Origin of the sequence: Kordiimonas sp. UBA4487 (genome assembly GCF_002389025.1) — a bacterium.
GTDB classification, from domain to species: domain Bacteria; phylum Pseudomonadota; class Alphaproteobacteria; order Sphingomonadales; family Kordiimonadaceae; genus Kordiimonas; species Kordiimonas lacus.
Genome location: NZ_DGNR01000012.1, coordinates 1 through 57,671 on the forward strand (window position 1 = coordinate 1; position 57,671 = coordinate 57,671).

The window sequence follows — 57,671 nt, forward strand, 5'->3', positions numbered from 1 at the left end:
CAAATCCTACCCCCGCAACCAAATTTAAGGCCGATCCCCACCACGGGGGTCGGCCTTAAATCTTTGTTAGGCGGGACCAGGTCTTGCTCCTTGTAAAACAGACCGCAAGGCTGCTTTACCAAAGGTTCCTGGCGGAGCTGACGAGGAGCAAAGCCACGAGACTAATCCTACCCCCGATACCAAATGGTCAAAAGGCGTCCCTAATGGGGCGCCTTTTGCGTTTTGATTACGGCGGTAGTTGGCTTGTGCGTAAAGGTCCTGGGCCGACATCTGCGTTGGAGATCAAGAGTCAACCAACCCGAACGGCGTGGATGGCCGGCGATAGTCGTCAGACTGAAGCGAGCGGCCGATTGGCGGTTCGGCGCGGGCGAGGCAGTCGGCACGGTGACAGAGCCGGCAGGTCACACCAATTGGGGTGGGCTGGACTGCCGAGATGTCGGTGTCCTTGGCATAGATCAGCTTGTGGGCGTGCTGTGAGGAGCAACAGAGCGCGATCGCGCGTTCAATCTGAGGCTTGCCGTAACCGCCGCCACCGGCTGTCACGGTGCGAACGATCGAAAAGAAGCGCTCTCCATCCGGCAGTTCCACCCACTGGGTGATGACCTCTCTTGGCTTCTTGAAGGCGCTATGCACGCTCCAGAGCGGACAGGAGCCACCGTGGCGGGCGAAGGGGAAGCCTGCGCCGTCCAGCCGCTTCGAGACGTTGCCTGCGGCGTCTACCCGGATGAAAAAGAAGGGCACGCCTTCCTGGCCTGGCCTTTGAAGGGTGGTCAGGCGGTGCGCCACCTGCTCAAAGCTTGCGCCAAACTGTCGCCGGAGAGTTTCAATATCATAATGCCCGTTTTTCGCAGCCTTCGCGAACGCATGATAGGGCATCATGATGGCGCCCGCGGCATAGTTTGCCAGGGCGCGCCGCGTAAGTTTTTCGCCACTCTCCGTGTCAAACTGGGTGCCGGCAAGGCAATCCGAAAAAACGTCGGTCATCTCCATATAGGCAATCTGGAGGGCAAGCTGGAAATTGGCGCTGGCGTGGTCAAGCGTTTCATCCAGCACAATTTCGCGGCGGTGCAGGTCAAGGCGCCGCGTGAAGCCATGCATTACATCTGAAGGCAGGTGCCGTACCCGAATACGCTGGTCAGTGAAATACTGTTCAAGGCCGCCGACACGCTTGATCTCCTGCGCCAACTCTTCTGCTTTGGTGTCGACCTCAGGAAAGTAGTTTTTGCGGGCCGCAAGAAAACGCCGGGCTTCACTTACCGGGTCTGGGCCGCCCGTGCTTTCACCGTCTGACTGGTCCGCGAGGGCCATCTGGCCTTCCTGGTAGGCTGTATAAAGGCGAATGACAGCCTCGGCAGTGGCGGGGAAGGTGCTGGCAAAATCCTGAATTTCAAGCGGGGACAGGTCAAGGTCGGCAAACAGGGGGGATTTGAAAGTCGCAGCAATCTGGGCATTGAAGTCGTCGCCTGACCCGCGGGCGAGGGATGCGATGTCGGTGCGGTAAATCTCCGCAAGCTTCAGCAGCATGGAGGCGGTCACGGGGCGCTGGTTGCTTTCAATAAGCGCAATATAGGACGGCGACACTTCAAGGTCTTCGGCCATGCCGGCTTGGGTTAACCCCAGGTCGCGTCTCAGCCGCCTGATGCGCGGCCCCATGAATATGCTGCGTTCTTTTGCCATGCCTGCCTCATTGATTACATAAATAATATTACAAAACTTACAACATTACAAAATTATTTGTAACATTTTACAAGTTCACTTTTTCCCGTGTGCAAAAAAGCTTTTTCCCGCGTATCACCGGTGCAAGGCAGATCAGCCAGACGATCAAAGTGGCTGGTTGACAGTGTGCAGAGGAGATAACGCGATGCCATTTGACAAAACAGACGGGAAGAAGACCATGAGCTATCAGGACGAGATCAAAGACGTTCAAGAGCTGATCAGCAGCTATAAAGGCACTTGGGATGGTATCGACGCCGAGGCAGTCGCTCGCATGCGCGCTCAGAACCGTTTCCATACCGGCCTGGACATCGCCCGCTACACGGCAGGCATCATGCGCCGCGACATGGAAGCCTATGATGCTGACCCCGCGAACTACACCCAGTCGCTTGGCTGCTGGCACGGTTTCATCGGTCAGCAGAAGATGATTTCCATCAAGAAGCACTTCGGCAGCACAAAAGGCCGCTATCTTTACCTGTCCGGTTGGATGGTTGCTGCGCTGAGGTCCGAGTTCGGTCCGCTGCCTGACCAAAGCATGCACGAAAAGACTTCCGTGCCAGCACTTATCGAAGAGCTGTACACATTCCTGAAGCAGGCTGATGCCCGCGAGCTTGGCGGCTACTTCCGTGAGATTGACGCGGCGCGCAAGGCTGGCAACACAGCTCTTGAAGCCGAAATTCAGGGCAAGATTGACAACTTCCAGACCCACGTAGTTCCGATCATTGCTGACATCGATGCTGGTTTTGGTAACGCCGAAGCAACTTACCTCCTGGCGAAAAAGATGATCGAAGCGGGCGCTTGTGCGCTTCAGATCGAAAACCAGGTGTCTGATGAAAAGCAGTGTGGCCACCAGGATGGTAAAGTGACGGTTCCGCATGAGGATTTCCTCGCGAAGGTTCGCGCCTGCCGTTATGCCTTCCTTGAGCTGGGCGTCGACGACGGTATCGTTGTAACGCGCACGGACAGCCTTGGTGCTGGCCTGACGAAGCAGATCGCTTACTCCAAGGAAGAAGGCGACATCGGTGATCAGTACAATAGCTTCCTGGACTGCGAAGAAATTGCCGCTGGCGACCTGAAAGCAAACGACGTTGTGATCAACCGTGGTGGCAAGCTGTTGCGCCCCAAACGCCTGCCATCCAACCTGTTCCAGTTCAAGCCTGGCACTGGCGAAGACCGCTGCGTTCTTGACTGTATCACGTCGCTGCAGAACGGTGCTGACCTTCTGTGGATCGAAACCGAGAAGCCACACGTTGATCAGATCGCTGGTATGGTTGACCGGATCCGCGAAGTTATTCCGAACGCCAAGCTTGTTTACAATAACTCGCCATCCTTCAACTGGACGCTCAATTTCCGCCAGCAGGTATTTGATGCCTGGGAAGCTGAAGGCAAGGATGTTTCTGCATACGACCGCGCCAACCTGATGAGCGTTGAGTATGACGAGACTGAACTGGCGACAACGGCAGACGAGAAAATCCGCACCTTCCAGCGTGACGGTTCCAAGCGCGCAGGTATCTTCCACCACCTGATCACGCTGCCGACCTACCACACGGCTGCTCTGTCTACGGACAATCTGGCCAAGCGCTACTTCGGTGAAGAAGCCATGCTTGGGTATGTGAAGCAGGTTCAGCGCGAAGAAATCCGCCAGGGCATTGCCTGCGTGAAGCACCAGAATATGGCTGGTTCGGACATCGGCGATGACCATAAGGAATATTTCGCTGGCGAGGCTGCGTTGAAGGCAGCTGGTGAAGACAATACAATGAACCAGTTCGGCTAAGCGGCTGAATTCGAAGACACGGCTGCCGCCCTTCCCAAGAGCTGGAGAGGGCGGCAGTTATCATGTCGAGGCCATTTGTTCGGGCCAATAGCGGAAATTTGACTATAGTAGACGGCGCGATGATGCCATGGGTGCGAGGGTGAATGAAATGACGGATCGGATCGAAGAAAACGGCTTGTTGATTGCACAGGAGCTTCACAGCTTTATTGAAAATGAGGCGCTGCCGGGCTCTGGCATTGAAGCGCAGGTTTTCTGGGCAGGCCTTGCCGATCTGGTCAATACCTATGGCCCCAAAACCAAACAGGCGCTCGCCCACCGTGAGGAGCTGCAGGCCAGGATCGACGCCTGGCACAAAAAGCACCCCGGCCCAAATTATGATTTTGCCGACTATAAAGCCTTCCTCAAGGATATTGGATATTTGGAGGAAGAGGGGCCGGCGTTTGAGATTGAAACGCAGAATGTAGATCCCGAGATTGCCAGCATTGCGGGGCCACAGTTGGTGGTGCCGGTGATGAATGCCCGTTTTGCGCTGAATGCCGCCAACGCGCGCTGGGGCAGCCTTTATGATGCCTACTATGGCACGGATGTGATCGCCGAGACGCCGGGCCTTGAGAAAACAGCCAGCTACAACACGGCGCGTGGTGCCGCAGTGATGGAGAAAGCCGCAGCCTTTCTGGATGACGCGGTGCCGCTCAAGGATGCCAGTCACGCTGATGTCGCAGCATACCGAATTGAAGCTGGTATTCTGAAGGCAGAGACAGCCTCAGGCGACACAGTTGGCCTTGCGGACACCGCCCAGTTTGCGGGGTATCAAGGGGCAGGAGACGCGCCGTCTTCGGTCCTTCTGAAGAACAATGGCCTGCACATTGATATCCAGATTGATCGGGACCACCCGGTGGGCGCCGCTTCAAAAGCGGGCGTGAAAGATGTTGTGCTGGAATCTGCCATATCGACCATCCAGGATTGCGAAGATTCTGTAGCGGCTGTGGACGGTGAAGATAAAACCATCGTGTACCGGAACTGGCTTGGTCTGATGAAAGGCGACCTTAGCGAAACCTTCACCAAGGGCGGCAAGGAGATGACGCGCAGTCTTCATCAGGACCGGGTCTATACGGCAGCAGACGGTGGCAGCTTGACCCTGCCGGGGCGCAGCCTGCTTCTGGTGCGGAACGTTGGTCACCTGATGACAACACCAGCCGTTCTAGATGCCGATGGTGAAGAGATTTCAGAAGGCCTTCTGGACGCACTCGTGACCACACTGTGTGCCCTTCACGACCTGAAGAAAAACGGGGTTAACGCCAATAGCCGAACGGGCAGCATCTATATCGTTAAACCGAAAATGCATGGCCCGGCCGAGGTGGCGCTGACCAATGAGATCATGGGCAGTGTCGAGGATATCCTGGGACTTGACCGTTTCACGATCAAGGTTGGTGTGATGGATGAAGAGCGCCGCACCACAGTGAACCTCAAGGAATGCATCCGCGCTGCCAAAGAGCGCCTGGTGTTCATCAATACCGGCTTTCTGGACCGTACAGGGGATGAGCTTCACACCAGTATGGAAGCGGGACCGTTCCTGCCCAAGGGCGACATCAAGGGGGAACCGTGGATCGCCGCTTATGAAGCCTGGAATGTCAATATTGGCCTCGAGTGCGGCCTGCAGGGCAAGGCCCAGATCGGTAAGGGCATGTGGGCCATGCCGGATGAGATGGCAAAGATGATGTCAGAGAAGGTCGGTCACCCAAAAGCTGGGGCCAACTGTGCCTGGGTACCTTCGCCGACGGCAGCCACCTTGCACGCACAGCATTACCACAGTGTGTCCGTCGCTGAGCGCCAAGAGGAACTCGCCAGCGCGCCTCGCGCCAGCCTGGATGATATCCTGACAGTGCCGCTGCTTCGAGGGCGCATCCTGTCAGAGGGGGAGGTGCAGCGCGAGCTGGATAACAATGCGCAAGGTATTCTGGGCTATGTTGTGCGCTGGATCGACCAGGGCGTTGGCTGTTCAAAAGTGCCGGACATCAATAATGTTGGCCTGATGGAAGACCGGGCGACACTGCGAATTTCCAGCCAGCATGTGGCGAACTGGCTGCATCACGGTATCTGCACCGAAGCGCAGGTGATGGAAGCTCTCAAGCGAATGGCCGCTATTGTTGACAAGCAAAATGCCGGTGATCCCGCTTACCGCCCCATGGCGCCAAATTTTGAGGACAGCATTGCCTTCCAGGCGGCTGCCGATCTGATCTTCAAGGGCAGGGAACAGCCAAGTGGCTATACCGAACCTCTCTTGCACAAGCGCCGGCTGCAGGCCAAGGCAGAAAATAAATAGGAAGTAGTTGCCGCGGGCCTTGAAGCGTTTTGACAAGGTTGCAATGAAAGCGGCGATTTTGGGCTTGAGCGGCACCGAATAAATCCTACCCCGTAACCAAAAGAAAACCTCGGTCCAACGGCCCGGGGTTTCTTGCTGTGGGGAGAGCTAACCTGTGCTGGGACCAAATCCTAGTGAAACAAAGGATAAGGCCGACAAAAGGCACAGCGCGAGCGGCGGTAACTCCTATCCCAAAACCCAATATGATTTTTTGCTGTCACCAAAAGTTAATGAAAATTAACGCTATGCAACCTTTCCGAGATATGGCATGGGTTTTCTGATTTGTGTTTTAGTAACAATAATATCCATCTTTCATGTCTTTGGGGAGGCAATCCATGGCCATTATCATTGGCACCAATAATTCCGACAGTCTGAACGGCACAGCAAACGACGATAGCATTTTCGGCGGCAACGGCGATGATACCATCTTGGGTCAAGGCGGCCATGATACGCTCATTGGTGGCAATGGCGATGATATGGTCTATGGCGGTGATGGTGACGACCTGTTGCAGGGGCAGAGCGGGAATGACACCCTGGTCGGCGGCGCAGGTAACGATGACCTGCAGGGCGGCGACGGCGAGGACTTCCTCCTGGGGGGCGACGGGAATGATACGCTCGACCTGGGCAATGGGGGTGTCTCTTCTACCTATGACCAAGCCCGCGGTGGCGCCGGCGACGATCTGCTGATCGGTGGTGCTGGTGGCCCGAAAGGCCTGTATGGCGGTGCCGGCGATGACACCCTCGATGGGTCGCAAGGTGACGCGGATGAAGCTGATTATTTTGATGCCGCCACAGGCGTGTATGTAAATCTGGAGCAAGGGATTGCCAACGACGACGGCGATGGCGGCACTGACGTCCTGATCGGCATCGAGAGTGTCATCGGTTCCTGGCTCGGCGATGACACCATCTATGGTGACTCCGGAGGGAACTTCCTGTCTGGCCAGGCAGGCGATGACAACATCTGGGGCCATGGCGGAAATGACCTGATCGACGGCGGTTCCGGCGCCGACCTGCTGGTTGCTGGCTCAGGCGATGACCAGGTCTTTGGCGGCAGCGGAGACGACCAGATCTATGGCAGCTCCGGCTTTAATGCCCTTGATGGCGGTGACGGTAACGACTTCGTCGCTGGTGGCATCAGCCACGACTGGATTACCGGCGGCGGCCAGGACGACACCCTGTATGGCTGGAACGGTGATGACACTCTGATGGGTGGTGATAGCCAGGATTGGCTCAGCGGCGGCTTTGGTAACAACATCCTCGATGGTGGCAATGGTGACGATACGCTGGGGGGCAATAGCGACGGCGACGACATGCTGACAGGGGGTGAGGGCAACGATGTCTTCGTTCTTGAAGGCGCGTGGGGTGACGATACGATCACCGACTATGACGCAAGTTCCGACCAGATCGATATGTCGGGCTCGGGGCTCAATTTTGACGAACTGACGGTCTCCGATGTTGGCGGCAGCGCGTTGATTGAAGACGGGCAGGGCAATAGTCTGTCGCTGTGGGGTGTGTTTGCTGGTGACGTGACGGCAGAGATGCTCAACCTCCCCGCCGGCAATGGCGATGGCAACGGTGACGGCAATGGCGATGGGCCAATCGTTGGCACCAATAATGACGATACGCTGACGGGCACCGGCGGTGACGACAGCATTGACGCGCTCGACGGTAATGACAGTGTCTTTGCGGGGGCAGGCCAGGATACGGTCGACGGCGGCAACGGTGACGATATGGTCTATGGCGGTGATGGTGACGACCTGCTGCAGGGGCAGAGCGGGAATGACACCCTGGCCGGCGGCGCAGGTAACGATGACCTGCAGGGCGGCGATGGCGAAGACTTCCTCTTGGGGGGCGACGGAAATGACACGCTCGATCTGGGCCATGGCAGCAACACCTTCACCTATGACCAAGCCCGAGCCGGTGACGGCGATGACTTGCTGATTGGTGGTACCGGCGGCCCGAAAGGCCTGTATGGCGGCGCGGGGGACGACACCTTGGATGGCTCGCAAGGTACCCAGGACCAGGCAGATTATTTCGACGCAGCGTCCGGTGTATTTGTAGACCTGGAGCAAGGTGTTGCAAACGACGATGGTGACGGCGGTGTCGATATCCTGATCGGTATCGAGAATGTTTCCGGCTCCTGGCTTGGTGATGACACCATCTATGGCAGTGCCGGGGACAACCAGCTTTACGGCCATGGCGGCGACGACCTGATCGCAGCCGGCGCCGGCAATGACATCATCCTTGGTGGTGATGGCAACGATATTGTCTTCGCCGGAACCGGAGATGACCTGTTGTTTGCAGGCAGCTGCGATGACACGCTCTTTGGCGGCGATGGCAGCGATTTCATGACCGGCGATTCTGGCTCCGACATCCTGATCGGCGGAGCGGGCAATGACCAGCTGGATGGCGGCAATGGCGATGATACCCTGATCGGTGGTGCCGGCAATGACGATTTGTATGGCGGCGGGGATGCCGATCTGTTCATCATTGGCGCAGACTGGGGCTATGACCTGATCGCGGACTATACGGCGGGCGAAGACCAGATCGATATGTCAGCCACCGGCTACAATTTTGATGAACTGACGATCTACAGCGCTGGCACTCATACCGTGATCGAGGATGGTCAGGGCAACACCCTGTTCCTTGCGAACGTTAACCCAGCCGACGTGACGGCCTCCATGCTGAACATCCCCGAGGGCAATGCGATTCTTGGAACCGCCAACAGCGACCGCATCGTTGGTACATCGGACGATGACCGCATCCTTGGCCTGGGCGGCGATGATACGCTGAAGGGCCACAAAGGTTATGACGATCTGGATGGCGGTGACGGTGATGACCTGCTGCAGGGTGGCAAAGGCGATGATACGCTTCAGGGAGGCCTGGGCGCCGATACCCTCAACGGCGGGAAAGAAGACGATTGGCTTCTGGGCGGCGACGGCGACGACTTGCTGCGCGGCAAAGAAGGCTTCGACACGCTTGAAGGTGGTGATGGCAACGATCTGCTGCGTGGCGGCAAGGGTGACGATGTCCTGAATGGCGGCAATGGCGACGATACGTTGATTGGCGGGCAAGGCGCGGACGTCTTCGCCTTTGATGAGGCTAGTGGACAGGATTTCGTCAAGGGCTTCGACGCCGATGAAGACATGCTTGATTTCATCGCTGCGGGCTTTGCCTCCTTCGAAGACATGCTGGCACACGCCAGCGAAACCAAGGCAGGCGTGACAGTGACGTTTGGTGAAGCTGAAGTCTTTATCAAGGGCATCGACCTTATTGATCTGACAGAAGACAATGTGCTGATCTAAGTTGGTCGCAACGCCAATGTAAGCGATTGAGATCGCCCCGCCATTCGGTGGGGCGTTTTCACATCTGCCATACGCGCCAGACCTTTATTGGAAGTGTGTGATCCAGCTTCAGCGCGGCTGCGTATCAAAGGCATGAAAGCGCAAGCACGATATTTTGACGAGACTGGCAACAATCCAATTCTCGCGTTAATGTTCCCGATGATGGTTGGGGAGCACACTGATAACCGTGCCTGTGTAACTGACCGTCCGCGCACATCAGCAAGGGTGGTCGATATAGCCGCAGAAACTGACATTAAAAACCTGACGCACGAACAGTTGATGACCCGGGTTGCAGAGCAAAGGGATAAGTCGGCGTTCAAGCTTCTGTTCGTTTATTTTGCGCCGCGCCTGAAGGCCCACCTGATGTCAATGGGTGTCACGGCGGAAGTTGCTGAAGACCTGATGCAGGAAGTCCTGATCAAGGTTTGGCGCAAGGCGCACCAATTCCAGAGCGACAAGGCCAAATTGTCGACCTGGATGTTCCGGATCGCACGAAATGCGTTCATCGACTACCGTCGCCGTGCCAAGTATCCGGAGGTAAACGCGGACGATCATCTGCATCATATGCAGGCTGATGACGAAACAGATCGCCCCGTTATGGAAGGGCAGACGGCAGAACGGGTTTCGAAAGCGATTGAAGCCTTGAAACCCAAATACAAGGAAGTAATCCATCTTTCTTTCTTTGAAGAACTTTCTCATTCCCAGATTGCTGAGCGGCTTGAGTTGCCACTGGGGACTGTGAAGTCGAGAATTAGATTGGCGTTTGGCGCCATGCGTAGCGAGTTAGGAGAAATGGGATGACGCAGCAGTATGGGCTTATCCCTGATGAATGGCTGGTATCTTATGCAGCTGGTGCCTTGTCAGATGAAAGGGCGCTGTTGGTTGCAACCCACGTGGCTTATCACCCGAGCCTGAAAGCGCGGGTCGCAGACGCAGAAGCCATAGGCGGTGCGTTGCTTGAGGCGCAGGATGCCACGTCCAATCTGGACATGTCGTTCGATGACCTTATGGCGCGAATTGATATGCCTGAGCTTGATGCAGAGGATGAAGCAACCCCGATACTGACGTCTGATGACGACTTACCGACGCCGCTGCGGTCCTATCTCGACAAGCCGCTGGATGGCCTCAAGTGGCGGATGATGGGGCCGGGCATGTACCAGCATAAGCTTTCGAGTGGCCCGGACGGCGAGAAGCTTTGGCTTCTGCGGGCCCGTGGCGGCACCGAAATGCCGCTCCATGATCATACGGGGCTTGAGATGACGCTTGTGCTGCGCGGCAGCTATCATGTCGGTGACAAGCGATTTGGCCCGGGCCTTCTGGAGCTGGCAGACAAGGATGTCACCAACCATCAACCAATGATTGACGAAGGCGAAGACTGTATCTGTCTAGTGGTTACAGATGCACCGATCCGGCTCCACAGCTTTATCGGGCGTATGATTCAGCCATTCATAGGCCTCTGACATTTAAAGATATTCCCTCATGGGGCTGGCGCCTCACTTGCCCCACACCAGCCTTGCTGGCATACTTCCCCATCTTGCTCTGAGTAAGCGATAGCAATAGTGAGACAAGCTGTCGCAGAGTTCCCAGTATTTGACATTTGTCAATATGCCGACAGAGGAAATCGGTATGTTGGCTTCATGTTTGGTTGAATACAAAGGCAACGCGGGTGGAGCTTTTTATCCAATATTGCCAGGCTGCTATTACGGATCACGGCAGCATTATGGTAACGCTTTTTCTGGGCGGACTGCTGGGCAGCCTGACGCACTGCGCCGGCATGTGCGGCCCATTTGTGCTTGCTCAGATTGGAGTTGACGATGCGCGCAGCCCGTCAAAAGGCCTGAAGCGCGCCCGAGGCGCCTTGCTCCTGCCTTATCATCTGGGCCGCATGACCACTTATATGATTCTGGGTGTTCTGGCCGCCAGCCTGTCCGGTTACCTGTTTGAAGCACCTGCACAGCGCGCCGTGACGGTGGCGCTACTGTGTGTTGCAGCAGTGCTGTTTCTGGCGGCGGCATTCCCCGCTTTGAATACCCGGATATGGCCACCTGTGCTGGGCAGCGTGCTGTCTGGTCTTGGGGCTGCTGTTGGCCGTGCGGCACGCCCATTTTTCGAGGCGCCGTCTATGGCGCACCGCTACGCCCTCGGCGTCATTCTTGGGTTTCTGCCTTGCGGTCTGTTGGCTGCGGCCTTGATGGCGGTGGCTTCCACCGCCAGCCCACTTGCCGCAGCTCTCGCCATGGGCGCCTTCTGTGTGGGCACCATGCCTGCGCTTTTTCTCATCGGGTCAGGGGGACAGTTCGCCGTGCGGCGCTGGCCCCGTCACATGGCCACAGCCGTTCGCGGTGTGTTGGTCTTCAATAGTATCAGTTTGTTTGTCATAGCCAGCAGTATGGTTTTTTAAGGATGGAAACATGAATATGCTTTCAGAAAAACCGAACTATAACGACGAGATCGTGAGGCTTTTCACGATCGCGTCGGTATTTTGGGGCGTAGTTGGTTTTGCCGTTGGAGTGTTTATTGCACTCCAGATGGCATATCCAGCTCTCAATTTCGGTGAATATCTTACCTTTGGGCGCCTGCGTCCGCTTCACACGTCAGCCGTTATTTTTGCCTTCGGCGGTAACGTGCTGTTTGCCACCAGCTACTATTCGGTGCAGCGCACCTGCAGGGCCCGGCTATGGGGCGACGGCTGGGCCAAATTCACCTTTTGGGGTTACCAGCTCTTTATCGTGATGGCGGCGATCGGCTATGTCACCGGCGTGACGCAGGCAAAGGAATATGCCGAGCCTGAATGGTATGCTGACCTATGGCTAACATTTGTATGGGTGGCCTATCTGGTGGTGTTCCTGATGACACTCAAGAACCGGCGCGAGCCGCACATCTATGTGGCCAACTGGTTCTTCCTGGGTTTTATCGTTACCGTGGCTGTGCTGCACCTGGTGAACAACATCTCCATCCCGACGTCCCTTCTGGACAGCAAGTCATACCCGCTGTGGGGTGGAGTGCAGTCTGCGATGATCCAGTGGTGGTATGGCCATAATGCTGTGGGCTTCTTCCTGACGGCTGGTTTCCTGGGGATCATGTATTATTTTGTGCCGAAGCGTGCGAACCGGCCAGTCTATAGCTACCGGCTTTCCATCCTGCACTTCTGGTCGCTGATCTTCATGTATATCTGGGCCGGTCCGCACCACCTGCATTATACGTCGCTGCCAGACTGGGCACAGACCCTTGGCATGACCTTCTCGATCATGCTGTGGATGCCGTCCTGGGGCGGTATGATCAACGGCATGATGACGCTGTCGGGCGCGTGGCACAAACTGCGCGAGGATCCGGTTCTGAAGTTCATGATCATCTCGCTGGCCTTCTACGGCATGAGCACTTTCGAAGGGCCGCTGATGTCGATCAAGGAAGTCAATGCGCTCAGCCACTATACCGATTGGACAATTGGACACGTGCACTCTGGTGCGCTTGGTTGGGTGGCCTTCATCAGCTTCGGTGCCATCTACCATCTGGTGCCAAGGCTTTGGGGCCGGGAAGAGCTTTACTCCCTCAAGCTTGTGAACACGCACCTGTGGATCTCCACCGTGGGCATCGTGCTCTATATCGCGGCCATGTGGGTATCCGGCATCATGGAAGGTCTGATGTGGCGTTCCTACGACAGCATGGGTTTCCTCGAGTACAGCTTCATCGAAACGGTTGCCGCAAAGCACAATCTCTATCTGATCCGGGCATTGGGCGGCATCCTGTTCCTCTCGGGGGCCCTGATCATGGTCTACAATATTGTGAAAACCATCCGCGGGGACGGTGTTCCCGCGCGCAGCCTGAAGACTGAGGAGGCAGCGCATGCTTAACAAACATAAAGCACTTGAGAAGAACTCGATCCTGATGCTGATCTTCACTGTGATCACTATCTCCATCGGGGGCATCATCGAGATCGTGCCGTTGTTCCGCATGGAAACCACGATTGAACCGGTGAAAGGTGTTCGTCCATACACGCCGCTTGAGCTGGCGGGCTACAATGTCTACCTGCGGGAGGGTTGCTATAACTGTCACAGTCAGCAAATTCGCCCGCTTCGTGACGAAGTGGAGCGGTACGGCCATTATTCGCTGGCAGCGGAGAGCATGTATGACCACCCGTTCCAGTGGGGTTCCAAGCGGACAGGGCCTGACCTGGCGCGCGTCGGCGGAAAATATTCCGACCTCTGGCACATCCAGCACATGATCCGTCCGCAGGACGTTGTGCCTGAATCCATCATGCCGCCTTATGCCCATCTGGCGAAAAAAGGTGCTGATCTGGCAGATATCGCCAAGGATATGGAAGCCCTCCGCATGGTGGGTGTGCCCTATACCGATGAGCAGATCGCCAACGCCTACAATGACGCAGTGGCCCAGGCCCAGGACGAAAGTGATTATCACGACGGGCTGGTCGAGCGCTACAGCAAGGTGACCATGCGTAATTTCGATGGCCAGAAAACCACTACCGAGCTTGATGCACTGATTGCTTATTTGCAGGTGCTGGGCACGATGGCTGAACTGAAAGACTACAGCCATGACGGTACGAAGAGGAGCGGCGAATGATCGACTGGATCTCTGATAATGCCGGTATGACCGGACTCCTTTTCTTCTTTTCGGCTTTTTGCGGAATCGTCTATTGGGCTTTCCGCCCAAGCCAGAAGAAGGTCATCGAAAACCACAGGTTCATTCCTCTTGAAGGGGACGACGCATGAGCGACAATAACGTTGAAAAAGACGATTTCACCGGTGTTGAGACCACCGGGCATGAATGGGATGGCATCAAGGAATTGAACAATCCTTCTCCGCGCTGGTGGCTGTTGGTGCTGTTGGCGACCATCATCTGGGCTGTTGGTTATTGGATCGTATATCCGGCCTGGCCAACCCTTTCGGGCGATGGAGAACGTGGCGGAACGGAAGGCACTTTTGGCTGGACCCAATATGATCAGTTGAAAGAGAGCCAGGCCGAAATCATGGCGCGGCGGGCTGCCTATCTCGACCGCTTCAATACGGCCTCGTTTGAAGAGATCAAGGCCAATGAAGAACTCTATGCCTTTGCTGTTGCGGGGGGCGCCTCTGCCTTCAAGGACAACTGTGCCACTTGCCACGGCACCGGCGGTAGTGGTTCTGCGGGCTACCCGAACCTGCTGGACGATGACTGGCTCTGGGGTGGTGATGTAGACGCAATCCATGAAACCATTCGGGTTGGTGTCCGCGGCGAGCATGATGAAACCCGCTATTCAGAGATGCCCGCATTCGGTGATATGCTTGGCACCAAGGAAATCAGTGATATTTCTGACTATGTGCTGAGCTTCACATCAGCCGGTGACTACGACGGCCCAGGGCAGGAGCTTTACGAACAGCAGTGTGCAGCCTGCCACGGCATGGATGGTCGTGGCATCCGGGATTTCGGCGCCCCCAACCTTGCCGACGCCATCTGGTTCTATGGCGGCACGAAGGGGGACATCATGTCACAGATACGGCGGCCCAAGCATGGTGTAATGCCTGCGTGGGAAACCCGCCTGGATGAAAGCACAATCCGGCAGCTTGCTATTTATGTGCATTCACTGGGTGGCGGCGAAGAATAGCAGGAGCATCTTGTAATGAGTGACAGTGCGGCCCCGGTCAAACTTTTTGAAAAGAAAGAGCGCATCTTTCCGAAGCGCGTCTGGGGCAAATACCGCAAGATCAAATGGATGGTCATGGCCATTACCCTGGCCATCTATTATCTCGCGCCCTTCCTTCGGTGGGACAGGGGGCCGCACGCGCCTGATCAGGCAATCCTGATCGACATGCCAGCCCGCCGGGCCTATTTCTTCTTTATCGAGATATGGCCGCAGGAGGTTTACTACCTTACCGGCATCCTGATCCTGGCAGCTGTGGCGCTCTTTTTCGTCACCAGCCTGTTCGGGCGCGTCTGGTGCGGCTATGCCTGTCCGCAAACCGTCTGGACCGACTTGTTTGTCTGGGTGGAACGGATCGTACAGGGCGACCGGGCGGCCCGGATGAGGCTCAAGAAAGCGCCTTGGAGCTTCGACAAGCTCTGGAAAATGGCAGTTACCCATTCTCTTTGGCTGTTGATCGGGCTTCTGACCGGCGGTGCCTGGGTCTTCTATTTCAATGATGCGCCAACGTTGATTGAGCATATTCTTCACCTGGACGTGCCGATGTCGGCCCTTGGCTGGATCATCGCACTCACTTTCTCCACCTACCTGATGGCCGGGTTCGCACGTGAACAAGTCTGCACATATATGTGCCCCTATTCACGGTTCCAGTCCGCCATGTTCGATAAGGACACGCTGATCATCACCTATGACGAAGATCGTGGCGAGCCGCGCGGCAAGCATAAGAAAGGTGAAAGTTGGGAAGGGCGTGGGCACTGCATCGACTGCACGGCCTGCGTGCAGGTATGTCCCATGGGTATCGATATTCGCGACGGCCTGCAGATGGAATGTATCGCCTGCGGCTTGTGTGTGGATGCCTGCAACAATATCATGGACAAGGTGGAGCTGCCGCGCGGGCTGATCCGCTATGACACCACCCATAACCAGGACCAGCGTCGGGCGGGCGAGGTCGAGAAGACAGTCCAGACCCATATCCTGCGCCCTCGGACCTTCTGGTACATGACGATTTTGTCGGTGGTGGGGCTGGTGATGCTTGTGTCGCTTGTGAATCGTGCACCGGTTGAGCTGCATGCCCTACATGACCGGAACCCGCTTTATGTAACTCTGTCAGATGGCACCGTGCGCAATGGCTATAATGTGAAAGTCCTGAACAAGACTTACGAAGATAAATATTTTCGCCTGCATGTTGAAGGCCTGGACGGTGCAAGTGTTCGCGCGCAGGGTGCCGGGAATGTGCAAATCGATCACCTTCATGTGTTTGCAGATAGCGTTGGGCATTTTCGCGTATTTGTTACAGCACCGAAACAAAATAAAGCCCGTGAGGACTTTCGCTTTGTCCTTGAAGAAGTAGTGACAGACGGCGCTGAGGCCGGCGAACAGGCTGTCTATGACACCCATTTTGCCAGCAGGAGCCAATAGGATGACTATCGTGACAGAAGAAGTGACACAGAAAAGTGGCCGCTGGATTCCCTGGATGATCGTGGGATTCTTTGTCGTGATTGCCATACTGGACGGCATTTTCGTCTATATGGCAACCAGCACCCATACAGGTGTTGTTACCAAGCACGCCTATGAGGAAGGTCTCCGCTATAATGAGACAGTCGCTGCGGCTGATGCGCAGGCCGCGCTGGGCTGGCAGGGCGACGTACGCTTCGGTGAAGCTGACAAGCTGCTTGAATTCAGCCTGTTTGATGCGAACGGCAAAGCAATGGAAGGCGCAGTCGTTCGGGCTGAATTGACACGCCCAACCCAGGCGGGCATGGACTTCACCGTCCCGATGGTTCAGACAGAGGGTGGTGTGTACAGCGCATCGCTTGATTTCCCTGAGCCCGGCCTATGGGACGTACGGATTTTTGTCGAATGGAAGCAAAAGCAATATCAGCAGACCAAACGTCTGGTTGTTGCAAAGTAACGCTTTGCAGGCAGTGCGGTTTGGAAACAAGCGGGGGTGCGGACTTTTGCTGTCCGGGCTGTGAAGCGGCATATGCCGCCGCCAGTACGCTTGAGGACCACGCCGCCTATTCTCTGCTTGCCCATGACAATGAAGACGGCAGCTACACGCTCTCGCTCGGGGTGGAAGGCATCCACTGCGCCTCCTGCATTCGCCTGATTGAAAATGCCCTGGCCGCAGAGCCGGACGTGACCGGTGCGCGGGTGAATATGTCAACCGAACGCCTGACCGTCACCTGGACGGGCGCGCGCGATCGCGGCGACAAGCTGGGCGGCGTTGTGACCAAACTTGGTTACAAGCTGCATGCCCTCAATGATAACGATGCGGTCGCCCATAGTCAGGAACGCACCCTGTTGCGTGCGATTGCGGTGGCCGGGTTCGCCGCTGCCAATATGATGCTGATCTCAATTGGTCTGTGGTCCACTGGCGGGGAAACCATGGGCGTGGCGACGCGTGACCTGTTCCACTGGATATCCGCCCTGATCGCACTTCCAACCGTGATCTATGCGGGCCAGCCCTTCTACCGGTCTGCCTGGGCTGTACTCAAGGAAAAGCACACCAACATGGATGTGCCCATCTCGCTGGCAGTGATCCTGGCATGCGTGATGAGCGTGTCGGAAACACTCAGGCACGGCGAGCATGTCTATTTCGATAGCGCGGTGATGCTGCTGTTCTTCCTGTTGATTGGCCGGTATCTGGATGCCCGGGCCAAGGGTAAGGCGCGCGAGTCGGCATCCAAGCTGCTGTCCCGCCTGTTCGGTGTTGCCACGGTGCTCGAGGGCGGCAAGGTCTCGCAGGTGCCGATCAAGGAACTGCGCCAGGGTGCCTTGGTTCTGGTGGCAACCGGCGAATCGATTCCCGCAGACGGCATTGTTGAACGGGGCGCGTCAGCGGTTGATATGTCGCTGATCACAGGCGAAACAGTGCCGGAAGCGGTGGCAGAAGGCGCAGACGTGTTCGCCGGTACGGTCAACCTGTCGGCGCCGTTGCAGGTGCGCGTTTCCAAGGCCAGTGAAAAAAGCCTTCTCAGTGAAATCGTCAGGCTGATGGAAACGTCAGAGCAGGGACGGGCCAAATATGTCCGGCTCGCAGACAAGGCGGCGCGGCTTTATACGCCGGTCGTCCATGCCATGGGGGCGCTGACCTTCCTTGGCTGGTGGCTTCTGGCATCCGCGCCATGGCAGGAATCGCTCCTGCATGCGGTGACGGTGTTGATCATCACCTGCCCGTGTGCGCTGGGGCTGGCAGTGCCGGTTGTTCAGGTATTGGCAAGCGGCAAACTGATGCGTGCCGGGGTCCTGCTGAAATCCGGCGACGCACTGGAGAAACTCACGGGCATTGATACTGTGGTGTTCGACAAAACAGGTACGCTGACTATAGGCCGCCCCAAGTTGAAAACCCATGATGCGGGACCAAACGACCTTGCGCTTGCAGCATCGTTGGCAGCCCATAGTAAGCATCCATTGGCGGGTGCGCTCAGGGATACATTTGAAGGTGATGTGATTTCAGTTGAACCGGTTGAGGTTCCCGGCCACGGCATGGAAGCCCACATTGACGGCAAATCTGTCCGGCTTGGCAGTCGCGCCTGGTGTGGCGGGCAGCCGGATGACGGCGATGCGGTGCTGGAACTTTGGCTGGCGGTGGATGGTCAGCCCAAAGCGCGGTTCCAGTTTGCGGACCAGCTGAGGACGGATGCCAAAGAGACCGTTTCGGCCCTCAAGGCACGTGGGCTGGAGGTTCATCTGCTGTCCGGCGACCGCACGCAGGTTGCCACGGATGTTGGCGCGGCTCTGGGTATTGACCGGGTGCAAGCCGAAGTGAAGCCCGCAGGAAAATGCGCTTATCTGGCTGACTTGAAGGAACAAGGCCGGACGGTGCTGATGGTGGGCGACGGCCTTAATGACGCGCCGGCGCTTTCGGCCGCCGCGGTTTCGATGTCGCCTTCAAGCGCAATGGATATTACCCAGAATACCGCGGATGTGGTGTTTCAGGGGGACCTTCTGTCGCCCGTGCTGACCGCCTATGATCATGCCGTTTTTTCCACCCGGCTGGTGAAACAGAATTTTGCCCTCGCCGCCCTTTATAATGTTGTTGCCATTCCGGCTGCAGTGCTTGGGTTTGTCACACCGCTGGTGGCGGCGGTGGCCATGTCCGGTTCATCGCTTGTGGTGATTTTGAATGCATTCCGCCTCAATCTGCGCAAGGATGGCTAGATGGATATTCTCCTTTACCTGATCCCCATTGCGCTTACGCTTGGCCTCGCCGGTTTGGCCGGGTTTTTGTGGACAATGCGCAACAACCAGTATGACGATCTGGAAGGTGCAGCGCACCGGATTTTGCTGGATGACGACGAGGACGAAATGTCGCACCCAAAGTAGCGTTATCCTTTTGATTTAAAAGTAAAAAATTGACTTTTATCAAGGGTTTTTCGCGCTCGATTTCCTATCAATTTCCCAATGGAAACACACGAGGAAATTGACATGCGTATTTCGAATTTTGTGAAACTTTTGACATGTGCTGCGGCCCTCCAGCTTGGTGCTGGTGCCGCCATGGCAGACGATACGAAAAGCCCTTGGCAAGTGCGGGTGCGTCTGATTGATGTCGTGCCGGATGAGAGCAGCACCACATCCATCGGCGGACAGGCCAATGTGGACAACAGCTTGGTGCCTGAACTGGACATCAGCTACTACTGGACCAAAAACTGGTCCACAGAACTGATCCTGGCCACCAGCAAGCACAATGTGACGGCCACAGGCACCGCGCTCGGTGACCTGAGCCTTGGCGATACCTGGGCACTGCCGCCAACCATGCTGATGCAGTATCACTTCAATGCGGACGGTACGATGCGGCCTTACCTGGGTGCCGGTGTGAACTACACCTTCTTCTATAACGCTGATGCTGGCGACGTTGACAGCATCGACTATGAAAACGGCTTTGGACTTGCTCTACAGGCGGGCGTCGATATCGACGTAACCGACGAGTGGTTCCTGAACCTGGACGTGAAGAAGCTGTGGTTGAACACTGACGTCAGCATCAATGGTGGTGCAGTGACAGCAGACGTGGACCTCGACCCATGGGTGCTTGGCGTGGGCTTCGGCTACCGCTTCTAAGCAGCAAACAATGACCCGTTAAAAAATCAGCCGCTCCAGAAATGGGGCGGCTGAGTTTTATGCGCAAGTCAGGAAACGCTTAGGCGACCTGCGCGTGTCTCTTCGGGCTGTCGGTCAGATAGCTGTCGAACGCGGCACAAACCAGGCGCACAGCTTGCTGTGCCTCGCGCGGGATACGGATCATACCCTGGTTCAAGCTGACAAGACCTTCCCCTTTCAAGCCCTGCAACCGTTCGATTGCCTCATCAAAAAGGCCGATATCCACACCGTTTTCTTCGCAGAAGCTGATCAGGTCCAGTTCGAAATAGCACATGAGATGTTCGATAATCTGGCGGCGGATACGGTCGTCGTCTGAAATCGCCTTGCCTTTGGCAGTAGGCAGGTCGCCAGCATCCAGCGTCGCAAAATAACTGTGTGTGGCGGGTGTGTTTTGGGCATATCCCTGCGGCAGGGAACTGATGGCTGACGCTCCGAAACCAATCAAGGTGCTTGCCGCATCCGTGGTGTAGCCCTGAAAGTTGCGCTTCAGCGTGCCGGCTTCAAGCGCCTTGGCCATCGGGTCACGCGGCAGGACAAAATGGTCCAGCCCCACAGCAACATAGCCGCGGTGTTCAAGGTGATGTTTGGCGGCGTCAAACTGCTTCAGGCGCGCTGGGCCGTCGGGCAGTGTGCCTTCGTCAATCAGACGCATGTGCTTTTTCATCCAGGGCACATGGGCATAGCCAAACAGGGAAATCCGGTCTGCCCCCAGGGCAGAGGCGAAATCGACATTTTCCTTCAGGAGGTCTTCCGTCTGGTGCGGCAGGCCATACAGAAGATCCATGTTGATGCTTTTGATGCCATATGCTTTCAGGAGGTTCACTGCATCATAGATCACATGGAAAGGTTGGCGGCGGTTGATTGCCACCTGTACGTCTTCATGAAAATCCTGCACACCCAGGCTGGCGCGGGTGGCACCGGCCAGCGCATAGGCGGCCACTTTGGCCTCCGTAATCTCCCGTGGGTCCAGCTCTATTGCAATCTCTGCATCCTTGGCTAACGAGAAATGGCACCGGATTGTCGCCATCAGGCGTTCGAAATCAGTGGGTTTCAGCATGGAAGGCGACCCGCCGCCGAAATGGATGTGCCTGACTGTCTGGTCGCCCGAAAGCCGACCCGAGACCATCTCGATTTCCTTGAAAAGATAGTCGAGATACTGGTCCACCGGTGAGTAGCGCTTCGTGGCCTTGGTGTTGCAGCCGCAGTACCAGCACATTTTCCGGCAGAAGGGGATGTGGAAATAAAGCGACAGGTCAGCGTCACTATCAAGCGCTTCAAGCCAGCCAGCGACCGTGCTACCCGTTACCGCTTCGGAGAAATGAGGGGCGGTCGGGTAGCTTGTATAGCGGGGCACCTGCCGGTTGCGTTTCAACAGCGATTCTTGCAGGGTCTCTCGATCATGCATTACGGGCTTCTCCAGTCTTTTGTCCAAAAAAAGCTATAGCCTTTTCGCCGTGTTCTCCATTTGACGAAAATCAACTACGGCGCCATTTTTTTATGATTATTTGGCAGGGGAGTGACAGTTGGAGGGTCTCAGTGTCCAAGCGTGGAAATACCGATGCTTATGATGGGCTGCTAGAACAGTATCTGGAAATCTGCAACAGGGCGATGGAGCAGAACCGGGACCGGTTCCCCTATAGCCAGATTTGGCAGGCGGGGGAGCAGGCGCTTTCAGGCCGTGCGGTTGAGCTTGCGGTGGTTGATGACGCGCCCAAGGCCCACAAGTGTGTGACGCTCGAAGCCTGCAAGATCAACAGCGAGCCGACCGGCAAGGCCGCAGAGGACCCGCCTGTTATGCGACTGAGTGCCAGCTATCTTGAGGACGTGGTCGCCCATCCCGATAAATATATCGAAAACCCGTCGTTGATTGATTGGGACTGGCTGACAATCCGCAAATAATTGCCAGGAATAGTCTGTTAGCTGTGCAAATCCCTGCAGGGAAATTCGTTAGAGCATGCACTGCACACATACCCCGACAGTTCATCAAGGTCTGAAATCGTAACCACTGAGCCTTTGATTGCCAGTGTGGTTTCTGTACGGAGCTTGTTTAGCGCCCGCGAAAAAGTCTCTGATTTCATGCCAAGGCGTGCTGCAATCAATGACTTGTCATAAGGCAGTGTCAGCGTAAGTGGCATTGGGACGTCAGGGTCACACAGGCGCAAGAGGAAGCAGCCAATGCGCTGCGATGCGTTCTGCAGGGTCAGGCTTTCGATCTCACGCGACTGGCGTTTGCGGTGACGCGACAGGGACCCAAGCATGGCAAGCGCCGTCTTATGGTCGTCGGTGATGGCTTGCTTCAGAAGGCTGCTGGGCAGCCGGATGGCCGTCACAGGCTCCACGGCTGCAGCGCCAAAGCTGTGGATGCCGTCTTCAAGGATGGCCGAGTCGCCAATCAGGTGACCGTTCGAAACCATGTCGATCACGGCTTCATCACCGTCCATGGTTTCTGTAAACAGCTTCACCCAACCGGAAAGGATCAAATAGAACCATTCAGATTCGTCATCCTGCAGGAACAGGATGCTGCCTTTGCTCAGGGTCTGCATTTGTGCAGCCTGAATGAAAGTCGCGCGCAGTTCCGGTGCCATGCCCCGAAACAGGGGCTGACTTTCCAGATGTGCCGCAATCGGTGCTTCGTCCCGGTATGCAGTGGCGGTTTGAGCCATGATATCCTCTTTTATTCGTCTCGCACGTTCCAGATGCGAACGAAGACTATATCACTGAAAAACATACTTGCTATCAATGTGACACTTTGGCACGGGATGGTGGAATCAAGCAAGGGGCGCTATTCGTCGGCTTGATTTTCGATATGCGCCAGTAATTCCTCAGGTTTTACCGTGGTCGTTTCTTCGTTGGGGCTGAATTTAAGCACCACTGTGGGCAAAATGCTCAGCTCAAGCTCAATGCTGGAAAAGTGGAAGCGCTTGAATTTCAGCTTGCTTCGGGCAGCGCTGGCGCGAAACAGTGAGCTGAGAATCGTGTTGATCAACTTCTTGTCTCGGGTTTCCTCGAGGAGCGCGGCCTTTTCTTCTTCGCTGATCATCTCTCTCAGGTTCAGGTGCGGCACGATCTTGGGGTCCAGCCCCAGGCCAACTTCAATCTCAGTCACGTCATAGCCCGCGCGCTCAATATAGGGCAGCGCCTCGTTGAAATTTTGGGCGGTTTTCCCAAGCGTGTCGCCGCTGAAGTTCTTGAGGCCACTGAGGCTGGCGCTATAGGCTTCGCTCGCGCTTGTCGTCCAGCTGTGGCCCGGTTTGCGGCCCAGGAGCGCTTGGCGCATTTCTTCAAGCACTTCCGGCAGGCGTTTGGTCATGGTTCGTCCCTCACTGTTTTCGTTTTCCAGAGTATGCTGGCAGTGCGATCATGAGGCAAGGGCCGCTCTGCTCAGCCGTTATTGACAGCGCTGTCTTCTGGGTATAGGACTCGAGGTAGGCAGTCATGACAAAGTCAGGCTGACGCATAATAGTGCTTTCAAAATAAACAAAGACCCACGCCCCTGGGCAAAGCACACCAGTATTTTTTGGGAAGGTATACCGGATACCGCGGCCAGACAGCCGCGTCCGTTGCCGGTTAACAGTGAGGGGCATTTTCATGCATCGTAACCTATCAGCGCTCCTGATTCTCGTGTTTGGGCTGGCCTCTGCCGCCTGGGCAGGGACTGCAAGCGTTTCATCGCCGGACGGCAAGCTCACCGTGGTTCTGGAAGCAGGTGCGGACGGCGCCTTTTACCGGATCAACCGAGGTGGCAAGGCCGTGGTCGCGCCGTCGAAGCTTGGCTTCACTTTCCGTGGCCAGGCGCCGTTTTCTGAAGACCTTGCGGTCACGGACAGCAGCACCAGCAGCTTCGATGAGACCTGGGAGCAGCCGTGGGGCGAGCGTCAGTTTGTACGCAACCAGTATAACGAACTTCGGGCCACAGTCGCTGAAGCTGGCGGCGCGAAGCGCTCCGTAACCCTGGTGTTCCGGCTCTATGATGACGGCCTTGGTTTCCGTTATGAAGGCGATTTCGGCAAGGCAGAGATCATGGATGAGCTGACAGAAATTTCTGTCGCGGAGCCATCGACCGCCTGGTGGATCCCGTCGCGCGAGTTTAACCGGTATGAATATATCTACCGGGAAACACCGCTTGATGAAGTGACGATCGCCCACACGCCGATCACGTTCCGCACAGAATCCGGCCTCTATGTCAGCCTGCATGAAGCCGCGCTCCTGGATTACTCCGGCATGTCGCTGTTGCGCACAGGCGGCCAGACCTTCAAGGCCGATCTGTCGCCTTGGGCGGACGGCGCAAAGGTGAAGTTGGATGGTACGTTCAGGACGCCATGGCGGACGCTGCAGATCAGCGAAGCAGCCACCGGGCTACTGGATTCGAACCTGATCCTGAACCTGAATGAGCCGAATAAACTGGGTGACGTATCCTGGGTGGAGCCGGGCAAATATGTCGGCATCTGGTGGGGCATGCATCTGGCGGTAAACACCTGGGGGTCAGGTCCCAAGCATGGCGCTACCACTGAAGAGACCATGAAATATCTGGATTTCGCCTCAAAATATGGTTTCAAGGGCGTGCTGGTTGAAGGCTGGAACATCGGCTGGGACGGGGACTGGTTCAACAATTGGAACCTGATGAATTTCACCGAAGCCTACCCGGATTTCGATTTCCCGAAACTGTCGGCTTACGCCAAGGAGCGCGGCGTGCGCATCATTGGCCACCATGAAACATCGGGCGGCGTGACCAATTATGAAAACCAGATGGAAGCTGCGTTCGACCTTTATGAAGAAATGGGCGTGCGGCAGGTGAAAACCGGCTATGTGGCTGACGCAGGCGAGATCGCGCGCGAAGAGGATGGCAAGGTCTTCTTCGAGTGGCATGACGGCCAGTGGATGTCCCGTCACCATGAAAAGGTTCTGGTGGAAGCGGCCAAGCGCAAGATTTCCATCAACTCGCACGAACCCATCAAGGACACGGGCCTCCGCCGTACATACCCTAACTGGATTTCACGCGAAGGCGCACGCGGCATGGAATATAACGCCTGGGGCAGCCCCCCGAACCCACCATCGCACACGGCCACCATTCCGTTCACGCGGATGCTGTCTGGCCCAATGGATTTCACGCCGGGCATCTTTGATCTTCACTATGAGGAAGAGCAGCCGGACAATCGGGTTCAGACCACACTTGCCAAACAGCTGGCGCTCTATGTGGTGATCTACAGCCCGATCCAGATGGCGGCGGACCTGCCGGAAAACTATGAAGCGCGCATGGATGCATTCCAGTTTATCCGCGATGTGCCCACGGACTGGTCTGAAAGCAAGGCGCTGACGGGGGATGTCGGCAAGCACGCCACCTTCGCCCGCAAGGAACGCGGTGGGGACGACTGGTTCCTGGGTAGCGTGACCAATGAAGACGCCCGCACGCTTGAGATTTCGCTCGATTTCCTCGACGCGGGCCGCACCTATGAAGCGCAGATCTACCGCGACGGTGATGATGCGGATTGGGACACCAACCCCTATGCCATGGTGATCGAGAAGAAGCAGGTTACGGCGGCTGATAACATGAAGCTGCCGCTCGCGGCTGGTGGCGGCATCGCCATCCGCTTCAAAGCGCTTTAAGCCCAGCAGCATCATATTGATGCGAAAGCCGGCTTCTGCCACACTGCATTTCAGTGGAGGCAGGGGCCGGTTTTCTTTTGGCCCCTGAAGGAAATCAGGGGGAACTATGCCGGATTGCATTTTGGCCATGGACCAGGGCACGACCAGCAGTCGCGCCATCGTGTTTGACCTTAAGGGCGACATTGTTGCTGTCAGCCAGCAGGAGTTTCGCCAGATTTTCCCGGCGGACGGCTGGGTTGAACATGACGCGAATGAGATCTGGGACACGGGCCTCAAGACTGCGAAGGCCGCTTTTGAGGATGCGGAAGCCAAGGGCTTTACCGTCAAAGCCATTGGTATCACCAACCAGCGTGAGACGTCTGTCTTGTGGGAGCGGGACGGGGTAAAGCCTGTCCATAACGCCATTGTCTGGCAGGACCGGCGGACAGCAAACGTGTGCCGCAGTCTGAAGGATGCCGGGCATGAAGCGGAAATACAGGACAAGACAGGCCTGTTGCTGGACCCCTATTTCTCTGCCACCAAACTTGCCTGGCTGCTGGACAATGTCTCTGGCGCGCGGAAAGCCGCTGACGCTGGCACGCTGGCGTGGGGCACGATCGACAGTTTCCTGATCGCCAAGCTGACGGACGGCAAGCGCCATGTCACGGACGCCACCAATGCCAGCCGTACAAGCCTTTTCAACATCCGCACGCAGGAGTGGGACGACAGCCTGCTGAAGATATTTGGGGTACCCGAAAGCGTGCTGCCGGACGTGCTGGATAGCTGCGCGGACTTTGGCGAAACCATCCCAGACCTGTTCGGGCGCGCTATCCCGATCCTGGGTGTGGCTGGCGACCAGCAAGCCGCCACCGTGGGCCAGTGTTGTTTTGATGAAGGCGCCATCAAAAGCACCTACGGCACGGGCTGCTTCGTGCTGATGAACACTGGCAAAAGCTTTGTCCCGTCGAAAAACCGGCTGTTGACCACCGTTGCCTACCGAATCGGGGGCGAAACGACCTATGCTCTTGAAGGCTCCATCTTTATCGCGGGCGCTGCCATTCAGTGGCTCAGGGATGGTATCAAAATACTGGATCACGCGCGCGATAGCGAAGCACTGGCCAGACAGGCCGCGGATGATCATGGTGTCTATATGGTGCCCGCCTTCACAGGCCTCGGCGCGCCATACTGGGACCCGGACGTGCGCGCGGCCCTTTTCGGTATGACACGCGGCACAGGACGGGCGGAAGTTGTGCGCGCTACGCTTGAAAGCGTGTGTTTCCAGACCCACGACTTGTTTAGTGCCATGGCGGAAGACGGTATCAGCCCGACGGTGTTGCGGGTGGACGGCGGTATGGTCGCCAATGACTGGATGGCCCAGCGGCTCGCGGACCTGCTGGCGCTCCCGGTCGACCGGCCGAAGGTGATGGAAACAACAGCGCTCGGCGCGGCCTATCTGGCGGGGCTTCAGGCGGGTCTTTATTCAGGGTTCAACGACCTGACGGCTCAGTGGCAGTGCGAGCAGCGATTTGATCCTGATAGCGGGTTTGAAGGGCGAGGCAAGATGCTGGCCAAATGGCACAAGGCGGTAGCAGCCGCGCGGTCTTTCGCTTAGCGTTCGCGTACAGCCAGCCAGGCTGCCAGCGCTGCCTGTTCGGTCTGGTTCAGCCTGAGGCCAAGCTTGGACCGGCGCCACAGGATGTCATCCGCTGTATGGGCCCATTCCTCGCGCACCAGATAACTGACCTCGGCTTCATAGAGGCCTTCGCCGAAATGAATGCCCATGCCGTCAAGGCCCGCAATGCCTTCCAGCAGTTTTTCGATGCGGGTGCCATAGGCATTGCACATGCGGTCCACAATGCTACCATCCAGCCAGTTAAAGCGCGTGCGCATCTCCGCCTTGAAATGTTTGAGCGCCTTGGCAGGGGTGACATCTTCCGGCAGATTGCCGCCCGGTAGCGGGGTATAGCCTGTCCAGTCATCCAGGGAGATCGGCAGGTAGGGCGCAAGCTTTTCCATGGCTTCTTCCGCCAGGCAGCGGTACGTGGTGATTTTGCCCCCGAACACGGACAAGAGCGGCAGCGTATCCTCGCGCACATCCAGGTCCAGATGATAATCACGGGTGGTGGCAGACGGGTTCACCTGGCCGTCGTCATAGAGCGGCCGGATGCCGGCATATGACCAGACAACGTCTTCTGGCCGGATGGCTTTGTCAAAATATTTACCTGCGGCGGCGCATAGATAAGCCACTTCATCCTTGCTGGCACTGACCTTTGCCGGGTCGCCCGAAAACGGCACATCGGTGGTGCCGATCAGGGTATAGTGATCCTCGTATGGGATCGCGAAAATCACACGCTTGTCCGGGTTCTGGAAGGTGTAGCACTGCGGTCCGTCATAAAGCGCGGGCACCACGATATGGCTGCCCTTGACCAGCCGCGCGTGGCTGTGGGCATTCTCTGACATGATGCAGCTCAGTAGGGTTTTCTCAACCCATGGGCCGGCGGCATTCACCAGCGCATCTGCTTGAAATTCAATGATTTTTCCGTCAGGCGCTTCCACGCGGATACGCCAGTCCCGGTCTTCGCGCACAGCGTCCAGGAAGCGGTGGCGGTTGAGGATGGTGGCCCCCCGGCGTTTGGCGGCCAGGGCATTGGCAACCACGAGCCGGGCATCGTCGACCCAGCAATCGGAATACTCGAACCCCTTTTTGAAGTGGCCCTTGAGGGGCGCGCCTTTCGGGTCTTTCCTCAGGTTCAGGCTTTTGGTCTTCCGAAGCAGTTTTCGGCCGCCCAGATGGTCATAGAGAAACAGGCCGAGCCGCAGGATAAAGGCGGGCCGGAGGCCGCTGTGGTGTGGCAGGATGAACCTGAGTGGGCGCACGAGGTGCGGCGCCATGCGCCAGAGTGTCTCCCGTTCCTGCAGCGATTCCCGAACCAGCCGGAACTCATAATGCTCGAGATACCGAAGGCCGCCATGGATCAGTTTTGAGCTCGCGGAAGACGTTCCGGCGGCGAAATCTGTCTGTTCCACCAGCACGGTTTCAATGCCGCGGCCGGCTGCGTCGCGCGCAATGCCTGTGCCGTTGATACCGCCCCCGATTACGAACAGGTCGCAGCGGGTGGTCTCAATTTCTGTCATCATTGCCGGCACCGCCTTCCGCCATCCACGGGGATAACGGTGGACCAGCCATTGGGTTTGGTCAAGGACAGCACGCCCTGAAGGGGAGCACCCTCGTTGCTATTGCTTTGGCGGATAAGGAGTTTTGCCCTGAGCGTTGGGGCAACAAAAGTCTGGCTGCGCGGCAGGGTGGCCACCAGGTCGCTGGAGCTTTCCGTGCGCCGCAGGTTCACTTGCCGACCTTCAAGGATCATGGTGACGTCATTGTCTGTCTGGGCGAAAAACGGGGCTTCAGCTGGGGCGCCGTCTTCCGGGCGCGGGCGCAAGACCAATGCACATTGACCGGGCCATACAGACAGATGGTGCGCACTCAGGCTGCCGGTGGTCAGCACCTGCGCCTTGGGCGCCTGCAAGGGCTTGGCACCATAAGCGCCGCACCCGCCAAGCAGGAATATCAGAATGGCTGATACAACGCGCACCGAAACTGTCTCCCCTTTGGTGGCCGGAAGTTGTGATGCCACCTCAATCTGATTTAGGGCAACATGAGCAAAGGCGAAGCCCAAGATCAAGCCTCTTGCGGCCAAAGGGCACATTTTGTCGCACGGTCGTGCCCTTATGGCACAAAAGGGCACACCCATAGGGCCCAAAAGTGCCCCACCAACCGGACCGTGGCCGATGGGGCGAACTGAAGGCATGATCCGTCGGTTAGAAGGTCGGGCCGGAGACTTCCAGTTTGTAATTCTCAGGCGGTATCGCCCCCATCAGGTGGCGGGTGAAAAAGTCCCACCGGCGTCGCTGGAAATAGGGCACGTCATCCAGGAAGTGGCCAGCGCCGGGTACGATCAGCAGGTCGAAATCCTTATTGGCTTCAATCAGCGCACCCACCAGCTGCATGGTGGCGATCGGGTTGACGTTATCGTCCATCTCCCCGTGCGCCAGCATCAGCTTGCCCTGAAGCCGTTCCAGCCCAAACAGGTTCGAGTTGGCATCATAATGCGCGCCGCCTTCAGCCCCCATCCATTGTTCGTTCCACACGGCCTTGTCCAGCCGGTGGTCATGATTGCCGCTGGCGGCGACAGCTACCTTGTAAAACTCCGGGTGCTCGATCAGCGCCCGCATGGCGTCATAGCCGCCGGCGGAGAAGCCGTAGATACCAACCCGGTCCAGATCCAGATAGCCGAAGCGGCTCTGCAGCTGTTTCATGGCCGCGATATGGTCATCGAAGCCTGCGGGCCCCAGATTGTTCTGTGCGGCCTTGAGGAAGGCGTGGCTGCGCTTGTTGGTGCCGCGGCCATCTACCTGGATCACGACAAACCCCAGCTGTGCCATCGAAATGGCGGTGTTGCGGGTGGCCCGGTCGAAGGATTTCTTCGCCATCACATAGTGCGGACCGCGGTAGACATTGTCGATCACCGGATAGGATTTAGAAGGGTCAAACCCGGCCGGGCGGTAGATGACACCATAGATGTCTGTCCTGCCGTCGGCTGCCTTGGCCTTGAACGGCTCGGGCAGGGGAATGCCAGCGGCTTCAAAGCCGCTCACATCCGCTTCCTCCAGCGTCATCAAAATCTCGCCCGAAGCCCCGTCCCGGAGAACGGTTTTCGTTGGCAGGTCGGCGCGGCTCATGTTGTCGACAATATACTGGCCGTCCGGCGAAACGCTGGCGTCGTGATCGGCGGGCTCTGGCGTCAAAAGGGTGAGGTCAGACCCGTCCCTGTTCACCTGGTACAGGTGCCTGAGGTAAGGATCGCGATCCTTCTCCCGCCCGGCGGCGAAAATATGCAGCGGCTCGCCCCCTTCACCCGCCCGCGCGATATAGCGGAATCGCCAGTCGCCTGACGTGACCGGGTTGGTTTTGCCAGTTGCCGGGTCATAGCGCACCAGGTGGGCCCAACCGCCCCGGTTTGACATCCAGAAATGTTCGCCGGTCTCAACTACCGGGTCCCACTGGTGGGCGTAATAATCGACAAAATCGTCGGCAGTCTCGTCAATCAGCACACGGTGCTTGGCGGTGGCCCCGTCCAGCTCGATCAGCTTCAGGCTTTTATAGCCGCGCGCTGGCACCCGGATGTAGGCGCTTTGGCTGTCGTCCATCCAGCCCAGCCACGGGCCGCCATAATAAAGCTCGGGGAAGGCTGGCAGGTCCGATTTCACGAGGGTCCCGTCTGCCACGGTGCCCACATAAAGCGTGGCCATGGGCACGCTTTCATCCAGCGACAGCGGGTAGGGATAGGTGACCGCACGTGGGCGGGTGGCGCGCTCAGGCGTGCTTTCCACCAGCGTCAGGGTGCCGGTGGTGCGGCAGTCGATCCGGTAGGTGACAAAGCGGCTGCTGTCCGGCGCCCAATAGACATCGGCTGCCACATCGCCTTCAGGCGGATCCAGAAGCTCAGACGGCGTCGGCATCGGCTCGCCGTAGCCATTGCAGGCCGCGCCGTCTGATGTCAGCGGTTGGTCAGCGCTGGTCTCCAGGTTCCTGAGCACCAGATTATGATCCAGGCGCAGTACGCGGTATTTGCCGTCAGCCGATGTGCCAGGCTCGGGCGTGTCGTCTTCAAGTTCGGTCAGGGTGCCGGTCTCGCGGTTCAGGCTGAAGCGTTTGCCCTGCCAACTGAACTCAAGGCTCCGGCCATCGCTGGCCAGCTTGCTGATGGCAATCCCGATATCTGTTGCCGTCACCGGCTCGCCGCTGTGCGCGCCCAGCTTGGCGGCCAAGGCCGTATGGTCAAACAGCGGTGCCTGCAACCTGAAGGCCGGGTCCACCAGAATGAATTCATGGCCATCTGCCGTGTCGCGCTTGTACCAGAACAGGTTGCCGTTCTCGGCCCAGTGCACGTCGATGCGGGCGTTCTTCACCAGCTTGGCCATATTCTGGGGCAGGGCATCGCGTGCGCGGTCATAGTCCGCCGCCGTCAGCTGGCGCGGGGCGGTGGGTGCGTCAGGGGTGTCGATAGCGGCGGCGGCGATCAAAAGGCCGGCGCTTGCGGCCAGCACGAGGCCGCGGAATAGGGGTTTCAAGGGGGCACTCATAGGGGGCTGCCTTCCGGTTGTCGGGCCGTGGATCGGCCCTGTTGTTTCCTCCTGCGCGGCATCGGCTGCATGCGCTTGGCGCAAAATTTTTCTAACTTTCGGTGCCGCAGTCTTGACCATAATAAAATAAAATATATTGTATACAATCTATTTTTGATTCTCTGCGCTGGCTTGGGAGGGCCGTGAGGATCAGGGGCGCGGGTGCTGCGGTGGTGCCTGCGCCGAAGGGGATACACCGCTTTTGGAGGAAACAAATGACTTCGCAAAAATTTGCGACGAAGGCAGTCGTGCGCCCAAGCATTACACGACTTCTTTCATCAACGGCGCTTGCCGCCACGCTGATGGCCGCGCCATCATTCGCCCAGGACGCAGATCAGAATACCGCACAGGACGCGGACGAAGAGCTGCAGCTTGAAGAGATCTCGATCACCGGTTCCCGCATCAAGCGTACCGGCATCTCAACGCCCACGCCCACCACGATTCTGAATTCGGAAAACATTGAGCTGACCGGTGCGCGCAACGTGATCGACGTGATCAACGAACTGCCGCAACTGGGCCTCAGCTTTTCGAACGAAAGCACCAGCTTCAGCTTCGGCAACGCCGGCCTGAACTTCGGGGACCTGAGGAACCTTGGCGCCAAGCGGACGCTTTCGCTGGTGGATGGCCGCCGTTCTGTGGGTGTGCCAGACGACGAGAACTTCCTGTCGTTTGACGTGACCACCCTGCCGCCGGAACTGATTGAGCGGATCGAGGTGATCACCGGTGGCGCCTCTGCCGTTTATGGCGCGGACGCAGTTTCCGGCGTGATCAACTATATCCTCAAGGACGACTATGAAGGCGTCACGGTCACCGCGCAGGCCGGCACGTCGGATGAAGGCGACAGCGAGAATTATTCGACGTCTATCACTGCAGGCGGCAACTTCGATGGCGGCAAGGGTAATGCGGTAGTTTCGTTCGAATATAGTGATTCGAACGGGCTGTTTTACCGCGACCGCGATCAGGCCATCAGCGGCCTCTTCTTCGTGGGCAACCCTGAAGACACCGGCGAAGGTGACGGCATTCCGTCCCAGGTGGCGCTGGATGGTCACCGCTATATCAACTTCGGTGTGCCGAACGCCACCATCTGGGGCCCGGACTGGAGCATCTACAGCTTCAATGAGGACGGCACCCCCTTCCAGGCTGTGCCGGTGGACCAGATCGTGGACTGGTACGCCACCCGCAGCGACTTTGGCGGCATCCCGGGCTATACCGACCGCGCGCGTATCCCTGTGAACCGCTACAATGGCTTCGCCAAGCTGCGCTATGACCTTTCAGACAATGTGCGGCTCAAGTTGCAGACCCGCTATTCCCGCACTGAAGCCAACGATACCATCGGCCCCGCTTTCGCGATCAACGCCGGGATCGACACGGTCTCTGCCGACAACCCGTTCGTGACAGACGAGCTGCGTGCGCTTCTGGGTGGGGCGGAAAGCTTTACCTTCTCGCGTCAGTTCAACGAGTTCGGCCCGCGCCAGAGCGACATCGAGCGAGAATTCTTTGCCATCACTGGCGGTGTCGAAGGCACCTTTGCAGAAGGCTGGAGTTGGGATGTCTTCTACCAGTGGGGCGGCACCACCACCACAAACACCAACAGGAACGACCGGCTGGATGCCAGGTACGAGCAGGCGCTGGATGCGATCATCGATCCAGACAGCGGCGAAGTGGTTTGCCGGGACCAGTCAAACGGCTGTGCGCCCCTCAATCCGTTCGGGCCTGAAGGTACGGTCAGCCAGGCGGCGGTGGACTTTGTCACCACTGACCACACAACTCTGACGCGGAACGAACAGCAGCTGCTGTCTGCGTCTGTCACGGGGCCGATCTTCGACCTGCCAGCAGGCGAAGTGCAGGTGGCCCTGGGCGCTGAATACCGCAAGGATATGCTTGATTTCAAACCCAGCTGGGTCTGGCAGGAAGCAGCGGGCTTTTTCGCCAGCCAGTTCTCGCCGGTGAAGGCCAGCAACTCGGTGAAGGAAGCCTTCGCGGAAGTTCTGGTGCCAGTGGTCAAGGACGTGCCGTTCGCCAAGGAAATCAATCTGGAGGCTGCGATCCGTCTGGCAGACTATGAATATGCCGGGTCGAACACCAGCTGGAAGCTGGGCGGTGACTGGCAGGTGATTGACGATATCCGCTTCCGGGCCGTTTATGCCCGTGCGGTGCGCGCGCCTGCGCTGGGTGAGCTGTTTAACCCCGGCAGCCGTGGTGCGTCGAGCCTGAGCGACCCGTGTGACGCCCTCAATGTGAACGAGAATGCCAACCGGGCAGCCAACTGCGCGGCCCTCGGCATTCCTGATGACTTTATCGCCCAGACCCGGTCGGTGACCACCCTTGTCTTCTCCACCGGTAACGAAAACCTGGATGTTGAAAAAGCCGACACGCTGACACTCGGCGTCGTGCTGACGCCGCGCTTTGTGCCGGGCCTGACCGTCACAGCCGACTATTTCGATATCGACCTCAAGGGCGGCATCACCCGCTTTGGCGCGCAGAATACGCTCGACAACTGCGTGGATCTGCCGTCGCTCGACAACGGCTTCTGTGATGCGGTCAGCCGCGGGGCGGACGGCAACATCCAGGAAGTACTGGACACCTTCATCAACGCCTCGGGCTTCCGGACCAAAGGCGTGGATTTCGAGGTGAACTACGGCTTCAATCTGGATGATACCGTCGGCGTGCCGGGGGATCTGTCGTTCAAGGTGCTGGGCTCCTACCTCGACAGCTATACCTTCCTGCAGGTGGCAGACGCAGATGACGCGGTTGCGGACCAGCAGGCGGGTGAAACCTGGAACCCGAACTGGCGTGTCAATCTAGATACCACCTACCGGAACGGTGCTCTGACAGTGAACTGGCAGACGCGTTTCACCGACAGCATGCGCAACAGCAACACGGCTGACGCTGAATTCTACAGCATCTCCAAAGTGCCAGCCCAGTGGCGCCATGACCTGCAGGTGAACTACCAGTGGAATGACCGCGTAGGCCTCTATGCCGGTGTTGACAATGTGTTCGACAAGATGCCGCCGCTGCACCCGTGGTCCTACCGGGGTAACGGCTTCTACAGTCTTGTTGGCCGGTATGTGTATGCCGGTGTGAGAATCCGTCTGCAATAATCGACCCTAAGCGAACTTCCCGCAGACGACAAAGGCCGCCCCATTTCCTTCCGGGGCGGCCTTTTCCTTTGTATCCCGCCATCTTGCGCTTTCCTTTCGAAAGGCAGGCCAACTGCGATTGACAGCGCTGTCTTTTATGGCTACTAGTGAGGTCTGGTTTTGATTTTTGCGCGCCCTGCTGGTTGGAAGCATGCGGTGGCGGGCATGGGTTTCTGCGGTTGATGGCTTCGGCCTTGGCCGCGCCCGAAAGGGAAGGGGTATGACAGAGATTACAACATGTATTGTTGCCGACATCGGCGGCACCAATGGCCGTTTCGGCGTTGCAACCTTCAGTGACGGCCGGGCCAGGCCGGAAATAGATCATGTGATCGTCTTCCCCTGCCGCGAATATGGCAGCCTCGGCCAGATGCTTGGGGCCTATATTGAAAAGCTGGGTGCCACTGTCCCGCGTGTTGCCAAGCTGGCGATCGCCGGCCCGACCACGGAAAAGAAGGGGCGCCTGACCAATTTGGGCTGGGATGTGGACGCAGACCAGATCGCCCAGACCCATGGGTTGGAGCTGGTTAAATTCGTCAATGATTTTGGTGCGCTTGCCCGTGCCTGCCCGTTTCTTGAAGAAGGCGTGGATTATGTCACGCTCAAGAACGGCGCGGTGGATAAGGCGGCGCCGATTTCCGTTATGGGGCCGGGCACCGGCTTTGGTGTGTCGCTTCTGGTGCCGAACGGCAAGGGCTATCACACGGTATCCACCGAGGGCGGTTTCATGGCCTTCGCGCCAGGTTCACGGCTGGAGCATGACCTGACCGAACATCTGCGCGCAGAGCTTGGTTATGTTTCGGTGGAAAGCTTCCTGTGCGGCGAAGGTATCGCCCGCATCTACCGCTTCCTGGTGGATTACGGCGGAGGCGGTGACCGGGACCTGAGCCCGGCACAGATCACCAAGCTGGCGGCTGAGGGCGGCGCGCCGGCCTGTACGCGCGCTGTGCAACTGTTCCTGTCGATCGTTGGGGCCACGGCGGGTGATATTGCGCTGGTGCACGGCGCCAAGGGCGGTATTTTCATGGGCGGTGGTATCCTGCCGAAAATCGCTGACATGGTGGGGCCAAGTGACCTGTTGCGGCGCTTCGTTGCCAAGGGCGCGCAGTCAGCTTACGTGGAAACCATTCCGGTGCATCTGATCACCGCCAAATATGCGGCGCTTGTCGGCGCGGCGGTGGCCTAGGTCCAAAATCTACCTGGTGGAGCGGAAGAAGGAATAGAGCAGGGTGGGGCGGCGTGCCCCGCCATTGGCGCCATCTGTGGGCGTCTCAAGAACCGGCAGGTCCAACACCCGCAACGGCAGGAACTCCCGCCCCTCGAACGGCACCAGGCCGATGCACTCCCCAAAGGTGCCGCCATCCGCGATGCGGGCGAAATAGCTGGCATAATGCGGGAACAGCGTATTCGGCAGGTCCGCAAAGCTGCCGCCGGCCTTGATCAGATTGCCAAAAATGGCTTCAGCCGTGGTGCCCACCAATCGGAAGCGGATGTTGCCGTCCTCCCTCAGGTCGGAGATGATCATGCGGTCGTGCCATCCGCCGAAGTCCCGGAAGGAAATATCACTTTTGAGCGGCAGGTAGCCATCGCTGCGTTGCCACAGCCGGGTAACTTTGGCAAAGGGTTTCAGGAAGGGGTCGTCTTCAGCACCATCCAGCCGCTGCAGGGGGAATGTGTTGGCGGTAAAGCCAACCGATGTTCTGTCCTTTATGCCGTCGTCCATCGCGCTGCCTGATGTTGAAGGGTTCATGCAAACACAACTCTAGGAAAAACACCCTATCATATTACGCGCATCAGGCGAGGGGTGGATCAAAAAAAGCACCCCGGTCAGCCGATGCTGCCGGGGTGAAGATGTGCTCTCTGCAGGTGCGGCGCGGGGTGGGAGGAACCCTGCCCGGGCCGATGGCCCGCAAAGAGGCCCCTAAACTGATGGAAGCCGGGCCTGACAAAATCGGGGCGAGGGCTTCCGAGGAAACAAGAAATCGCGGCGGAACCAGGGGCGCCTTGGGAGGGGGAGGAAGGCACGTGGAAGGTGCCAGGCGGCAGCCCCTGATTCCATCTTTTTTTGCAAAATAAAGCAAAAAATGAAAATAGCAACAAAAATTGCAAAGGTCTTTGCAGTTGTGCGGTTTCGGAGCAGGTGCGGGAAAATAACACCTGGCCGGGGTGTTTTTCGATAAACCATTGATTTAATGCGGTATATAAAGATTCTCATACCAATAGCCTCTGGCCTCCCTTTGATTTTTTTGTGAAAAAATTTGGAAATAGATTGCAAAAACATGCAAATATATGTTTATGTCAATCTCAAGCGAGATGGAAGAGTTCGCCCCCAGGGTAGGGAAGTAACGGGAAGTATGGGCAATGGCTTTGGCGCAGCATAATAAAAGCGATAATAATGTGGTTGGGCAGGCGCAGGCGGACACCGATTGGTGGCGCGGTGCGGTGATCTATCAGGTGTATCCGCGCAGCTTCAAAGACGCGAGCGGCGACGGCGTTGGTGACCTGAAGGGCATCACCGGCAAGCTGGACCATATCGCTTCCCTTGGCGTGGACGGCATCTGGCTGTCACCCTTCTTCACCTCCCCCATGAAAGACTTCGGCTATGACGTGGCAGACTTCTGCGACGTTGACCCCATCTTTGGCACGCTTGCGGATTTCGACGCGCTTCTGGCGCGCGCCCATGCGCTGGGCCTCAAGGTGATCATCGACCAGGTCTATAGCCACACGTCCGACCAGCACCCCTGGTTCAAGGAAAGCCGCAAGGGCAGGGCGGGCGACAAGGCCGATTGGTATGTCTGGGCCGACGCCAAGGAGGACGGCAGCGCACCGTCCAACTGGATGTCTGTTTTCATGGGGTCAAGCTGGGCGTGGGACGCCCACCGGGGTCAATATTATCTGCATAACTTCCTGGAGAGCCAACCGGACCTGAATGTCCATAACCCGGCGGTGCAGGACGCGCTTCTGGAAGCCGGCCGTTTCTGGCTCGACCGCGGTGTCGATGGCTTCCGTATGGATGCGGTCAATTTCATGATGCATGACCCTGAGTTTCGGGATAACCCGCCGGCGTATGAGTATCGCGGCGACAAGCCGTTTGACCTGCAGGAACATCTCTATAATCAAAGCCATGCCGACATCCCGAAATTCCTGGCCCGCGTCCGCGCGATGATGAACGAGTATCCCGGCACCTTTACGGTGGCCGAGGTGGGCGGCGAACGCGCACTTGAGGAAATGCAGTTGTTCACCCGCGGCGATCAGGGCCTCAATACAGCCTACAGTTTCGAATTTTTGGAAGCCGACACGCTGTCGGCCCGCGTGATCCGCGAGGCGGTCGAGGCCTGGCCGGACACGCCCGGCATGGGCTGGCCGTCTTTCACTTTCTCAAACCACGACCGGCCGCGCGCCGTGTCGCGCTGGGCGCTGGATACGCAAACCGAGGACAATCCGGCTTTCGCCAAGATGCTGAACATGCTGATCCTCAGCCTGCGCGGCAGCGTGTGCCTCTATCAGGGTGAAGAGCTGGGCCTGCCGCAGGCGCATGTGCCGTTCGAACGCCTGACCGACCCCGAAGCCATCGCCAACTGGCCATCAACGCTGGGCCGCGACGGCACCCGCACCCCTATGCCATGGGACGCGGCAGACGAACATGCCGGTTTCTCCAGCCATGATCCCTGGCTGCCGGTTGACCCGCGCCATGCCGCGCGCGCGGTGAGTGTGCAGGAAGGCGATGAGGCGTCTGTCTTGAATGCGCTTCGGGCATTCCTGGCGTTCCGCAAAACCCAGCCGGCGCTGGTCAAGGGCTCAATCCGGTTCCTGGATGCGCCCGAACCCGTACTGGCGTTTGAGCGCACCCATGAGAGCGAAACGCTGACATGTGTGTTCAACCTGTCTGCAGTGCCGCAAGATTGGTCTGGTGATACATACGGCGTGTCGCTCTTTTCCCTTGAGGGCGCGGAGCCAGGAAAACCCCTGCCGCCCCATGGGGCCTATTGCCTGCGCCAAGGGTAGGGCTCGTTCCTAAAGGCCGTAGTAAAGCGGCACAACCAGCGAAAAGACCACCCACAGCAGTATGATCAGGGGAATCCCCAACCGCATATAGTCCGTGAACCGGTAGCCGCCGGGCGCCATCACCAACAGGTTGGTCTGGTAGCTTACAGGTGTCGCGAACGAACAGTTGGCGGCAAAGATCACTGTAACAATGAAGGGCAGCGTGGGCAGCCCTAATGTCAGCGCCATATCCACCGCAATGGGCGTGAAAAGGATGGCCGTGGTATTGTTGCTGAGGATGTTGGAGACAGCTGCGATCAGCAGGAACAGGGCAGACAGGATGATGGCTGGGGACGCATCGGCAAGGGCCGTGAGCAAACCGTGAGCCAGATAGGCAGCGCCGCCCGACGCCGCGAGCGCTGTCCCCATGGCAAGCGCCGCCCCCACCAGCAAAAAGACCTGACGGTTGATGGCCCGGCTGGCTTCCTGGATGGTCAGGCAGCGGCAGGCGATCATCAGAAGCGCCCCGGTTAGCGCGGCGATAACCAGCGGCAGCAAACCGCTGGCAGCCACGATGACGGTGGCCAGAAAGATGGTGCGGGCGGCCCACCGTTTGCGCAGGTCCGGCACGGCGCGGCCTGACCATTCCAGAAGAATGACGTCACGGCTGGACCGCAGGCTCCGCATCTCGGCGACCGAGCCGTATACCAGCAAGACATCGCCGGCCTGCAGCCTTATGTCGCCCAACCCTGTGCGCAGCATTCGGGTGCGGCGTTGGATGCCGACGATAATGCCCCCTATCAGCGCGGGATCGATACGCTGCTTGAGCGGGCGACCGTCAAGGACCGATGCAGGCGGCAGCAGCACCTCGAACAGGTGGCCGCCCGACGGCTGTGGGGCGCCAACGTCCTGGTTCCGGCTGGTGTGCGGATTGTCAGGTATAAACGACATGGGATCATCAGATACAAGGCCATGCAGGTCTTCCAGTGTGGCGGCAAGGGTTACCCGGTCCCCCGGCTGCAGTGTCAGGTCATCGAAGGGCGGCAGGATGGTGGTGCTGTCCCGGTGTATCAGGCGCACTGTCATGCCGGGGAAGCAGGGGAACATGCCAGCAGTTGCGGCGGTGCCGAGCCATGGGCTTTGTGGTCCAATGGTCAGTTCGGCGATGAAATGCCTGCCGTGTTTGTTTGGGTTTGAGGCGCCCTGTCTGTCGGCGCGTGGTTTCAAGAGGAAAGGCCCGACAATCCAGAGATAGGCGAGGCCAGTGGCGGCCAATAGAATGCCGGGCGCTGTAAAGTCGAAGAAACCAATCGTCTCGCCGGTTATGGATTGGTAGGCACCAGCAGTCAGGAGATTTGTGCTTGTGCCGATCAGTGTGGTCATGCCGCCCAGGATCGCTGCGAAGCTCAGTGGCATCAGGACACGGCCCGGGCTCTGCCGTAGTTTTTCAGACAGCACAATCATGATTGGCAGGAACATCACCACAACCGGCGTGTCGTTGAGGAAGGCACTGATCGTCATAACCAGCAGCAGGCAGACAAAGATCAACAGCTTCGGTCTGTGCCGTCCGCGCCTGAGCAGATACGCTGTCGGGCCGGCAAAGGCGGCGGTTCGGCTCATTCCCTGTCCAATAACCATCAGGGCGAGAATGGTAATGAGTGCCGGGTGCGCAAGGCCCGACAAAAGCTGGCCGGTGGTAACAAGGGGCAGGCCATCAGAACCCCGCAGCGGTGCAAACTGAAACAGCAGCATCAGGCCTGCCAGCACGCCAAGCGAGATCACTTCTACGCTGAACCGCTCGGTCGCATAGAGAAGGATTGCGCAGGCGATAACCAGAAAGGTCGCCCACATATGAAACGACGCTACAGCAAGGTCCATTCGGGTCTCCGGTAGCAGCTTCAGGCTCAGGGCCGCATGCAATTATATCTGGAAACGGGCTGGACGGTTACCAAAATCGGGGACCTGGCATGATGGGGTGTTCGAGGTCCATGCCTGATCACAGCCAGCGCAAAGGCCATTCAGAAAACCTGAATGGCCTATGGGAACTTTGCAGTTGTTTTGGTGCCTGCACTTGTCGGGCGAAGGCTCAGGCAGTCAGTTTGGGTTGCAGCCTGCCGGCGTGGTTGGTTTCAAGATACGCCTGTATTTTATCCAGCATCATATGACCGTAGGCTGTATTGGCGTGACGGATATCGCCTTCGATTTCGGTTTCGAGGTCCTGCCGCAGGAAGCCATCTTCCGCGCGCACACCGTCTGGCGGCATGATCACATCCACATCCAAGGCGTTTAGAAAGCTTGTCATCACATGATGGTAGCGGCTTTCCATATGCAGGATGACATCCTTGCTGACGTTGCGTTGCAGGATGGGCAGGTGGCGCTGCAGGGGCGGCGAGGCCATGACAAAGAATGGAATGTCCAAACTCTTCACGGCTTCAAAGAAGGCGCGTTGGCCTTTGGTGTCGTCTCTGATGATAGCGTCCGTCACGGCATCTGAAAGCGGCATCTTGTCTGTGCCTTCGCTGAAGTTCGCAGGTGCAAAACGCCGCCAGTTGATATTTTGGCAAACCCGGAAGGGAAACAGGCCGAGCGAAATCCCGAACAGGAACTGGTCCCCTCGGCGCATGGTGTTTTTGCCCGTCAGCCGAAGCAGGGCTTGTCTGCTGCGCCTCAGGCTGAAGCTGATGTGATTGTCATGGCGGGTGAAAAAGTCATGCACCAGCTGGCCACCCGGGCCCAAGCCGGCGATGCGGATGCTATCCATCGCAGGGCGCTCCGCTGCCGCGCGGATCAGGCAGCTGGTATGCGAATCGCCGATAAGAATGATCATAAAAGGGCCTCCGCAGCCAGCAGTTCTTCCTCGCACACGAGGTCATCGTCCGATGCCGCAGGGGAGGCGGCTTCCGGGGCTTTTTCTGTCGGGGGGCTGTGCTGGGCAAAGAAATGTTCCATCACAAAATCAACGCCCCTTGGCGTCACCGTGCGCAAATTTCCGTCAAAGAACATGGCCCGAACCGGGTGACTGGAAACAATCTCATAGGACGGAAAATAGTCGGTTCCCGCGTCTTCTGCCGTCAGTTCGCCGGCTGCGGCGCGCAAGACAGCCTTTGAATAGCTGCTGGCGACAAGAACATGGTTGCCGGATGCCGTGGCGGTCAGCGGAACAGGCGATACCGTCAACAGGAAGCGAATGCCGGGATTGATTGCCCTGACCCGTTCGCGGAACCGTCGGAAAGACGCGACGACCTCAGAAGTGGTGAAGTTGCGAAACTCGTACTTTGCGGGGTCGAAACTTCCGGCTGCAGTCCCGGGGCAGATAGGATAGACGCTGCCGTCCTCTTTGTTAACCCAGGCTTCCGTCAGGCCGAGGGTGAAGATGAAGACGTCCGTTTTGTTGAACAGGCGCTTTACGGCACCGAAGTGCGCTCGTTGCATGATCCTGAATTCTTTTTCAGATGCAAAGCCGTCGGGCTCGATCGTTGGCCGGAACGGGTCGTAATAGCGGCCATCTTTTTCCCAGACATCTTCTGATGGCGTGAAGCGGCCCGTTGCTCGCTCAAGCAATTGTTCCAGTTGCTGGACAGTATATATGTTGCCGTAGCGGGCAGAATAGAGGTGATACCCGTAGGTCCGGGCTGTTTCTTTCGACAGGAAGCCGGGCGCTGGTTCAAAGTCCCGATAGTTGAACCCGCTTTTTGCCATATGGCGGCCGATATGCTGGGCGAAGCAGCTGCCTGCTGAGGCAACAGCCATGTCAGGGCCTATTGCAAATTTCTTTGTATACAGGCGTTGGAACGCTAGCGGATTATGCGCAGCGACGCCGGACCGCCAATAGGCTTCCTCCGGCAAGTTCTGATATGGATGCTGGACACCATTATCTGATGCAGACATGTAACTTCCTCAATAGCAAGATGTCTGGTTGAAAAACACTTTGTTAAGCAACCAGAGGTGTTCTAACGACTATAATTGGGGGAGTCCAGTGTCGCTATGGTTTACGGTCCCGGCGGGTCGCCAACCACCAGCATCTCGCTGTCGATCTTGTCGCGATTCTGTACCCGTATCTTGGCGGCTTCATCGTCATAGAGGAACGGCAGCGTGGCGAACCGTTCGCCTTTGGTGACCGGTGTGGCTTCATGAAGGAGCGAGCAGGAAAACACCACGGCACCACCGGTTGGCGGCTTGTAGGTGCGCGTGCCGAATTCGGGAAAGCACAGTTCGCCGCCGTCATGGCCTTCTGCATTCAGATTGATGCTCACCGCAAAGCGGCGGTGGGCCGTGCCACTGGTGGTGTTGTCCCTGTGGCGTTTGAAAAAGCCTTTCTCTTCGGCGCCGTAGCGCGCAACGATGTAGCGTTCGATCCGTGTGGCATTGAACTGGAAGGCCTTCATGACTTCCGGCTTCAGCCGGTGCGCGATGGCGTTGTTCAGCATATTGCGGATCTTGGCGTCATTGATATGCATGTCGCTGCGGCGTTTGAAGGTCGTATCCATGATAGGGACGGTGCGCCCGCCAAGTTCCCGCATGAAGCCTGATGGATTCGGTGCGCCTTGCCTGTAGAGGTCGATCAGATGTTCACAAAACCCAGGGGTCAGCACGCGGGGCACCATCAGTACCGGGGCCCACGGGCTCTGTCCTTCCACGGCATGATCTTCCGCCCGTGGCAGGGACCGGGTCGCGCTGAGCAGTTTGTCTGTCTCCTGCAGGCTTCCTTTGCGGTAAACCCGCATCATGGGGTCAATAAGATACCAGCCGCCTGAATACCGCAGGCCTTCGTCGGACCGTTCGGCCACGCCATAGGAGATGGCGATCTGGCCATCAGGATCGTGGAACACGCGGGCTGGGGAAAATACCCGCCCAACGCTTTCGTCCTGCTGGTCGCGCTCTTCCAGGCTCACGGCAAAGGCTACGAATTGTTGGCCGTTCTGTGGCAGGCCAGCGGCGGCGAGCGCATCAATGAAGGTGCGGGCCGCCGGGCACCGTCCGTCGCCCAGGAAAGCCAGAAGAATGAAGCGCCCACCCAGGCTGGCAAAGTTGAAGCGTGGGTTGGCTTGCGTGGCGGCATGAAACCAAGGCACAGGCCGACCCCATTCGATCAAGGATGTATTCCCCATAATCACTGTCTCTCAAACGGCGCACAGCTGGCGCCAAAATCTGCCATATGGCAGCCCCCATGCGGCATGGCCTCTTTCGCTTCTGCCGATAGATTCATACGTCAGAATTTCATGCCTGAGAATAGGAATACCGTTGGCCCTGAACGCTTTTATTCCAGCGGTGGAAAATTTCCCTTTCCAAAGCCCCCTCGTTTCGGATAATGGGGTCGTGAAAAGGCGGCCAGGCCTTCAGGCTCCGTCCGTTTCGAGTATTCCAGAAAATGAAGTTTTGATTTTCCCATTGAATGAGCGGGGCTTATGTCCCACCTTCAGGACATGCGTGGAGGCACGGGAATGCGGAGCAAACTGATTATCGGTTGGCGCGAATGGGCGGCATTACCGGATCTTGGCGTGGACCATATCAAGGCCAAGATCGATACGGGCGCCAAGACCAGCGCGATCCATGCTTACCGTGTGAAGAAAATTGTGAAAGACGGCGCCCCGTGGGCGGCTTTCCGGCTGCATCCGGTGCAAAAGCACAAGAAGCCGGAAATCCTGTGCGAGGCCCCCATCGTTGACGAGCGTCTGGTCAGAAGCTCCAACGGTCACGAAGAGACCCGGTTTGTGGTCAGGACGACTCTGCGGCTGGGGCCGCTTGCACGCCCAATCGAGCTGACGCTCACAAACCGGGACGAAATGGGCTTCCGCATGTTGATCGGACGCCAGGCACTGAAGAAATTTTATCTCGTAGACAGCGGACTGTCCTATGGCCTTGGTGAGCCTGACAACCCGCTCTACCGCACCTAATTCCAGAGGAAGGGCTATTATGCGTATTGCACTGCTCACCCGAAATCCAAACCTCTATTCGCACCAGCGGCTGATGGAAGCCGCGCGCGAACGGGGCCATGAAATCGACCCCATCGACACCATGAAGGTTTATATCAATATTGCCTCGCACCGGCCGGAGATGCGCTACAAGGGCGATATCCTGTCGGGCTATGATGCGGTGATCCCGCGGATTGGCGCGTCGGTTACCTTCTTTGGTACTGCTGTTTTGCGGCAGTTCGAGATGGCGGGCGTGTACCCCTTGAACGAATCGGTGGCGATCACGCGCTCGCGCGACAAGCTCAGGAGCTTCCAGCTGCTGTCCCGCCGCGGCGTTGGCCTGCCGGTAACAGCGTTTGCCAACGGCACCAGCGAAGCCGATGACCTGATCGACATGGTCGGCGGCACGCCCGTGGTGATCAAGCTACTCGAGGGCACGCAGGGCGTTGGCGTGGTGCTGGCGGACACGCGCGATGCGGCGCGGTCCATGATCCAGGCATTCGGCAAGCTGAAGGCCCACATTCTGGTGCAGGAATATATCAAGGAAGCCGGCGCGTCCGATATTCGCTGCCTGGTGATCGACGGCAAGGTTGTTGCGTCGATGATGCGCAAGGGCGCTGAGGGCGAGTTCCGCTCGAACCTGCACCGGGGCGGCAGTTCCGGCACCGTCAAAATCACGCCGGAAGAACGCTCAACGGCTGTGCGCGCGGCCAAGATCATGGGCCTCAATGTGGCGGGCGTGGATATGCTGCGTTCCAACCACGGGCCGGTGATCATGGAAGTGAACAGCTCGCCGGGGCTTGAAGGTATCGAGAAAGCCACTGGCATTGATGTGGCGGGCAAGATCATCCAGTGCATTGAAAAGAATGCGCGTCCGCACCGCACCAAAACCAAAGGGAAGGGCTAGGCCCATGCCAGGCGAGCGTAAGGCGCGGCGGGCGGCTTTCACGTTCGGTGACCACAAGGTTCAGCCGGGCAGCCGGGCGTCGTTGGCGCTCGAACTGCCGGGCCAAAGCCGCTATACGCCCTTGTCCATGCCGGTCCATATCATTCATGGCAAGAAAGATGGGCCAACCATGTTCATCTCGGCCGCCATCCACGGCGACGAGATCGGTGGCATTGAGATCGTGCGCCAGCTTTTGAAGCAGAAGGCGCTCAACCGCCTGCATGGTACGCTGATCTGTGTGCCGGTGGTCAATGTGTATGGCTTCCTCAATCACACCCGCTATATGCCCGACCGGCGCGACCTGAACCGGTCGTTCCCGGGCTCGGAGCACGGCTCCCTGGCGGCGCGTGTGGCCCATGTGTTCAAAACCGAAATCCTTGACCGCGCCGATTACGGCATCGACCTGCACACCGGCGCCAATCACCGCACCAATTACCCCCATATTCGCGCCAACATGGAAGACGAGGAAACAGCCCGGCTGGCCCGCGCCTTCAATACCGCCGTGATCGTGAATGCCACGTTGCGCGACGGGTCCCTGCGTGGCTGCGCGGTGGACCAGGGCGTGCCGGTACTCCTCTATGAAGCAGGCGAGGCGCTCAGGTTCGAGACGCTGGCGGTGTCCGCCGGTGTGCGGGGTATCCTGAATGTGCTGGGCGCGGTGGGCATGATCAAGCGCACCGCCAAACGCCGCCCGCACGTGACGGTGGAAGCCGAAACCTCGCACTGGGTGCGCGCCAAGCGCTCAGGCCTGATCCGGAACCCGATCGCGCTCGGGTCCCACGTTGAAAAGGGCGACCGGCTGGCGCACCTGTCGGACTGGCTGGGTGACGAGGAAAGCGACATCCGGGCGACCAAGGAAGGCGTGGTGATTGGCCGGACCAACCTGCCTATCGTCAATGAAGGCGACGCGCTCTTTCATGTGGCGGAATTTGACAATGCCGAAAAGGCTGGCAGGACGGTGGAACGCTTCGCAAGCTCACTCGAAGGCCTGGGCGAGGGCGACTATGTCGATCCGGTTGTGGCGGAAGAATAAACGCCATACCATCCCCACCGAGCAGCGGATACAACCTGTGTTCCGGTCTTTCTGCTTGGCCCGATTCTGACCCCTGTCATTGCGATCCCATCTATGGTAGATAAAATTGTATCGAATGGGGGTTCGGTCGCTAACCAAGGATGGAAAATGACCGATTTCGATTTTATAAAATCAATTTCAAATGTGCCGAAACAGCCTGTGGAATCAACCATTAAAGGCGACGCCTTTGGCCATCGGGCCGCCAATATGGATGGTGGGGCACATCGGCCTGCATTTACGACTCAGGCTTCGCCGCCGTGGGAGCATGAGCCCGGCACACCCAGGAACAGCATCGGCTGGAAGATGGGCTCGGGCGCAGAATACCGGCAGCATTTCAAAAGTTGGTTCACGAGGCTTGATGATGAAAAACGCGAAACCTTCATGCGCGATCATCCCGAACCTGAGGGCTGGCGCGGCTTCTACGGCAGCCTGATTGAAGGCGACTAAGCGTTCAGCCTTGCGGCAATAGCGCACACAGTTCGCGATTCCCGCTATCTGGCCTACCCGACCGGCGACAGTGGTTTCATCTTCCGTGAAGACGCCCAGACGATGATGCTGGTGAAAACCAAGGACGGACAGATGTCTCTTGAGCTTTGGGGGGCAACCGCGCATAAAAAGGCGGAAGAAAGAGGTCTGTCCGCCTGATGAAGCCAGAAAAATTATCAAATGTTCGCATCAAAGTGTGGCTTTTATCCGTCTACGCCTTGGGTGCCGCGGCATTGATGCTCGTGGGCATTTGGACTGAGTCTGATCAACTACAGTATTATGGGTTTGGCGCCTTCTTTTTGGTGCTGATACTGGCTTGGATGATCCGGTGCGAAGGATGTGGTCAGTTTTGGGCGCATACCGAAGACGATGACAATGACTATAAAATGTTCATTGCCATAGCCAAGAAGTGCCCAAAATGTGGCATGACACGCCGCTGATCAAATCGCCTCGGTGGCCTTGATCAGCCAGTCTTTCACCTCGCCGCTAACCTGCGGTTCCATCTCCTCGCGCACGCGGGCGTGGTAGGCGTTCAGCCAGTCCACTTCGGCTTTCGTGAGCAGGCTGAAATCAATCAGCCGCGTGTCGATGGGCGCGAGGGTGAGGTCGTGAAGCTTCAGGAAGCCGTCCTCGCCCTCAACAATCTCGCACAGGTTCTCGATCCTGATGCCGAAGCGGTCGGCTTCATAATAGCCGGGCTCGTTGGTGATGGTCATGCCGGCCACCAGCTCAATGTCATTCACCTGCTTGCCGATGCGCTGCGGGTGTTCGTGAACGGAAAGCCCCACGCCCACGCCGTGGCCGGTGCCGTGGTCATAATCCAGCCCTGCTTGCCACAGCGGCATGCGCGCCAGCGCGTCCAGCTGGTGGCCCTTGGTACCTTTGGGGAAGCGGGCGGTTGCCAGCGCGATATGGCCCTTCAGCACGCGGGTATAACGGTCCTTCACCTCGTCTGACACGTCGCCGATGGCGATGGTGCGGGTGGTGTCCGTGGTGCCGTCCAGATACTGGCCGCCGCAGTCCAACAGGTAAATGGTGTCGGCCTCCAGCTTGCCTTCCTTGCCCGCAACCGGCGCATAGTGGCACAGGGCGGCGTTGCCGTCGGCGGCGGAGATGCTTTCGAACGACGGCTCCATAAACTGGTTGGCTTCCTTCCGATGCTCCAGGATCTTGTCGGCGGCCTCAATCTCGCTGATCGGGTTGCCTGCCACGGCGCGTTTGTGTGCGTTCGCGTCCAGCCACGACAGGAACTTCACCCAGGCCACGCTGTCGCGCTTGTTGGCGGCGCGCATGGCCAGGCGTTCGTGGCTGTTCTTGTGCGCTTTCGCAAGCGTCACCGGGTCGGCGGCCTTGTGCACACTGCCGCCCGCGGCCTCAACAATCTGCTTGGCCGCAACGGGGCTCCAGTTCGGGTCGATCCACACACACTTGCGCGCGCTTCCCGCAGCCTTAAGGGCGTCGCCGAAGCTGTCCACAGTGCGCACCGTCACGCCGCCCATGTCGATGTCCGCGCGGTCCGTGCCGAACTTGCGGTCATCAATGAACCAGTCGGCCTTGCCGTCTGCAGATAACAGCACGAAGCTGTGCGGCATGGGGTTATAAGGCACATCGCCGCCGCGTACATTCATCAGCCAGGCGATATTGTCTGGCAGGGTTATCGCTAGCGCGTCTGCGCCTGCATCCTTCAGTTTCGCGGCGATCTTGGCCCGGCGCTCGCTGGCGCTTTCGCCCGCCATGCTTTCCGGGTAGGCGATCACCTTTCCAAGTGGCGCCGCCGGCTGGTCATCCCACGCCCGGTCGATCAGGTTTTCTTTGACCGGCACCAGCTCCGCGCCCGTGCCTTCAAGCTTGTCCGCGATCGCTTCAACCTGAGCCGCTGTGTGCAGCCAGGGGTCATAGGCGATGCGGTCGCCTTTCTGCGCGTGCTCCCCCAGCCACCGGGCAGGCGGATGGTCGTGCAGATGCTGGTGCGAGAAGGTTTCGAGGTCCACCTGCCGGGCTACCTGAACTGTATAGCGCCCATCGACAAAAATGGCGGCGTCATCGGTACGCACGATTGCCATGCCAGCCGACCCCGTAAAGCCCGTCAGCCACTGCAGCCGCTTGTCGCGCGCGGCGATATATTCGCCCTGATGGACATCCGCGAGCGGCACAAGGAAGGCCTGAACGCCTTCTTTTTCCATTTCAGCGCGTAGGGCGGCAAGGGGGCTGGTGGCGAGCATTCTGGGGTCTGTCCTTCTGTTTTTATGTCGTCACTCGCCGGCTTGACCGGCGAGTCCATGGCACGTGCCTTATATGGATTCGCCGACCAGATCGGCGAATGACGATATTGCTGTTTTATTCGTTTTCCTGCAGGTGTTTCATCAGGTCCCGCCGCGCGCCATTGATATGGTCATGCAACAGGCCGATGGCTTCGTTCTTGCGGCCGGTCTCACACAGGTCCACAAGGCGCACATGTTCTTCGTTGGCGCGGTCGCGGTTATCCTCACTGAGGCTCAGCTGGATGCGCACATAGCGGTCCAGGTTGTCGTGGATTTTCTTGACCAGCTCCAGCGTGATCGGTCGTCCGGCGATGGCGTAAATCTCGGCGTGAAGCTGCCAGTTGATCTCCCCCCATTTTGTGGGGCTGGCGCCGTTCATCCGTTCGATGATCTTGCGCGACCGGGCGATGACGTCGGGCGTCATATGGTCGATGGCGCGGCCCAGCAGGTCGCCTTCCAGCGACATGCGGATATCGAAATATTCGTTGATCTCTTCCATCGATAGGCGCGAGACGATGGCACCCTTGTAGGGCACATTGACGACCAGCCCTTCGGCTTCAAGCTGCTGGAAGGCCTCGCGTACCGGAATCCGGCTGACACCCAGCTTCTTGGCCACGTCATCCTGCCTGAGCTGTTCGCCCTGGGCATAGTCGCCAGAGAGGATCAGCTCTCTGAGCGCGTCCGCCACCTGTATCGCCAGCGATTTCCGTTTTACCGCCTGCACCTTTGCCATAAAATATCTTCCCAAGTTTACGTGGTCTTGGCCCTGAAGGCCTTCAGGGCCGGTATATGGATCGATTTATACTGTATCCAATGTCCAATCGCACGCATTTGTCTGGAAAATGCCAAATTATCTTTTTTTCCAAAGATCTGCAGGGCGCTGTGGCGTGGCAAAACCTTCCGGCAGCGGGTCGTCGTCCTCGAGGATGAAGCGGCTTTCACCAAAATAGTGCGCCTGGCCGCCGACGCGCGCGATCACGGCGTCATGATTGCCGAACCGGGTGCGCTCCATGATGGTGCCGCCGAAGCTGACGCCCGAAGCGCCCTTGAAGCAGCAGCGCTGGCCTTTGGCGATCTCTTCGCGGGCGTGGGCAAGCGCAAGCCGGGCCGTCACGCCGGACCCTGTCGGGCTGCGGTCCAGCTGGCCGTCGCCGAAGAAGCACAGATGATAGTTGATCTCACCCCGGTTGATCACCGCGCCTTCGGTCAGGATGGTGCCATAAAGGAAGCCGAGGTCTTCCTCATGCGGGTGGGTGATGGTTTGGGTTGCCCTGAGCTGCGCCGTGATCTCCAGCGCGCGGGCCTTCAGCTCCTCAAGCGGGCTTTCGTGCAAATCAAGGCCCAGCCGGTCAGCGGGCACGATGGCATAATAGGCACCGCCGAAGGCGATGTCAGCGCGGATGCGGCCGATGCCGTCTAGGTCCACCGGCACATGATCAAGCGCCACATAACCGGGCACATTCAGGAAGCGAACATGCTCGACCAAGCCGTCCTTGACGGTGGCGGAGATATCCACCAGCCCGCAGGGGCATTCAAGCGTGAAATCGGTGGTGCCTTCGGTGGCTTTGACACGGCCGCTTTCAATCGCCCAGCGCCCGAGAGCGATGGTGGCGTGGCCGCACATGGTGGAGTAGCCACTGTGGTGCATGAAAAGAACCGACAGGTCAGCGTCCGGGTGGCAGGGCTCCAGCGGCAGGGCGCCATACATTTCGGCGTGGCCGCGCGGCTCATGCATCAGGGCCTTCCTGATCCAGTCGTGCTTCTCAAGCGCGTCGCGCCGCTTTTCCAGGAGCGTCTTGCCCTTGAGCGCGGGGTATCCGCCGGTGATGATGCGCACCGGCTCTCCCGCCGTGTGCATATCGGTGACTTGAAACTGTTGCATTCTAATGTCCACTCGTTCGCGGCTCTGGCTACCTGTTTCCGGTCTGGCCGCTGTTTCTGTTGGGGCTGCCGCTACCTTGATCCCCTGCGGGGCAGGCATCAAGGGGGCGCACGCCAAAGATTTCTTACTCCCGCGCCAAAATATCTAAACCACAGGAGGGTTGCAATAATATATTTTATACAATATAAGCTGATTCAAATTGTATACAATATAAAAAATAACATGAACAATAAGCAGGCCGAAACTGGCTGCGCATAACAATAAAAAGACAGGTCTGGCTCTCTCTGGGGTGTAGCTCAGGAAACGAGGAAGGTTTTAAAATGTATAATCAATTGAGAGGGCTGCGCACGGTGCGCATGTCTGCCCTGATGGCTGGCGCGTCGCTTGTGAGCGTGCTGGCAGCCACTGCCCCTTCGGGTGCCCAGGATGAGAATTTCGATGTGGAAGAGGTGGTGATCACCGGCTCCCGCATCGTGCGCCGCGACTATACGAGCCCCAGCCCGGTCGCGACCGTGGGGCAGGAACAGGTGGCCACATCCGGCGCCGTGACAGTCGAACAAATTCTCAATGAAATGCCGCAGCTGCAGGCGGCCAATACATCCAACGTGAACGCCCCCGGTGGCTCGGGCACGCTGACCGCCGACCTGCGCGGCCTGGGGTCTGCCCGCACGCTAGTGCTGGTGAACGGTCGCCGGTTTGCGCCAAGTGGTGCTGGCGGCGTGGTGGACCTGGCATCGGTGCCGCAGGCGCTGATCGACCGGGTCGAGGTTGTGACCGGCGGTGCTTCCGCGGTTTATGGTTCCGACGCCATTGCGGGCGTGGTGAACTTCATCCTGAAGGATGATTTTGAAGGCATGGAAGCCGGCTATAGCTACGGCTTTACCGAACACGGTGGCGGCGAAACCCACAATGCGGAAATCACCATGGGCACAGGCCTGGGTGACGGCCGCGGCAACGCCGTGCTGTTTGCCAGCTACACCAAGCAGGACCCCGTATTCCAAAGCCAGCGCGCGCATTCTGAAACCGCGCTGTTTGAAGAAGGCGACGCACTTGTGCCGGGGGGCTCCAGCCGCGTACCGGGCACGGCCGTGTTTGGCTCAAACCTGATTTACCCGGACGGCATTGCCAACCCGGGCTGTGATGACAGCATCGGCGCCATCTTCGGCGAAGGTGGCCAGCCGGGTACCTTCTGTTGGCCGGCTGACGCCTATAATTTCGCGGCCCCGAACTATCTCTTGCGCCCGCGTGATCGCTGGCAGATCACCGGCTCCGCCAATTATGAGATCACAGACAATATCACCGCCTTTGGTGAGGTCTTCTACATGAACACAGTCAACAACCTGCAGCAGGCGCCTGCAGCCGTTGACTTTGAAATCGTTCCGGGCACGGCCACGCTGCCAGTGCCGCTCAACAATCCACTGCTCCCAAGGGGTGTTCGCGACTTCCTCGCCGCCAACTTCGATGAAGACGGTGATGGGGTCGCGACACTCGTGGGCGCGCGGCGTCGTTTCCTGGAAACGGGTTCACGGCAGCAGATTTATGACCGCAACAGCTTCCAGGTTGTGGGTGGCCTGAAGGGCGACGTTGAAGGCTATAACTGGGAGCTGTTTTACCAGTATGGCCGCACGTCCACCGACGAGGAGCTGAAAAATCTGGTGTCCAACCTTCGGGTGGCGCAAGGGCTTGATGTGGTGGTTGACGACGACGGTAACGTTTCCTGCCGCGACGAGAGCTTCGGCTGTGTGCCGCTGAACATCTTCGGCTATGATTCGATCACACCGGAAGCAGCAGCGTTTGTGACGCCAACCGCCTTCTCGAAAACTGTGGCCTCGCGCCAGGTGATCGGCGGCTCCATCGCCGGTGACGTGTTCGACTTGCCTGCGGGCGCCGTGGGCGTGGCCGTTGGCTTTGAGTATCGGAAGGAAAGCGCGCGCTACAGCCCTGACGCCACGATCCAGTCCGGCGAGCTGGGCTCGGGGTCTGACGGCCTGCCGCTCTCGGGCGAGTTCGACCTGTGGGAAGTGTTCGCGGAAACCCGTGTGCCGCTCATCGCTGACGCGCCGTTTGCGCACTATCTGGGGCTTGAGGCGGCTGTGCGCTACTCTGACTATTCGTCCATTGGCGGTGTCTTCACCTTCAAGGCGGGCGGTGAATGGGCGCCGGTTGCGGACCTTCGTTTCCGTGCCCTGTTCCAGCGCGCAGTACGGGCCCCGAACCTCGGGGAACTGTATGCCGGCCAGGCCAGTGGTGCGGTGGCTTACTCCGACCCGTGTGACGTGGACCGAAACCCGTCGGAAGCTGTCAGAAACTTCTGTATCGCGCAGGGCATCCCGGCTGACACCATCGACAACTTCCAGGAAGACGATGTCACCATCGGTGTGTTCGGCGGCAACCCGGACCTGATGGAAGAACGCTCTGATACCTACACAGTCGGCTTCGTGTTCCAGCCGTCTGCGGTGCCGGGCTTCTCCTTGTCGGCGGACTATTACAGTGTGGATGTGGATGACGCGATCTCCAGTATCGGCGTGCAGACCACCATCGACCTGTGCTTTGACGCGCTTGACCTCAATGACCCGGCGTGCCAGCGCATCGGCCGGATCTCAAACGGCAAGATGAACCGGGTGCAAAGCTTCAATGCCAACATCGCGCGCTTCAGCGTGAAGGGCCTTGATGTGCAGGCCGATTATGTCTTCGACCTGCCAGACAGCGTGGGTGTGGGCGGCAACAGCGCCAGCCTGAAAACCCGTGCGCTCGGGTCCTGGCAGTTCCAGAATGAGTTCGTACCGTTTGAAGGCGAAGCGCCGACAGACTGCGCGGGCAAGTTCGGCGGGGGCGCTTGCTCCGGCCAGGGCATTCCGATCGTGCTTGGCTTCAAGGCGCTTGTGGGCATGGACTACCGCAGTGGGCCGCTGGGCGTCAGCCTGCAGGGCCGCTACCAGGGCTCTGTAGACCCGATCAATGCGGACAATGTGATCGATAAGATCGATGCCCGCATCTATGCCGACATCGCGGTATCCTACCAGGTCTCTGAGAATGTCGAGCTGATGGGGATCATCGATAATCTCTTTGACACCAAGCCACCGGTTATCGGTTTCGGTAACGGCGGCGACACCAACTCTGACCCGGCGGTGTATGACCCGCTTGGTCGCAGGTTCATGGTGAAGGCACGCTTCAGCTTCTAGGCGGGCGCGTGCTGCACTCGGGCGGGGGCCATTGTGTCCCCGCCTTTTTTATGATCACACTGCCAGAGAAATTGCCAGGAAAGGAGACACGGCCCGATGGTACAGATGATTGACGCAGCAGGTGTGGCGCAGGCCACGCCGTTCCCGGCATTGGTGGACGCGCTTGAGGCTGCGTTCAGGAAGCCGCCGGAGACGCCCCGGCGGCATCATTATGACGTGGACAAGAATAACCCGGGGCGCATGACGCTCCTCAACATGCCCGCGTGGGAGGCAGACCGCTACATGGGCGTGAAGCTCGTATCCGTGGCGCCGGAAAACACCGCCAGGGGCCTGCCAACAGTGTCGGGCTTTTACCTGCTGTTCAGCGCCCAGGACGGCCAGCCGCTGGCCTTCATTGATGCGGCGGAGCTGACAGCCCGGCGCACGGCGGCGGCCAGTGCGCTCGCGAGCCGCTATCTCTCCCGCCCGGACGCGAAGCGTCTGTTGGTGGTGGGCACGGGCAAGCTGTCGGCCTATATGGCGCAGGCACACGCGGCAGTGCGTGATTTCGATGTGATCGAGATTTGGGGGCGCAACCCGGACAAAGCCGAAGCGGCGGTGGATGCCGCGCGCGCAGCAGGCCTTGAGGCGCGCGTGGCGGTGGATCTGGAAGCCAGCGCCCGGCAGGCGGATGTGATCAGCTGCGTGACGTCCTCGGCCAGGCCTGTGATCTCAGGCGACTGGTTGAAAGAGGGCACACATCTGGATCTGGTTGGTGCATACAGACCTGACATGCGCGAGGTGGATGACAGCGCAATCAGAAAAGCCAGAATTTTTGTCGATACTTTCGAGAATGCGCTTCATGAAGCGGGTGAAATATTAATACCCATGAAAGCCGGTGTGATTGCCCGCGATGACGTGTTGGCCGACCTGTTCGATCTGGCGCAGGGGCGAAAAAAAGCCCGGATTTCTGCGGGTGAGGTGACGCTGTTCAAGTCGGTCGGTACGTCGCTTGAGGACTATGCGGGCGCCTGTCTGGTGGTCGAAAACCTGCCTGCATAAGGCCACTTTTGGCAATAATAGTTAAAATTTGAAGCAAATATTTACGGTTTCATCATCAGCCGCCATTATGATTTCAACGAATCATGAATTACCTCCTTTGAGATACAAAAGTGACTGGCAATATGGACCTGAAGACGCTGACAAATATGTTCCCGTCGCACAAACTTGTGATGGGCGAGCAGTTCGCTCAGGAGAATGTGAGTGCGCTGAAAGTCAAAAGCGTGCTTCGTTGGTCTGACACCATCTTCGTCAATTGCGATTTCAGCGAGACCAAGTTTCACCTGCTGATGCTGCAGGGCGCCATCTTCTTCAAATGCGATTTCGCTGGCGCCGTGTTCACCGCCTGCGATATCGACGGCACCGAATTTGTTGCCTGCAACATGACGTGCGCCGATTTCGAAGGCTCCTGCGTTCAGGACAGCAATTTTTCCGATTGCATCATTGGCGGCATGATCGGCCCTCGGGATTTTGAAAGCTGCAGCTTTGAAAGCCCCCGCTACTCGCGCCATATCCCGATCACCTCTAACGTGCCCTACTATTCCATTTCGACGCCTACGCGGCCGCTTACCATTTTCTGCACCCCGAACGCCTGGCGGGTGCACGGCGAAGGTATCCGTGTGACGGTGACGCCCGAGGACCTGCCCCATGTGGAGGAGCCCTTCAAAAGCGCGGTCACCTGCGTGCATGAGCTGGAACAGTCCGTGGGCCGTGAGGCGGTGAAGCAGGTGCTGGGCGAACCGCACCGCATCCCGGAAAAAACCTCATCAAGCGAAGACGCCTAGGCGCACTTTGATCTGAGCAGACAGAAGCGGGCTTTCGCCCGCTTTTTTTATTGGCTGGCGCTGCCAAGTTATTTCCGGAACAGGTCTAGTTCCCAAACAGAAATGTGAAGGCGTCGGGCAGGCGTTTGTTCCAGGACACCTCGCTGTGGTCATCGCCGGGGGCGTAAACCGTCAGCCAGTTGCTGTCGTCATAGCCCAGTTCGGCCATCAGTTCGTCCACCCGTTTCTGCAGCGGCGGATAATGGGCGTCCAGCGTCTGGTCGCCATAGTCAAAGTAAATCTTGTGGCCTTCGGGCTGGGGCAGGGTGGCCCGCATATAGCTGATAAAGGCATCGGTCATCTCTGGGGTTTTGCCCGGATCAAATCCCGGCCAGTGGGTGGACAGGCAGGCCGCCCTGCCGAACACGTCAGGTCGTTCCGCAATCGCATACATGGAAATCAGGCCGCCCATCGAGGACCCCATCACCGCCGTATCCTCAGGGCCGGTCAGGGTTGAATAGCGGCTGTCGATGAAGGGTTTCAGTTCATCGGCGAGGAAGGCGATATATTCGTCGGCCTTCAGATCCGGCGCTTCCACGCCATAATAATCTTCCCGCACATCCGCGGGCAGCATGTGGTAGGGCTTTTCCGGCAGATAGTCCGCGTGCCGGGTGTCGCCGCCGTTGAACACCCCGACAATGATAAAGTCGCGCACTTTGCCCGAAGCCATCAGCTGGCTGGCCACCTCGTCCACACCCCATTCCTGCTTGTTCCAGGTGACGCTGGCGTCATAGAGCATCTGGCCGTCATGCATGTAGAGCACGGCATATTTCTTGTCCGCGGTGTAGCCTTCCGGCAGCCACACCTGCACGTCCCGGTCGGTCAGATCGGTAGCCTTGAAGTTTTCGAACTTTTCCAGCCGCCCGCTGGATACCTGGGCGCCGCGTTCCGCCCCCGTGGGGCCAGGGCCCCCGCACGCCGCCAGCAAAGCCATGGTGGCCACAAGCGTCAATTTCATCCCTCGCATATCGTCTCCCCCTTTTATTCTTTGGGTTATTCAACGGGTTATTCAGTGGGTTTCCCCTGAAGAATCTGCAGCGCTGGTCGACAGCGCTGTCAATTTTCACACTCTTGCACATTCTGGCGCTGTCTTGAAGGTTGACAGCGCTGTCAGATTGAGCATAAGGTCCAAGGTGGGAAAGGGAATGCCACTGCACGCCGGGAAGGGCGCGTGGCTTTTCATAAGACATTTTATGGACCCGATAGCTTTGTATCCGGGAGGGACTCTTGTTTAGCACAATCGATTTTGCCGT

At 58.2% G+C, this 57,671-nt stretch carries 46 protein-coding genes (1 of these 46 running past the window's edge); 30 read left to right on the plus strand and 16 right to left on the minus strand.

Going from position 1 to position 57,671, the window contains the following annotated elements:
• Window positions 1–282: 282 nt before the first annotated feature.
• Window positions 283–1,677, minus strand: coding sequence for a helix-turn-helix domain-containing protein (locus B3Z17_RS09555; RefSeq protein ID WP_286829593.1), 1,395 nt, complete (start codon window positions 1,675–1,677; stop codon window positions 283–285).
• 217 nt (window positions 1,678–1,894) lie between these two features.
• Here B3Z17_RS09555 and B3Z17_RS09560 point away from each other — a divergent pair, with 217 nt between their 5' ends.
• From B3Z17_RS09560 to B3Z17_RS09630, 15 genes are all read left to right on the plus strand, one after another.
• Complete coding sequence (locus B3Z17_RS09560) at window positions 1,895–3,487, plus strand: isocitrate lyase (RefSeq protein WP_349680320.1); 1,593 nt, start codon at window positions 1,895–1,897, stop codon at window positions 3,485–3,487.
• A gap of 148 nt (window positions 3,488–3,635) precedes the next feature.
• Entirely contained in the window at window positions 3,636–5,810 is a 2,175-nt protein-coding gene (locus B3Z17_RS09565; RefSeq protein ID WP_286829595.1) for a malate synthase G, read from the plus strand.
• 374 nt (window positions 5,811–6,184) lie between these two features.
• The gene (locus tag B3Z17_RS09570; protein ID WP_286829596.1) at window positions 6,185–9,154 is read left to right on the plus strand and encodes a calcium-binding protein; all 2,970 of its coding nucleotides are present in this window, start codon (window positions 6,185–6,187) and stop codon (window positions 9,152–9,154) included.
• Window positions 9,155–9,286: 132 nt separating this feature from the next.
• Window positions 9,287–9,994 carry a sigma-70 family RNA polymerase sigma factor gene (locus B3Z17_RS09575; RefSeq protein WP_286829597.1) on the plus strand — a complete coding sequence of 236 codons (708 nt, stop codon included), beginning with the start codon at window positions 9,287–9,289 and terminating at the stop codon, window positions 9,992–9,994.
• Complete coding sequence (locus B3Z17_RS09580) at window positions 9,991–10,653, plus strand: ChrR family anti-sigma-E factor (RefSeq protein ID WP_068304611.1); 663 nt, start codon at window positions 9,991–9,993, stop codon at window positions 10,651–10,653. Before B3Z17_RS09575 ends, B3Z17_RS09580 begins: the two co-directional genes overlap by 4 nt.
• 206 nt (window positions 10,654–10,859) lie before the next feature.
• Entirely contained in the window at window positions 10,860–11,594 is a 735-nt protein-coding gene (locus B3Z17_RS09585; RefSeq protein WP_286829598.1) for a sulfite exporter TauE/SafE family protein, read from the plus strand.
• Between the two features lie 10 nt (window positions 11,595–11,604).
• Window positions 11,605–13,044, plus strand: coding sequence for a cytochrome-c oxidase, cbb3-type subunit I (ccoN, locus tag B3Z17_RS09590; protein ID WP_068304606.1), 1,440 nt, complete (start codon window positions 11,605–11,607; stop codon window positions 13,042–13,044).
• On the plus strand, window positions 13,037–13,771 hold the full coding sequence (gene ccoO / locus B3Z17_RS09595) for a cytochrome-c oxidase, cbb3-type subunit II (protein ID WP_286829600.1): 735 nt from the start codon (window positions 13,037–13,039) through the stop codon (window positions 13,769–13,771). The genes ccoN and ccoO overlap by 8 nt, the downstream gene beginning before the upstream one ends.
• Window positions 13,768–13,920 carry a cbb3-type cytochrome oxidase subunit 3 gene (locus B3Z17_RS09600; protein ID WP_082714540.1) on the plus strand — a complete coding sequence of 51 codons (153 nt, stop codon included), beginning with the start codon at window positions 13,768–13,770 and terminating at the stop codon, window positions 13,918–13,920. Before ccoO ends, B3Z17_RS09600 begins: the two co-directional genes overlap by 4 nt.
• On the plus strand, window positions 13,917–14,792 hold the full coding sequence (gene ccoP / locus B3Z17_RS09605) for a cytochrome-c oxidase, cbb3-type subunit III (protein ID WP_068304602.1): 876 nt from the start codon (window positions 13,917–13,919) through the stop codon (window positions 14,790–14,792). The genes B3Z17_RS09600 and ccoP overlap by 4 nt, the downstream gene beginning before the upstream one ends.
• A 15-nt stretch (window positions 14,793–14,807) precedes the next feature.
• A complete protein-coding gene (ccoG, locus tag B3Z17_RS09610; RefSeq protein ID WP_286829602.1) occupies window positions 14,808–16,247 on the plus strand; it encodes a cytochrome c oxidase accessory protein CcoG in 1,440 nt (479 codons plus the stop codon).
• Window position 16,248: 1 nt separating this feature from the next.
• On the plus strand, window positions 16,249–16,740 hold the full coding sequence (locus tag B3Z17_RS09615; protein WP_286829603.1) for a FixH family protein: 492 nt from the start codon (window positions 16,249–16,251) through the stop codon (window positions 16,738–16,740).
• A gap of 20 nt (window positions 16,741–16,760) precedes the next feature.
• Entirely contained in the window at window positions 16,761–18,992 is a 2,232-nt protein-coding gene (locus tag B3Z17_RS09620) for a heavy metal translocating P-type ATPase (protein WP_286829604.1), read from the plus strand.
• On the plus strand, window positions 18,993–19,157 hold the full coding sequence (gene ccoS / locus B3Z17_RS09625) for a cbb3-type cytochrome oxidase assembly protein CcoS (protein WP_068304594.1): 165 nt from the start codon (window positions 18,993–18,995) through the stop codon (window positions 19,155–19,157).
• Between the two features lie 102 nt (window positions 19,158–19,259).
• Complete coding sequence (locus B3Z17_RS09630) at window positions 19,260–19,889, plus strand: OmpW/AlkL family protein (protein ID WP_068304697.1); 630 nt, start codon at window positions 19,260–19,262, stop codon at window positions 19,887–19,889.
• A gap of 79 nt (window positions 19,890–19,968) precedes the next feature.
• Here the strand turns inward: B3Z17_RS09630 and hemN are convergent, their stop codons facing one another.
• Window positions 19,969–21,333, minus strand: coding sequence for an oxygen-independent coproporphyrinogen III oxidase (gene hemN / locus B3Z17_RS09635; protein ID WP_286829605.1), 1,365 nt, complete (start codon window positions 21,331–21,333; stop codon window positions 19,969–19,971).
• 131 nt (window positions 21,334–21,464) lie between these two features.
• On the opposite strand from hemN, the gene B3Z17_RS09640 reads away from it, so the two are divergent.
• The gene (locus B3Z17_RS09640) at window positions 21,465–21,827 is read left to right on the plus strand and encodes a hypothetical protein (RefSeq protein ID WP_286829606.1); all 363 of its coding nucleotides are present in this window, start codon (window positions 21,465–21,467) and stop codon (window positions 21,825–21,827) included.
• Window positions 21,828–21,844: 17 nt separating this feature from the next.
• On the opposite strand, the gene B3Z17_RS09645 is transcribed toward B3Z17_RS09640, so the two are convergent.
• Together B3Z17_RS09645 and B3Z17_RS09650 are read right to left on the minus strand one after the other, a co-directional pair.
• Window positions 21,845–22,591 (minus strand): Crp/Fnr family transcriptional regulator, encoded by a 747-nt coding sequence (locus tag B3Z17_RS09645; RefSeq protein ID WP_286829607.1) that lies wholly within the window; start codon window positions 22,589–22,591, stop codon window positions 21,845–21,847.
• A gap of 119 nt (window positions 22,592–22,710) precedes the next feature.
• Window positions 22,711–23,238 carry a hypothetical protein gene (locus tag B3Z17_RS09650; RefSeq protein WP_068304586.1) on the minus strand — a complete coding sequence of 176 codons (528 nt, stop codon included), beginning with the start codon at window positions 23,236–23,238 and terminating at the stop codon, window positions 22,711–22,713.
• Between the two features lie 278 nt (window positions 23,239–23,516).
• On the opposite strand from B3Z17_RS09650, the gene B3Z17_RS09655 reads away from it, so the two are divergent.
• Complete coding sequence (locus B3Z17_RS09655; protein ID WP_286829608.1) at window positions 23,517–25,532, plus strand: glycoside hydrolase family 97 protein; 2,016 nt, start codon at window positions 23,517–23,519, stop codon at window positions 25,530–25,532.
• 106 nt (window positions 25,533–25,638) lie between these two features.
• A complete protein-coding gene (gene glpK, locus B3Z17_RS09660) occupies window positions 25,639–27,123 on the plus strand; it encodes a glycerol kinase GlpK (protein WP_286829609.1) in 1,485 nt (494 codons plus the stop codon).
• Here the strand turns inward: glpK and glpD are convergent.
• From glpD to B3Z17_RS09675, 3 genes are all read right to left on the minus strand, one after another.
• The gene (gene glpD / locus B3Z17_RS09665) at window positions 27,120–28,649 is read right to left on the minus strand and encodes a glycerol-3-phosphate dehydrogenase (RefSeq protein WP_286829610.1); all 1,530 of its coding nucleotides are present in this window, start codon (window positions 28,647–28,649) and stop codon (window positions 27,120–27,122) included. The two genes, glpK and glpD, sit on opposite strands and share 4 nt — an antisense overlap.
• Window positions 28,646–29,104: a hypothetical protein gene (locus B3Z17_RS09670; RefSeq protein ID WP_286829611.1), complete on the minus strand. Its 459-nt coding sequence runs from the start codon at window positions 29,102–29,104 to the stop codon at window positions 28,646–28,648. Before B3Z17_RS09670 ends, glpD begins: the two co-directional genes overlap by 4 nt.
• Window positions 29,105–29,330: 226 nt before the next feature.
• Window positions 29,331–31,643: a S9 family peptidase gene (locus B3Z17_RS09675; RefSeq protein ID WP_286829612.1), complete on the minus strand. Its 2,313-nt coding sequence runs from the start codon at window positions 31,641–31,643 to the stop codon at window positions 29,331–29,333.
• 266 nt (window positions 31,644–31,909) lie between these two features.
• Here B3Z17_RS09675 and B3Z17_RS09680 point away from each other — a divergent pair, with 266 nt between their 5' ends.
• Window positions 31,910–34,795, plus strand: a complete 2,886-nt coding sequence (locus B3Z17_RS09680; protein ID WP_286829613.1) for a TonB-dependent receptor plug domain-containing protein — start codon at window positions 31,910–31,912, stop codon at window positions 34,793–34,795.
• A 259-nt stretch (window positions 34,796–35,054) separates the two neighbouring features.
• Complete coding sequence (gene glk / locus B3Z17_RS09685) at window positions 35,055–36,017, plus strand: glucokinase (RefSeq protein WP_286829614.1); 963 nt, start codon at window positions 35,055–35,057, stop codon at window positions 36,015–36,017.
• Between the two features lie 9 nt (window positions 36,018–36,026).
• Here the strand turns inward: glk and B3Z17_RS09690 are convergent, their stop codons facing one another.
• Entirely contained in the window at window positions 36,027–36,581 is a 555-nt protein-coding gene (locus tag B3Z17_RS09690) for a hypothetical protein (protein ID WP_286829615.1), read from the minus strand.
• 611 nt (window positions 36,582–37,192) lie between these two features.
• Between B3Z17_RS09690 and B3Z17_RS09695 the strand changes: the two genes are divergently transcribed.
• Window positions 37,193–38,836, plus strand: coding sequence for an alpha-glucosidase family protein (locus tag B3Z17_RS09695; protein WP_286829616.1), 1,644 nt, complete (start codon window positions 37,193–37,195; stop codon window positions 38,834–38,836).
• 9 nt (window positions 38,837–38,845) lie between these two features.
• Here B3Z17_RS09695 and B3Z17_RS09700 read toward each other — a convergent pair whose 3' ends face one another.
• The 4 genes from B3Z17_RS09700 to B3Z17_RS09715 form a co-directional block, all read right to left on the minus strand.
• Complete coding sequence (locus tag B3Z17_RS09700) at window positions 38,846–40,693, minus strand: SLC13 family permease (RefSeq protein WP_286829617.1); 1,848 nt, start codon at window positions 40,691–40,693, stop codon at window positions 38,846–38,848.
• A 208-nt stretch (window positions 40,694–40,901) separates the two neighbouring features.
• Window positions 40,902–41,642 (minus strand): hypothetical protein, encoded by a 741-nt coding sequence (locus tag B3Z17_RS09705; RefSeq protein WP_286829619.1) that lies wholly within the window; start codon window positions 41,640–41,642, stop codon window positions 40,902–40,904.
• Window positions 41,639–42,703 (minus strand): GSCFA domain-containing protein, encoded by a 1,065-nt coding sequence (locus B3Z17_RS09710; protein WP_286829620.1) that lies wholly within the window; start codon window positions 42,701–42,703, stop codon window positions 41,639–41,641. Before B3Z17_RS09710 ends, B3Z17_RS09705 begins: the two co-directional genes overlap by 4 nt.
• Window positions 42,704–42,804: 101 nt before the next feature.
• Window positions 42,805–43,923 (minus strand): 2OG-Fe(II) oxygenase, encoded by a 1,119-nt coding sequence (locus B3Z17_RS09715; RefSeq protein ID WP_286829621.1) that lies wholly within the window; start codon window positions 43,921–43,923, stop codon window positions 42,805–42,807.
• 333 nt (window positions 43,924–44,256) lie between these two features.
• On the opposite strand from B3Z17_RS09715, the gene B3Z17_RS09720 reads away from it, so the two are divergent.
• From B3Z17_RS09720 to B3Z17_RS09740, 5 genes are all read left to right on the plus strand, one after another.
• Window positions 44,257–44,709, plus strand: a complete 453-nt coding sequence (locus B3Z17_RS09720) for an ATP-dependent zinc protease (RefSeq protein WP_068304553.1) — start codon at window positions 44,257–44,259, stop codon at window positions 44,707–44,709.
• Between the two features lie 19 nt (window positions 44,710–44,728).
• A complete protein-coding gene (gene rimK, locus B3Z17_RS09725; protein ID WP_068304551.1) occupies window positions 44,729–45,634 on the plus strand; it encodes a 30S ribosomal protein S6--L-glutamate ligase in 906 nt (301 codons plus the stop codon).
• A gap of 4 nt (window positions 45,635–45,638) precedes the next feature.
• The gene (locus tag B3Z17_RS09730) at window positions 45,639–46,706 is read left to right on the plus strand and encodes a succinylglutamate desuccinylase/aspartoacylase family protein (RefSeq protein WP_286829624.1); all 1,068 of its coding nucleotides are present in this window, start codon (window positions 45,639–45,641) and stop codon (window positions 46,704–46,706) included.
• A gap of 93 nt (window positions 46,707–46,799) precedes the next feature.
• Window positions 46,800–47,192: a hypothetical protein gene (locus B3Z17_RS09735; protein ID WP_286829625.1), complete on the plus strand. Its 393-nt coding sequence runs from the start codon at window positions 46,800–46,802 to the stop codon at window positions 47,190–47,192.
• A 197-nt stretch (window positions 47,193–47,389) separates the two neighbouring features.
• Window positions 47,390–47,671, plus strand: a complete 282-nt coding sequence (locus B3Z17_RS09740) for a hypothetical protein (protein ID WP_286829626.1) — start codon at window positions 47,390–47,392, stop codon at window positions 47,669–47,671.
• Here B3Z17_RS09740 and B3Z17_RS09745 read toward each other — a convergent pair whose 3' ends face one another.
• The 3 genes from B3Z17_RS09745 to B3Z17_RS09755 form a co-directional block, all read right to left on the minus strand.
• Window positions 47,672–49,453: an aminopeptidase P family protein gene (locus tag B3Z17_RS09745; RefSeq protein ID WP_286829627.1), complete on the minus strand. Its 1,782-nt coding sequence runs from the start codon at window positions 49,451–49,453 to the stop codon at window positions 47,672–47,674. It abuts the gene before it with no gap.
• A 115-nt stretch (window positions 49,454–49,568) separates the two neighbouring features.
• Entirely contained in the window at window positions 49,569–50,225 is a 657-nt protein-coding gene (locus B3Z17_RS09750) for a GntR family transcriptional regulator (protein ID WP_286829628.1), read from the minus strand.
• Between the two features lie 117 nt (window positions 50,226–50,342).
• Window positions 50,343–51,374, minus strand: a complete 1,032-nt coding sequence (locus tag B3Z17_RS09755) for a proline racemase family protein (RefSeq protein WP_286829629.1) — start codon at window positions 51,372–51,374, stop codon at window positions 50,343–50,345.
• Window positions 51,375–51,694: 320 nt separating this feature from the next.
• On the opposite strand from B3Z17_RS09755, the gene B3Z17_RS09760 reads away from it, so the two are divergent.
• From B3Z17_RS09760 to B3Z17_RS09770, 3 genes are all read left to right on the plus strand, one after another.
• Window positions 51,695–54,556, plus strand: a complete 2,862-nt coding sequence (locus B3Z17_RS09760) for a TonB-dependent receptor plug domain-containing protein (protein ID WP_286829630.1) — start codon at window positions 51,695–51,697, stop codon at window positions 54,554–54,556.
• Window positions 54,557–54,652: 96 nt separating this feature from the next.
• Complete coding sequence (locus B3Z17_RS09765) at window positions 54,653–55,597, plus strand: ornithine cyclodeaminase family protein (protein ID WP_286829631.1); 945 nt, start codon at window positions 54,653–54,655, stop codon at window positions 55,595–55,597.
• Between the two features lie 110 nt (window positions 55,598–55,707).
• The gene (locus tag B3Z17_RS09770) at window positions 55,708–56,379 is read left to right on the plus strand and encodes a pentapeptide repeat-containing protein (RefSeq protein WP_139167550.1); all 672 of its coding nucleotides are present in this window, start codon (window positions 55,708–55,710) and stop codon (window positions 56,377–56,379) included.
• 85 nt (window positions 56,380–56,464) lie between these two features.
• Here B3Z17_RS09770 and B3Z17_RS09775 read toward each other — a convergent pair whose 3' ends face one another.
• Window positions 56,465–57,385 carry an alpha/beta hydrolase gene (locus B3Z17_RS09775; RefSeq protein WP_286829632.1) on the minus strand — a complete coding sequence of 307 codons (921 nt, stop codon included), beginning with the start codon at window positions 57,383–57,385 and terminating at the stop codon, window positions 56,465–56,467.
• 260 nt (window positions 57,386–57,645) lie between these two features.
• On the opposite strand from B3Z17_RS09775, the gene B3Z17_RS09780 reads away from it, so the two are divergent.
• Window positions 57,646–57,671 carry the start of a sodium/sugar symporter gene (locus tag B3Z17_RS09780; protein WP_286829633.1) on the plus strand. 1,534 nt of this gene lie beyond the right edge of the window, so only the first 26 of its 1,560 coding nucleotides appear in the window; the start codon lies at window positions 57,646–57,648; its stop codon lies off the right edge, out of view.

Coding starts and splice junctions, on each gene's coding strand:
- B3Z17_RS09555 (WP_286829593.1), bottom strand. CDS start 1,677: ATGGCAAAAGAACGCAGCATATTCATGGGGCCGCGCATCAGGCGGCTG.
- B3Z17_RS09560 (WP_349680320.1), top strand. CDS start 1,895: ATGAGCTATCAGGACGAGATCAAAGACGTTCAAGAGCTGATCAGCAGC.
- B3Z17_RS09565 (WP_286829595.1), top strand. CDS start 3,636: ATGACGGATCGGATCGAAGAAAACGGCTTGTTGATTGCACAGGAGCTT.
- B3Z17_RS09570 (WP_286829596.1), top strand. CDS start 6,185: ATGGCCATTATCATTGGCACCAATAATTCCGACAGTCTGAACGGCACA.
- B3Z17_RS09575 (WP_286829597.1), top strand. CDS start 9,287: ATGAAAGCGCAAGCACGATATTTTGACGAGACTGGCAACAATCCAATT.
- B3Z17_RS09580 (WP_068304611.1), top strand. CDS start 9,991: ATGACGCAGCAGTATGGGCTTATCCCTGATGAATGGCTGGTATCTTAT.
- ccoN (WP_068304606.1), top strand. CDS start 11,605: ATGAATATGCTTTCAGAAAAACCGAACTATAACGACGAGATCGTGAGG.
- ccoO (WP_286829600.1), top strand. CDS start 13,037: ATGCTTAACAAACATAAAGCACTTGAGAAGAACTCGATCCTGATGCTG.
- B3Z17_RS09600 (WP_082714540.1), top strand. CDS start 13,768: ATGATCGACTGGATCTCTGATAATGCCGGTATGACCGGACTCCTTTTC.
- ccoP (WP_068304602.1), top strand. CDS start 13,917: ATGAGCGACAATAACGTTGAAAAAGACGATTTCACCGGTGTTGAGACC.
- ccoG (WP_286829602.1), top strand. CDS start 14,808: ATGAGTGACAGTGCGGCCCCGGTCAAACTTTTTGAAAAGAAAGAGCGC.
- B3Z17_RS09615 (WP_286829603.1), top strand. CDS start 16,249: ATGACTATCGTGACAGAAGAAGTGACACAGAAAAGTGGCCGCTGGATT.
- ccoS (WP_068304594.1), top strand. CDS start 18,993: ATGGATATTCTCCTTTACCTGATCCCCATTGCGCTTACGCTTGGCCTC.
- B3Z17_RS09630 (WP_068304697.1), top strand. CDS start 19,260: ATGCGTATTTCGAATTTTGTGAAACTTTTGACATGTGCTGCGGCCCTC.
- hemN (WP_286829605.1), bottom strand. CDS start 21,333: ATGCATGATCGAGAGACCCTGCAAGAATCGCTGTTGAAACGCAACCGG.
- B3Z17_RS09645 (WP_286829607.1), bottom strand. CDS start 22,591: ATGGCTCAAACCGCCACTGCATACCGGGACGAAGCACCGATTGCGGCA.
- B3Z17_RS09650 (WP_068304586.1), bottom strand. CDS start 23,238: ATGACCAAACGCCTGCCGGAAGTGCTTGAAGAAATGCGCCAAGCGCTC.
- B3Z17_RS09655 (WP_286829608.1), top strand. CDS start 23,517: ATGCATCGTAACCTATCAGCGCTCCTGATTCTCGTGTTTGGGCTGGCC.
- glpK (WP_286829609.1), top strand. CDS start 25,639: ATGCCGGATTGCATTTTGGCCATGGACCAGGGCACGACCAGCAGTCGC.
- glpD (WP_286829610.1), bottom strand. CDS start 28,649: ATGATGACAGAAATTGAGACCACCCGCTGCGACCTGTTCGTAATCGGG.
- B3Z17_RS09680 (WP_286829613.1), top strand. CDS start 31,910: ATGACTTCGCAAAAATTTGCGACGAAGGCAGTCGTGCGCCCAAGCATT.
- glk (WP_286829614.1), top strand. CDS start 35,055: ATGACAGAGATTACAACATGTATTGTTGCCGACATCGGCGGCACCAAT.
- B3Z17_RS09690 (WP_286829615.1), bottom strand. CDS start 36,581: ATGAACCCTTCAACATCAGGCAGCGCGATGGACGACGGCATAAAGGAC.
- B3Z17_RS09695 (WP_286829616.1), top strand. CDS start 37,193: ATGGCTTTGGCGCAGCATAATAAAAGCGATAATAATGTGGTTGGGCAG.
- B3Z17_RS09700 (WP_286829617.1), bottom strand. CDS start 40,693: ATGGACCTTGCTGTAGCGTCGTTTCATATGTGGGCGACCTTTCTGGTT.
- B3Z17_RS09705 (WP_286829619.1), bottom strand. CDS start 41,642: ATGATCATTCTTATCGGCGATTCGCATACCAGCTGCCTGATCCGCGCG.
- B3Z17_RS09710 (WP_286829620.1), bottom strand. CDS start 42,703: ATGTCTGCATCAGATAATGGTGTCCAGCATCCATATCAGAACTTGCCG.
- B3Z17_RS09715 (WP_286829621.1), bottom strand. CDS start 43,923: ATGGGGAATACATCCTTGATCGAATGGGGTCGGCCTGTGCCTTGGTTT.
- B3Z17_RS09720 (WP_068304553.1), top strand. CDS start 44,257: ATGCGGAGCAAACTGATTATCGGTTGGCGCGAATGGGCGGCATTACCG.
- rimK (WP_068304551.1), top strand. CDS start 44,729: ATGCGTATTGCACTGCTCACCCGAAATCCAAACCTCTATTCGCACCAG.
- B3Z17_RS09730 (WP_286829624.1), top strand. CDS start 45,639: ATGCCAGGCGAGCGTAAGGCGCGGCGGGCGGCTTTCACGTTCGGTGAC.
- B3Z17_RS09735 (WP_286829625.1), top strand. CDS start 46,800: ATGGTAGATAAAATTGTATCGAATGGGGGTTCGGTCGCTAACCAAGGA.
- B3Z17_RS09740 (WP_286829626.1), top strand. CDS start 47,390: ATGAAGCCAGAAAAATTATCAAATGTTCGCATCAAAGTGTGGCTTTTA.
- B3Z17_RS09745 (WP_286829627.1), bottom strand. CDS start 49,453: ATGCTCGCCACCAGCCCCCTTGCCGCCCTACGCGCTGAAATGGAAAAA.
- B3Z17_RS09750 (WP_286829628.1), bottom strand. CDS start 50,225: ATGGCAAAGGTGCAGGCGGTAAAACGGAAATCGCTGGCGATACAGGTG.
- B3Z17_RS09755 (WP_286829629.1), bottom strand. CDS start 51,374: ATGCAACAGTTTCAAGTCACCGATATGCACACGGCGGGAGAGCCGGTG.
- B3Z17_RS09760 (WP_286829630.1), top strand. CDS start 51,695: ATGTATAATCAATTGAGAGGGCTGCGCACGGTGCGCATGTCTGCCCTG.
- B3Z17_RS09765 (WP_286829631.1), top strand. CDS start 54,653: ATGGTACAGATGATTGACGCAGCAGGTGTGGCGCAGGCCACGCCGTTC.
- B3Z17_RS09775 (WP_286829632.1), bottom strand. CDS start 57,385: ATGCGAGGGATGAAATTGACGCTTGTGGCCACCATGGCTTTGCTGGCG.